We start from the raw sequence: 55,975 nt of genomic DNA, 5'->3' as shown, positions 1-55,975 counted from the left end.
CCGAGGGGTCCTGGCTTTCCCTCGATCTCGTCTGCTACGTGCGTAGCTAGAAGCGGAGCGCCATGGTACCCGTCGCGGAATGTCCCTGTCATAAGATAGAGACCAGGAATCGGTAGCCAACCTACGAGTGGAAACCCGTCAAACGTGATCGGCCGATTCCCGCGAAGCCAGTGTTCGACTTGGTGGTGTGCGATATTTTCATCAAGTTGCTGCATAGAATATTTCGATAAGTATCGCAGGTCTTCAAGCCAAGAGACATTCATGACTTGGTGAACGACACGGTTTGTAGACCCGAGGTACTCTCGATTATTTCCCTGCGGTACGACATGGAGTCCGCAACCGAAGCCGCGGTTGGGTGTTCGCACGACGCTATCAAAAGCGCTACCTCTGGAGCGTCTGGCGAGCATGCCGAGACCGAGGCCGGGGAACGTCGGCATCAGATTTATGTCCGTCGAAGCCGTGCTGAGAAGGGCTTCGCTCTGAGCGCCTGCAGCCAGGACGACGGTGCTCGCCTCGATTGTCCAGCCGTCTTGAAGCTCCACCCCGGTAGCAGTGCCCTGCTGCGTGATGATCTTTCGCACGCTGTGATCGACAAGATGGATGCCCTCATATTTGAGCTTCTTTTCGAGTGCGGAGAGAACAGCCCGAGCATCGATAGCTCCCTCATCGTGAAGCCGAATGCAGCCGAAAGCGCGGCAGTCTGGCCGAGGATTGAAGCCCACGATGGTGTCAGGATCAGCCTCCGACCACGGCTGTTGGTATTCGTTCAACGCCGCGATTATCGCTTTGAAATTGTGCGAGTCGAGAACGTGGCCGATTGAGTTCAGCACGACGTACGTGTCGCTCGACACCTTCAGAGAGCTGCCGCTCGGCGCGAACTCCTGCAGGCGAGCGATCGTCTTGTCCCAGAGCTTGTGCGCTTCCACTCCGATTCCGAACCGCTGGCGGCCTGCATCGGTGCGTAGGGTGTCAGTAGTGACTTCGCCGAAGCACCCGAGCATTGCTCCGGCTGCCTGGCTTGCTCCTGCTTCGCGATCTGCCGGGCCTACGACGGCGATCTTGCGTGTTGGGGCACGCGATGCGAGCGCCTCCGCTGCGAACAGCCCAAGCGCTCCGTTTCCGATGATCAAGATATCCGCCTCGGTAATCCGACGGTCTGCATCAGCCTGCATGGCGGCTCTCCATTCCGAGGTTTCGGCGCTCACCGACGCGCGCCCTTCGTCGGTATCAAGTATGCGCGTCGGAGGCGAAGAAGCAATCAAAAAGTGCTACATTACTCAGGTAAGTTCTTTTCGTTGCGCAAGTTAGAGCCTTGCCGACATCCTTCGCATCTCTGTTCCTAGTTGCTTGAACAGCTGGTGCGAGAGTCGTTGCTCATGTCAGGCGAGACATCGACGACCACGGTTCATGGATGCCCCCGATGGACAATGCTCTCATTGGGCGCTCTCCCCATCCCAAAGTCGCGAGCCCGCGATGTTGCAGGGATGTGACGGAGCCTCTAAACCCTCGGGTGACGTGCGGAATGCGCGCGCCAAGTGCGTGTCCGCTCGCTCGACGGGGGCGTCGGGCTCCGCGGCGGGTGCCTTCGGGCGCGCGCCGCGGCCGAAGAAGCAATGGAGGCTCGTCCGGTGGAGAATCTCGGCGTCTACAACAGCGCTCAGGGCGCGGACACGATCGGCTTTTCCGATCTCGCGCGCGTGTACTGGAACTTCGAGGCGCCGGCGCTCTACGAGCGGTCCATCGCGCGCGGCGAGGCGCGGCTCGCGGCCGGCGGGTCCCTCGTCGCCGAGACGGGCGTGCATACCGGGCGCTCGCCCAAGGACAAGTTCCTGGTGCGCGACGCCACCACCGAGGACACCGTGTGGTGGGACGCCAACGGCGCCATCACGCCGGCCCAGTTCGACACGCTGCTCAAGGACATGCGGGCGCACGCCAAGGGCATGGAGCTCTACGCGCAGGACCTCTTCGGCGGCGCCGACCCGAACCACCGCGTGCGCACGCGGGTCTACACGGAATTCGCCTGGCACTCGCTCTTCATCCGCAACCTGCTGCGCCGCCCCGAGATCGACACGGTGCGCGCCTTCGTGCCCGAGCTGACCATCATCGACCTGCCGAGCTTCGAGGCGGACCCCGCCCGGCACGGCTGCCGCTCGAAGACGGTCATCGCCATGGACCTGACGCGCAAGATCGTGCTCATCGGCGGCACGTCCTACGCGGGCGAGATGAAGAAGTCGGTCTTCACCTACCTGAACTTCGTCCTGCCCGAGAAGGGCGTCATGCCGATGCACTGCTCGGCCAACATGTCCGACCCCAAGGACGTGGCGCTCTTCTTCGGCCTCTCCGGCACGGGCAAGACGACGCTCTCCAACGACCCGGCGCGTCCGCTCATCGGCGACGACGAGCACGGCTGGGCGCCCCAGGGCGTGTTCAACTTCGAGGGCGGCTGCTACGCCAAGACGATCCGCCTCTCGGCGGACGCCGAGCCCGAGATCTACGCCACCACGCGGCGCTTCGGCACCGTGCTGGAGAACGTGGTGCTGGACCCTCACACCCGCGAGCCGGATTTCGACGACGCCTCGAAGACCGAGAACACGCGCTGCGCCTACCCGCTCGACTTCATCCCCGGCGCGGTGGAGAGCGGGCGCGCGGGCCAGCCCAAGAACATCGTCATGCTCACCTGCGACGCATTCGGCGTGCTGCCGCCGATCGCCAAGCTGACGAGCGCGGAGGCGATGTACCACTTCCTCTCCGGCTACACGGCCAAGGTGGCGGGCACCGAGAAGGGCGTGACGGAGCCGCAGGCGACGTTCTCGACCTGCTTCGGCGCGCCCTTCATGCCGCGCCCGCCGTCGGTCTACGGCAACATGCTGCGCGAATTGATCGCGCGCCACCACGTCGATTGCTGGCTCGTGAACACCGGCTGGACCGGGGGCATGCACGGGGTGGGGCGGCGCATGCCGATCCGCGTGACGCGCCGCCTCCTCTCGGCGGCGCTCGACGGCTCGCTGGCCAAGGCCGACTTCCGGCAGGACCCCTATTTCGGCTTCGCCGTCCCGACCTCGGTGCCCGGCATCGAGCCGCACATCCTCTACCCGGTGAAGACCTGGCAGAACAAGGCGCAGTTCGCGCAGACGGCGAAGAAGCTCATCGGCATGTTCGAGGAGAACTTCAAGCGCTTCGAGGGCGACGTCGACGACGACGTGCGCGCGGCGGCGCCCTCCATGTCGATCGCGGCCTGACGCCGCTCTTCACGCGATGCGGGTGAGCCGTGTAAGGGTCGGCGCACGAACGCCGACCCGAACGAGCCGATGAGCCGAGATCAGCACGACACCACCCGCATCGACACCGAGAGCCGAGAGGACCACGACGGGCCTGCCAGCGCCTTCTTCGGGCGGCGCAAAGGCAAGCGCCTGCGCGCCGGCCAGGAGGCGCGGCTCGCCACGCTCCTGCCCGAGCGCCTGCTGCCGGACCCGCGGGCCGAGCGCGCCGCCTATGCCGACCCGCGCGCCTTCTTCCCGCATCGGTCGGAGCGGCTCGTCCTCGAGATCGGCTTCGGCGGCGGCGAGCACCTCGCGCACATGGCGCGCTCCGAGCCGGGCACGGGGTTCGTCGGCGTCGAGCCCTTCGTCAACGGCATGGCGAAGATGCTGGCCGCCATCGACGAGGAGGACCTCGCCAACGTGCGCCTGTTCGACCAGGACGCGGCGCTTCTCCTGCCCGCGCTGCCCGACGCGTCGCTGGACGCCGTCTACCTGCTCTATCCCGATCCGTGGCCCAAGCGCCGCACGCGAAAGCGCCGCTTCGTCTCCCCCGAAACGCTTCGCGAGATCGCCCGCGTGCTGAAGCCCGGCGGCGTCTTCCGCTTCGCGAGCGACATCGACGACTACGTCGGCTGGACGCTGGTTCGCGCGGCGGCCGAGCCGCGCCTCGCCTGGCTCGCGCAGCGGGCGGAGGATTGGCGAACCCCCTATCCCGGCTGGCCCGGCACGCGCTACGAGGCCAAGGCCGTCCGCGAGGGGAGGGTGCCGAGCTACCTCACCTTCGAGCGGGTCTCGGGCTGACGCGCGGGTCTCTGGTTGACCGGCGACGAGCCGTTTCAGGGGTGCCGGAACGCCGCATCCGGCGTTGACACGCGCGTCGTTTGCGACTAACTCCCTCGCTTCCCGCAGCGCGTCCGCGCGCGGGGAAGCCGGAAGCTGCAAAGAAGCCGGTCCCGTCGGTCCTCCTCGCGAGGGGGCGACCGCGCGGTGAGCCGGGCCGAACACGAGGATGAAAACGATGTTCGCAGTGATCAAGACCGGCGGCAAGCAGTATCGCGTTGCCGCTTCGGACGTGATTACGATCGAGAGGCTCGGCGCCGAGCCTGGTCAGACCGTCGAGCTCGACGTGCTGATGGTCGGCGAGGGCGACGACGTCCAGGTCGGTGCGCCGACCGTGGCGGGTGCGTCGGTGAAGGCCGAGGTGGTCGCGCTCACGCGCGGGCCGAAGGTCATCGCCTTCAAGAAGCGCCGCCGCCAGAACTCGAAGCGCAAGCGCGGCCACCGTCAGGACCTGATGTCGGTGCGCATCGTCGAGATCTCGGCCAACGGCAAGTCCGCCAAGGCGGATGCCGCGCCGAAGAAGAAGGCGACGAAGCCGAAGGTCGAGAAGACCGAGGGCGAGCAGGCCGAGGCCTGATTCGGGTTTTCGGGCGCGAGAGCGCTCGGGCGAGAAACGGAATTCCTCGCGGCTCGTGCGGCGCAAAAGGCGCCCCGGGTCGTGCGATCGAGAGATGAGACGGGAGTAGACCCATGGCTCACAAGAAGGCTGGCGGTTCGTCGCGCAACGGCCGCGATTCCGAGGGCAGGCGCCTCGGCGTGAAGAAGTTCGGCAACGAGGCCGTCGTCGCCGGCAACATCATCGTGCGCCAGCGCGGCACGCGCGTGAATGCCGGCGTCAACGTCGGCATGGGCAAGGACCATACGCTCTTCGCCCTCACGGACGGTCGCGTCCTGTTCGGCAAGCGAGCCGGCAAATCCTTCGTATCCGTTGTGCCCGCCCAAGAGGCGGCCGAGTAAGCGGCGAGAGCGAGCGTTGATCCAGAAGCTCCCGCCGGTCCCACCAGACCCCAGCGAGAGCTTCGAGAGAAACGCCACACCCGCCACAGGCGGGATCGGCTCTCGGAGAGACCGACGAGGGGAGGTGGGGCGCCACCTCCCCTTCGTCGTTTCTCTCACGGCGCATCGGCGCTCCCGGACGGGGGCCGGCGCCAGGACCCGGAGCCGAGACATGTTCCCCGAGCTGACCCGCGACGACGTCTTCCGGTTGGAGACCAGACGGCTGTGGCTGCGCTGGCCGCGCCATTCCGATGCCGCCTCCATCGCGCGCCTCGCCGGCGAGCGCGAGGTTGCGGAGATGACCGCTCGCATCCCGCATCCCTACCCGCCCGACCTGGCTGCGCCCTACGTTCTCGAGACCCGGCGCGCCGCCATGGAGGGCGCGAGCCTGCGCCTCGCCATGGCACCGAAGGCGCAGCCGACCAGGCTCCTGGGCATGATCGGCATCGAGCCGGGCGCCGCCGGCGAGGCCGAGATCGGCTATTGGCTCGGGCGCCCGTTCTGGGGCCAGGGCCTCGCCACGGAGGCGGCGCGCGCCATGATCGACGCGTTCTTCGCCTTCACCGACGGCGAGGCGCTCGCGGCGTCCGTGCGCGTCGGCAACCCGGCTTCGCGGCGGGTTCTGGAGAAGTCGGGCTTCGTCTTCGAGGGGCCCGGCTTCCGGAACTCGACCCTGCGCGGCAGCTTCCCCGTGGACACGTTCCGCCTGACGCGCCGGGACTGGGCGAGCCTGAAGGCCTGGAGCCGCGACGGCTGGGCGCCGGCGCGGCCGCAGGCGCCGGAGCTCGTCCTCGTCGCCGGCGAGGCCGACGACGGGGAGGACGCGGACGCGCCACGGCACCGCGCCTCCGGCTCCGCGGCGGCGACCGCGACGGGCCGCCCCCTCTTCCTCGCGGCGGAATGATCCGCCGCGGGGCATGAAAGACCAGGACCGACCCCGATGAAGTTCCTCGACCAGGCCAAGATCTACGTGAAGGCGGGAGACGGCGGCGCCGGCGCCGTCTCCTTCCGGCGCGAGAAGTTCATCGAGTTCGGCGGCCCCGACGGCGGCGACGGCGGACGCGGCGGCGATGTCGTGATCGAATGCGTCGAGGGGCTCAACACCCTCATCGACTATCGCTACCAGCAGCACTTCAAGGCGCAGAAGGGCGTGCACGGCATGGGCCGCAACCGCACCGGCGCGTCGGGCGAGGACGTCGTGCTCAAGGTGCCCGTCGGCACGCAGATCCTCGACGAGGACGGCGAGACGCTGCTCGCGGACCTCACCGAGATCGGGCAGCGCGTCGTGCTGTGCCGCGGCGGCAACGGCGGCTTCGGCAACGCCCATTTCACGACGTCCACGAACCGCGCGCCGCGCCGGGCCAATCCGGGCCTCGAAGGCGAGGAGCGCTGGATCTGGCTGCGCCTCAAGCTCATCGCCGACGCCGGCCTCGTGGGCCTGCCCAACGCCGGCAAGTCGACCTTCCTCGCCGCGACCACGGCGGCGAAGCCGAAGATCGCGGACTATCCCTTCACGACGCTGCATCCGGGGCTGGGCGTCGTGCGCAGCGACGCGCGCGAGTTCGTTCTCGCCGACATCCCGGGGCTGATCGAGGGCGCGCACGAAGGCGCGGGCATCGGCGACCGCTTCCTCGGTCACATCGAGCGCTGCCGGGTGCTGCTCCACCTCGTCGAGGGCACGAGCGAGCATGCCGGCCAGGCCTACAAGACGGTGCGCGGCGAGCTCGAGGCCTATGGTCACGGGCTCGAGGACAAGCCCGAGATCGTGGCGCTCTCCAAGGTCGACGCGCTGGACGCCGAGACGCTGAAGAAGCAGAAGGAGCGCCTGCGCCGCGCCTGCGGGAAGACGCCGCTCCTGCTCTCCGCCGTCGCCGGCACCGGGGTCGAGGCCGCGCTGCGAGCCCTTCGCGCGGAGATCGACGGCATCGCGGAGGACGAGCGCCTGGAAGCCGCGCCGGAGGCGGAATGGCGGCCGTGAACCACCGTGAGTCGACCTATGCCGGGTAGCGCACGTTCATCTTGACCTTTCGGTTGCGTCTGCGTAGCTTTCGCACGATGGAGGGCGCGATGGGCAAGGAGCTGAAGGTCCACAGCGACGCCGCCTACGAGGCGGCGCACAGGCTCGCCGAAGAGACGGGCGAGAGCGTGGACGTGGTCGTCGAGAAGGCTCTGGGCGCCATGGCCTCGCGACGTCGCGCGCCGGCTGGGGAGCCTCCGCCGATCCGCCGATCGAGCGATTGCGGCGATCTGTCGGCCGCCGAGATCATCGAGGCCGGGATGAGAGACATCGCGGCTCGCCGCCGCGCGATGACCGTCGACGGCGAGGACATCTTCTCCGAGGCGGCGATCGCTCGCCGGCGGGAGCGGCGGCGCGCGATCGTCGACTGGATCAATCAGGACGATTGCGGGGCAACGATGGCCCAGGAACTTAATGTCAGTGATCGGACCTACGCGCTCGCGCAGGACGTCGCCCGCACGACCAATCGAACGGTGGACGAGGTGGTCGCCGAAGGGCTGCGGCGTCTGTGCGATGCGGAGCACGGCACGCGAGCGAACCCCCGGCCGCCCGTGCGTACCCCTTCGCCCGAGGAAATCGCGGAGCGTCGTGCAGCGATCCGTGCGATGCAGGAGGAGATCGCGCGCATGAAGCCCCCCGGCGTGACGTCGGATCATTCCGACATGTACGACGAGAACGGGTTGCCGAAGTGACCGACGACTCGCGGCGCGTATACGTCGATACGTCCGCTCTAATCGCATTGGCCTTCTCCGAGGAGGAGAGCGCCGCATTCGAAGCTCTGATCGTCGCGAACGGCTGTCGCGTCGGAGCGCCGACGCTCGTCGAGGTGCACAACGTCCTCGTGGGCAAGCTCGGCGAGGCGAGCGGCCTGGCAGCGATGGACAGGCTGACCACGACCCTCGACATCGAGGTCGTCCCCTTCGACGAGAGCCACTTCCTGCTCGCCGCGTCCGCCTTTCGGCGTTTCGGCAAGGGCCGCGATCACCCGGCGCGGCTGAATTTCGGCGATTGCCTCGCCTATGCGGTGGCCAAGGGCGCGGGCGCGCCGCTCCTGTACAAGGGAGACGATTTCGGGCACACCGACCTGGCCTAAGCGCCAGGATCCCACTCGTGACCGCCGCCGCAGACACCGCCTCCCGCACCCGGGCCCCGGCCCTCTCCTCCTTCCGCCGCGTCGTCGTGAAGGTCGGCTCGGCGCTGCTCGTCGATCGCGCGCGCGGCCGGCTGAAGGCGGCCTGGCTCGCCGCGCTCGCCGAGGACATCGCCGAGCTGCATGCCGGCGGCGCCGACGTGCTCGTCGTCTCCTCGGGTGCCATCGCCATGGGCCGCTCCGTCCTGGGCCTGCCGAACGGTCAGCTGCGGCTCGAGGAGAGCCAGGCGGCGGCCGCCGTGGGGCAGATCGCGCTGGCTCGGGTCTGGGCGGAAGTGCTCGCGCATCACGGCGTCACGGCCGGGCAGATCCTGGTGACGCTCGGCGACACCGAGGAGCGGCGGCGCTACCTCAACGCCCGCGCCACCTTGAAGAAGCTCCTCGAGATGCGCGCCGTGCCCGTCGTCAACGAGAACNCGAGATGCGCGCCGTGCCCGTCGTCAACGAGAACGACACGGTGGCGACCACCGAGATCCGCTACGGCGACAACGACCGGCTCGCTGCCCGCGTCGCCGCCATGATCGGCGCGGGCCTGCTCGTCCTGTTCTCCGACATCGACGGCCTCTACACCGCCCCGCCGACGAGCGACCCGTCGGCGCGGCACATCCCCTTCGTCGAGCGGATCACGCCCGAGATCGAGGCCATGGCGGGCGGCGCCGCCTCCGAGCTCTCGCGCGGGGGCATGCGCACCAAGATCGAGGCCGCGAAGATCGCCACCGGCGCGGGCGCGACCATGCTCATCGCGCACGGGGGCGCGAAGAACCCGCTCTCGGCCATCGCGGCGGGTGCGCGCTGCACCTGGTTTTCGCCGCAATCCTCGCCCGAGCGGGCCCGCAAGACCTGGATCGCCGGCGCGCTCGAGCCCCGCGGGACGCTCGTCGTCGATGCCGGCGCGGCCAAGGCGCTGCGCGCGGGGGCGAGCCTGCTGCCCGCCGGCGTCACGCGCATCGAGGGCGCCTTCGCCCGCGGCGACGCCGTGTGCGTGCGCGACGAGGGTGGACGCGAGGTCGCCCGCGGCCTCGTCGCCTACGACCGCGAGGACGCGAGCCGCATCGCCGGGCGCAAGACGAGCGAGATCGAGGCGATCCTCGGCTTTCGCGGGCGCGACGCCATGGTGCACCGGGACGACCTCGCCTTGTCGGCCGAGCGCATCCAGGGCGATTGAGACGAGGCCCCGAGCGCGGCCCCCTCCCATTTACCGATCCCGCCCCGCTTGACCCCGGCGCCCGGTGCGCGCGAGATCGGGCACGCGCGCGCAGCGCCGCACACGTGTGCCGGAGGTCGGATCATGAAGACGAACCAGGGTCGCTTCTTCGAGGATTTCACGCTCGGCGAGACGATCCGCCACGCGACCCCGCGCACGCTGACCACCGGCGACCAGGCGCTCTACACGGGCCTCTACGGCTCGCGCTTCGCCGTGAATTCCTCGGCGCCCTTCGCCGAGGCGATCGGCTACGACGGCGCGCCGCTCGACGATCTCCTCGTCTTCCACACGGTCTTCGGCAAGACGGTGCCCGACGTCTCGCTCAATGCGGTCGCCAATCTCGGCTATGCGGAGGGGCGCTTCCTGGCCCCGGTCTATGCGGGCGACACGCTCTGGTCCGTCTCCGAGGTGATCGGGCTCAAGCAGAGCTCGAATGGCGAGACGGGTGTCGTCTACGTGCGCACCACCGGCTTCAACCAGAAGGGCGAGCGCGTGCTCTCCTATTGCCGCTGGGTGCTGGTGAGGAAGCGCGATCCCGCCTCGCCGGCGCCGGAGGCGCAGGTGCCCCAGCTCGCGAGCGTGGTTCCCGCCGACGAGATCGCACGCCACGCCCCGCGGCTGACGATCGACAGCTACGACTTCGATCTCGCCGGCTCGGCCGATCGCTTCGACGACTACGAGGAAGGCGAGCGGATCGACCACGTCGACGCCATGACGGTGGAGGAGGCGGAGCACCAGATCGCCACGCGCCTCTACCAGAACACGGCGCGCGTCCATTTCGACCAGATGGCGGCCTCGGCGGGCCGCTTCGGCAAGCGGCTGATCTATGGCGGGCACGTGATCTCGCTCGCGCGCGCGCTGTCCTTCAACGGGCTCGCCAACGCGTTCACGGTGGCCGCGATCAACGCGGGGCGTCACGTGGCGCCGCTCTTCGCGGGCGACACGGTGAGCGCCTGGAGCGAGGTGATCGCGACCTGCCCGCTGAAAGGGCGCGACGACATCGGTGCGCTCCGGCTGCGCACTGTGGCGGTGAAGAACCGCGGCTGCGCCGACTTCCCGCTGCGCGAGGGGGAAGGCTATGCCGAGGGTGTGATCCTCGATCTCGACTACTGGGCGCTGATTCCCCGCTGATTTTCCATCGAATACAACGGAATCTCACAATCGAGCGCAACCGAACGGAAAGCTTTGCGCGCTAAGCCTCGGTCAAAGGCGCGGTGCGCCCATACGGCACCGCGAGCTCTGGTCATCGAGGTGCAGCCATGCCGCTCGAGCACGGTCCGTCCCGCCGCCGGTTTCGGCTGGGTTTCGTCAAGCGATTCCGTCGAGACGAGGACGGCGCCACCGCGATCGAGTTCGCCTTCGTGGCGATCCCGTTCTTCGCCCTGCTGTTCGCAATCGTCGAGAGCGCCATCGTCTTCTGGACGCAGCAGGTCCTCGAGACCGCGTTGCACGATTCCGCCCGGCGGATCTACACGGGGCAGTTCCAGAACGACAATCCCGGCGTCAACGATCCGGCGCAGCTGGAGGAGGCCTTCCGCGCCGAGGTCTGCTCGCGCGTCGTCGCCCTGTTCGACTGCGAGGGCACGCTGCGGCTCGACGTGCGGAATTTCAGCGACTTCAGCGGGATCTCGTTCGGCTCGGTGGTGACCGACGAGGGCGAGTTCGACGACGACGCCTTCACGTTCGAGCGCAGCCAGGCCGGGCAGGTCGTCATCGTACGCGCGGCGATCGCGTACCCGGTCTTCACGGGCGTGCTCGATTCCTCCGGATCGCGCCTCGCGGACGGACGGCGCCTGCTGATGGCATCCGCCGCCTTCCGCACCGAGCCCTTCGCGGAATGAGGAGGGACGTCATGACGAGAATTCCCGCCCGCCTCGTCGACCTCGTGCGCCGCTTCGCCCGCGCGCGCTCCGGCGTCGCCGCCATCGAGTTCGCCTTCGTGCTGCCGGTGATGCTCCTGCTCTTCATCGGGCTCTCGCAGACGACCGTCGCGCTGAGCATGGATCGCAAGGTGACGCTGCTCTCGCGCACGACGGCGGACCTCGTGGGCCGCATGGGCTCGACCACGATCGCCGAGATCAACGGCATCATGGAGGCCGCGTCGGTCGTGCTGGAGCCCTACGACGATGCGGAGGTCTCGATCGTGCTCTCGAGCGTCGTCGTGCGCGATTCGAACCCGGACCCGGATTCGACCAGCCTCGAGGCCCGGGTCTGCTGGAGCCGCGCCAACGCCAACGGCACCGCGCGCAGCCCGAACCAGACCGTGCCCATCCCGGCCGGGTTCGATCAGGACGGCGCGTCCTTCGTCTTCGCCGAGGTGCGGATGCCCTATCGTCCGCTGTTCAGCCTCGACAACCTGTTCACGACGATCAACCTGTGGGACGACACCGCCTGGCCGGTGCGCAGCGGCGGCCAGGTGCAGCTCTCCGGCGTCGCGCCCTGCTGAGCGCAGGCGCGCGCTCAGCGGGTGCCGAACATGCGGTCGCCGGCGTCGCCGAGGCCCGGCACGATGTAGCCGTGATCGTTGAGGCGCTCGTCGATCGCCGCCGTCCAGATGCGCACGTCCGGATGCGCCTCCTGCATCTTGGCGACGCCCTCCGGCGCGGCGAGCAGGCAGACGAAGCGCAGATCCTTCGCGCCGCGCTGCTTGAGGCGATCGATCGCCGCGATTGCGGAATTCGCCGTCGCCAGCATCGGATCGAGGACCATGACGAGCCGGTCCGCGAGGTCGGACGGCGCCTTGAAGTAATATTCCACCGCCTGCAGCGTCTCGGGATCGCGGTAGAGGCCGATATGGGCGACGCGCGCCGAGGGCACGAGATCGAGCATGCCGTCGAGGAAGCCCACGCCGGCGCGCAGGATCGGCGCGAAGACGAGCTTCTTGCCGGCGATCTGCGGCGCGCGCATCTCCGCGAGCGGCGTCTCGATGGTGATGTGCTCCATCGGCAGGTCGCGGGTGACCTCGTAGCAGAGCAGCATGCCGATCTCGTTGAGGAGCTGGCGAAAGCCCTTGGTGGAGCGCTCCTTGGCGCGCATCAGGGTCAGCTTGTGCTGGACCAGCGGATGATCGACGATCGTGACGCCCTGCATGCTGCGCGCTCCTCATCTCGACGGCTCGGGTGCCCCTTCTCCTAGCCGATGCCGGCTTGTATGGGAACGCGTCTCGGCGCCCGTCCACCGGGAGCCGCGCGGCAACGTTCGCCGCGCCCGGGCGTTCGCGGGGTGGGGTGTCTCGTCGCAAGGAGCGGGCTCATGGTGATCGAAGCGGTATTGCGGGGCCTCGCGCGGGCAAGGCCCGTCCTGGCGGGAGCGCTCGCGCTCGCGGCGCTCGGCGCGGTCTCCGGCGCGCAGGCGGAGCCGGCCCGAACCACCGCCGACCTGAACCTGCGCCAGGGGCCCGGCACGCAATACGCCATCGTCGCCTCCATGCCGCGGGGCAGCCTCGTCGACGTGCGCGACTGCGTGCGGTCCTGGTGCGAGGTGGGCTATCGCGGCAGGATCGGCTGGGCGAGCCGGCGCTTCCTCGCGCTCGGCGCGGTGCCGGGACCGATCGCGCCGAGACCGATCGCGCCGGGGCCGGTGATCCCCGGGCCCGTCGTTCCCGGGCCGGTGCGTCCGGTGCCGGAGGCGGCGCCGCCCTTCCCGTTTCCCTTCATCGGCGACGGACCGCGCCGGCCGGCGCGGGCGGAGTGCCGCGAACGGCCGGTTTTCTGGCTCGTCGGCGAGCGCGCGACGGAGCGGCGTCTGCAGGAGGCGCTGAACGCGTCGGGTGCGCGCACGCTGCGGGTGGAGGAGCCGGGGCGGTTCTACACGCAGGAATACCGGCCGGACCGGCTCTCCGTGCGCGTCGACGTCCGCAACGTCGTCGTCGACGTCGCCTGCCGCTGAGGCCGAGCAGAGAGAGCGCCGGCGCGGATCATTCCGCGGCGGCGCGCCCGTCCCCGCCGCCGTTGCCGCCGCCGTCGCGGGCGCGCTCCACGAGGGGCACGGCGAGGCGGAAGGTCAGGCCCTCGGGATCGAAGCGCATCTCGACGTCCGAGCTGAGCTGCCCGCCGAGCATGTGGCGCAGGAGCCGCGTGCCGAAGCCCTGGCGCGAGGGCGGCGTCACCGTCGGGCCGCCGCGCTCGACCCAGGAGAGCCGCAGCGCCCGGCGCCCGTTGCCCGTCTCCACGGACCAGTCCACCGCGAGCGTGCCGCTCGGCACCGACAGCGCGCCGTACTTCACGGCGTTGGTCGCGAGCTCGTGCGCGGCCATGCCGATGGAGAGCGCGACGTCGGAGGGCAGCGCGACGTCCGGCCCCTCCATGCGCACCCGCGGCGTCGCCTCGGGACCGGTCGGGCCGGTCTCGTAGGGCGCGAGCTCGGCGACGAGGAGGTCGCGCAGCGGGATCACGCCCCAGGCGTTCTCGGTGAGCAGCGTGTGGGTGCGCGCGAGCGAGACGATGCGCGCGTTGAAGGCCTCGCGGAAGGCGGAGATGTCGGTGGCCGTGCGCGCGGTGGCGTTGGCGATGGCCTGGACGGTGGCGAGCGAGTTCTTCACGCGGTGGTGCAGCTCGCGCACCATGAGCGATTGGCGCTCCTCCGCGCGCTTGCGCTCGGTGATGTCGCTGGCCACGCAGACGAGGCCGGAGACGCGCCCGCGCTCGTCGCGCATGGGCGTCTTCGAGACGAGATAGGTGAGCCGATGCGCCTGGGGCGGCGTCGCCGCCTCCTCGACGGCGCGGCCCTCGCCGGTTCCGATCACCTCCATGTCGGCCTCGAAGCCGGCGATGCCGGGGAGATCGCGGGAGGCGTCCGGATGGCCGGCGGTGTCCGGCTCGCCGGGCGGCGGGGGCAGCGCGGGCGCCGTCTGGCCGACGAGCTCGGCCGGGTCCGCGCCGAGGAGGCGGGCCAGCGCCGGGTTGACGAAGGCGAAGCGGCCCTTGGCGTCGCGCACCCAGATCGGGTCGGGCGCCGTCTCGCCGATGACGCGCAGGAGATCGACGGCGCGCTGAAGCTCCTCCTCCGCGCGCCGCTCCTCGGTGACGTCGAGATGCACGCCGATGACGTGCTCGGCGCGCCCGTGCGCGTCGCGCTTGATCACCGCGCTCGAGGCGACGAAGCGGATCTCGCCGGAGGGACGCACGACGCGAAACGTGGTGCGGTAGGGCGCGTCCCCCGCGATCGCCGCGGCGAGCGCCTCCTGGATCGGCACGCGGTCCTCCGGCAGCACGAATTGCAGCCAGTCCGCCTGCAGGGCGAGCGCCTTCGGCTCGACGCCGAAGATCTCCGCCGTGCGCTCCGAGACGAGGCAGCGGCCGGTGTCGAGGGCGACGTCCCAGGAGCCGAGGCGCCCGGCCTCGACAGCGAGCCGCAGCCGCTCCTCGCTCTCGCGCAGCGACGCGCTGGCGCGCTCGCGCTCGGTGACGTCGAGCGCCGAGACGACGAGGCGCGAGACGGTGCCGTCCGCATCGTGGAGCGGCGCCACCTGGAGATCGAGCACGATGCGCGAGCCGTCGCCGCGGGGCGCGTCGATGTCGATGCGCGACGCCTCTCCGCGGGCGGCCTGGGCGACGAGGCGTCGGAGCGCTTCGCGCACGGGCGCCTCCGCCCGCCAGGGCAAAGCGTCCCAGAGCTTCGTGCCGATCACCTCGCGGCGCGCGCGCCCCACGGCGCGCAGGGGGGCGCGGTTGATCTCGACCACGGTGCCGTCGGGCTCGAGCACGGCGACGAGGGTGATCAGGTTGTCGAGCATCTCCCGCAGGCGCCCTTCCGAGCGGGCGAGCGCGGCGGTGCGGTCGCGCAGGTCGCGCGCCGCCTGGGCGAGCGCCTCGCCGACCTCGTTCGCCTCGCGCACGGAGGTCGCCACGGGATCGGGCGTCTCGCCCTCGCCGACGAGGCGCGCCATGCGGCGCACGCGCCGGATCGAGGCGGCGGCGCGGCGCCCGAACAGGGTCGCGAGCACCCCCGAGAGCGCCGCGAGCCCGAGGCCGAGCACGGCCAGCGTCGCGATCAGCGTCTGCAGGCTCGCCCGCGCGACGCTCTCCGGCACCATGGCGAGGACGATCCATTGGCCGAGCCGCGTGCGGGCATAGCCGAACAGCGTCGGCTCGCCGTCGCGGGTAAGTCCGCGGAAGGTGCCCGCGCCGTCGGCGGTGCGATCGAGCAGCGTTCGCGGTGCGCGATCACCGACGAAGGCCTCCTCGTCGCGTGTGCGTGCGAGGACGGTGCCGCGGCGATCGAAGAGCGCGGCGACGAGCGGCGGCGAGATGCCGCGATCCGACAGGAGCGCCGTCGTCGGCAGCGCGATGGAGACGAGGACGGGCGTGCGCCGCTCGATGAGGGCACGCGCGTTCACGGCGAAGACCGCGACCGGCGCCGGCCCGTCGGCGCCGAGCGCCGGCGGCCCGGCCTCGGGATGGATCAGGTCCGAGACGATGGCGCCCCCGGGTGAGAGGTGGTCCCAGGCGTATTCCGGATCGGGGGGCGCGGGCAGGGCGCCGCGCGGCAGGCGGGTGTCGAGGAGGCGCGTTCCGTCGCGCGTGGTGACGATGACGTCCGCCTCGGCGGCGCCGACGGCGGCCATGGCGCGGCTCGCGAAGACGTCGAGCCGCCCGGCGTCGAGGGCGGGATCGGTGGCGAGCGCGCGGGCCGCCGCGGCGAGCCCCGCGAGCTCGCGGTCGACGGCGGCCGCGATCTCCAAGGCGCGGTCGGCGGCCTCGTTCTCGTATCGGGCCTGCTCCGACGCCGCCACCCACCACATCAGGATGGCGACGAACACGAAGACGGGCACGGTCAGCGCCGCGCCGAAGGCCGCGAGGTGCCAGACGAGCGGTCGCCCGTGTCGCGTGGCGCTCCCCGTCACGCTCAATCGATCCCCCGTTCCGATCCCTTGGCCCCCGGCCTGCGATTCACCATGCGGGGCGGCGCCTCGTTTGGCAACACGGGGCGAGCGCGGCGCGCCCCCTCATCAGAAAGTCTAGACTTGCACGGGCGCGTCTCGCGGGTACTAATTGGCGAAGAAACGGAGAGAACGCGGCGAACCGCGCCTTCGGAGAGGGAACAATGCACGCGAACGAGGCCGAACGGCCCGGCGCGCGCCTGGACAGGGAGAGGCCCGTGACGACGTCCGTCGCCGCGCGCGAGGACACGTTTCCGAAGCTGATCGTGCGCAACGCCCGCGTCCGTCCGCGGCGCACCGCCTTCCGGCACAAGGACCTCGGCATCTGGCAGTCCTGGGACTGGGGGCGCGTGCACGAGAGCGTGCGCGGCTTTGCGGCCGGCCTGCACGGGCTCGGCGTGCGCAAGGGCGACAAGGTCGCCATCGTCGGCGCGAACCGCCCGCGGCTCTACTGGGCCATGGCGGCGGCGCAGTGGATCGGCGCCGTGCCGATCCCGGTCTATGCCGACTCGGTCGCCGAGGAGATGGCCTACGTCCTCTCCCATGCCGAGGTCGTGACCGCCGTGGTGCAGGACCAGGAGCAGGTCGACAAGCTCCTCCAGGTCGCCGACCAGGTGCCGACGCTCGGCCACGTGCTCTACGACGAGCCCCGCGGGCTGCGCGACTACGACCATGCGCGTCTCCACCCGCTGACCGAGTTCATCGCCGAGGGCGAGGCGCGGCTCGCCCGCGAGCCCGAGCTCGCATCCGTGATCGACGGGGCGCTGGAGGCGGGACGCGGCGAGGATCTCGCCATCATCCTCTACACGTCGGGCACGACGGGCCGGCCCAAGGGCGTGATGCTCACCCACGACAACGTGCTCGCCGCGGCGCGGATGGGCTGCGACTTCGACCGGCTCGACGAGACCGACGAGATCATCGCCTACCTGCCCCTCGCCTGGGTGGGCGACCACATCTTCTCCTACGCGCAGGCGATCCTCGCAGGCTTGTGCGTCAATTGCCCCGAGAGCCCCGAGACTATCGTCGAGGACCGGCGCGAGATCGGCACGACCTACGCCTTCGCGCCGCCGCGCGTCTTCGAGAACATGCTGACGCTCACCATGGTGCGCATGGAGGATGCCGGGCGCATCAAGCGGGCGATGTTCAAGTACTTCATCGACCACGCCGGCAAGGTCGGCGAGAAGATCCTGAACGGCGAGCGGGTCGGCACGGGCGACCGGTTGCTCTACGCCATCGGGGATTTCCTGGTCTACGGGCCCTTGCGCAACCGCTTCGGGCTCACCGGCATCAAGGTAGGCTACACGGCGGGCGAGGCGATCGGGCCGGAGATCTTCCGCTTCTACCGCTCCATCGGCGTCAACCTCAAGCAGCTCTACGGGCAGACGGAGGCCTCGGTCTACGTCACCATGCAGCCCGACGGCGAGATCTACGCCGATACCGTTGGCCGGCCCGTGCCGGGCGTCGAGATCAAGATCGACGAGAACGGCGAGGTGCTGTTCCGCTCGCCGGGCGTGTTCCTGGCCTACTACAAGGACGACGCCAAGACCGCCGAGACGAAGACGCAAGACGGCTTCGTGCGCTCGGGCGATGCCGGCTTCTTCGCCGAGAACGGGCACTTGAAGATCATCGACCGCGCCAAGGACGTGGGCAAGATGAACGACGGCTCGCTGTTCCCGCCGAAATACGTGGAGAACAAGCTGAAGTTCTACCCCAACATCAAGGAGGCGGTGGCCTACGGCAACGGGCGGGATTTCGTCGGCGTGTTCGTCAACATCGACCTCACGGCGGTGGGGAACTGGGCCGAGCGAAACAACGTCATCTACGCGTCCTATCAGGAGCTGGCGCAGAACCCCCAGGTCTACGAGATGATCGCGGGTCACGTCGACGAGGTGAACCGCTCGCTCGCGGCCGAGCCGATGATGGGCGGCGCGCAGATCAAGCGCTTCCTCATCCTGCACAAGGAGCTCGACGCCGACGACGGCGAGCTCACGCGCACGCAGAAGGTGCGCCGCGGCTTCATCGCCGAGCGCTACCAGCCGCTGATCGACGCGCTCTACGACGGCTCGAGCGAGGCCGACATCCGTACCGAGGTGACCTTCGAGGACGGCCGCAAGGGCGTCATCGCCGCGCGCGTGAAGATCCGCGACATGCAGGTCTATCCGGTCGAGACCCACGCCCCGGTGCGGGAGGCGGCGGAATGACGAACGCTGCGACGAGCCGCGCGACCTGCTCCCCTCTCGCTGGTGACACGTCGATTCACACATCGTCCCGCGCCGCGGCGAGCCTTTTCCTTCCCTGCAGGGGAAGGTGGCTCGGCGAAGCCGAGACGGATGGGGCGCGCAGAAGGCGCGTTCGGCGCAGCCGAAACGATGCAGGGCTGGACGGGGCGCGGATGCCCGATTTCCGCTCCGCGGAACACGCCTCCGGCGTGCCCCATCCGTCCCGCCGCTTCGCGGCGGGCCACCTTCCCCTACAGGGAAGGAGAGAGGAGACCGCTCGATGAGCGCCGACCACGCCCACAGCTTCGCGGCCGCCGACGCGCTCGAGGAGACCGCCGCGCCTGCCGGTGGCGGCGCGCCCGCCGCCCGCGCCCGCTCCGACGAGGTGCTCCTCTCCGTCGAGAACGTCTCGCTGGGCTTCGGCGGCGTGAAGGCGCTCACCGACGTCTCCTTCGACATCCGGAAGGGCGAGATCCGCGCCATCATCGGGCCCAACGGCGCCGGCAAGACGTCGATGCTCAATTGCATAAACGGCTTCTACCACCCGACCGAGGGGCGCATCACCTTCAAGGGCCAGACGCGCCCGAAGATGCGCCCGCACGAGGCGGCGGCCGGCGGCATCGCGCGTACGTTCCAGAACGTGGCGCTCTTCAAGGGCATGTCGACGCTCGACAACATCATGACCGGGCGCTCGCTGAAGATGCGCACCAACGTCTTCTGGCAGCTCGTGCGCTTCGGCCCGGCGACCCGCGAGGAGGTCGAGCACCGTCGCAAGGTCGAGGACATCATCGACTTCCTGCAGATCCAGCACATCCGAAAGACGCCGGTGGGCAAGCTGCCCTACGGCCTGCAGAAGCGCGTCGAGCTCGGCCGCGCGCTCGCCATGGAACCGGAGCTGCTCCTCCTCGACGAGCCCATGGCCGGCATGAACCTCGAGGAGAAGGAGGACATGAGCCGCTTCATCCTCGACGTGAACCAGGAATTCGGCACCACGATCGCGCTGATCGAGCACGACATGGGCGTCGTCATGGACCTGTCGGACCGCGTCGTCGTGCTCGAATACGGCCGCAAGATCGCCGACGGCACGCCCGACGAGGTGAAGGCGAACCAGGCCGTCATCGACGCCTATCTCGGCGTCCCGCACTGAGGAGCGACGCGTATCCATGGACCTCCTCTCGCAGATCTTCGTCGAGCCCTTCGCGCTCATGGTCGAGATGCCCGATCTCCTGGTGCAGACGCTCTGGGAAGGCTTCGTCTCGGGCGTGCTCTACGCGCTGATCGCGCTGGGCTTCGTGCTCATCTTCAAGGCGTCGGGCGTGTTCAACTTCGCCCAGGGCATCATGGTGGTGTTCTCGGCGCTCACGCTGGTGGGCTTCTACGCCATGGGCGTGCCGGCGATCCTCGCGCTCGTCCTCGCCATCGGCGTGATGTTCGTCCTCGCCTGGACGGTGGAGCGCGTGGTGCTGCGCCCGCTGGTGAACCAGCCCGACATCATCCTGTTCATGGCGACGTTCGGGCTCACCTACTTCCTCATCGGCTTCGGCGAGCTCGTCTTCGGCGGCGAGCCCAAGCAGATGATCACCGACGAGCTGTTCCTGCCCACGGGCGCGACCGAGTTCGACCTCGGCGGCGGCTACGTGCGCATCCAGCATCTCGACGTCGCCGCGGCGGTGATCGCCTCGATCATGATCGCGGTGCTCGGCGTCTTCTTCTCGAAAACGCGCATCGGGCGCGCGCTGCGGGCGGTGGCGGACAGCCACAAGGCGGCGCTCTCGGTGGGCATCTCCTTGAACCAGATCTGGGTCATCGTCTGGTTCGCCGCCGGCGTCGTCGCGCTGGTGACGGGGATCATGTGGGGCGCGCGCTCGGACGTGTCATTCGCGCTCCAGATCATCGCGCTGAAGGCGCTGCCGGTGCTGATCCTCGGCGGCTTCACCTCGATCCCCGGCGCCATCGTCGGCGGCCTGATCATCGGGCTCGGCGAGAAGATCGGCGAGTTCTACTGGGGGCCGGTGGTCGGCGGCGGGATCGAGACCTGGTTCGCCTACGTCATCGCGCTGATCTTCCTGCTGTTCAGGCCGCAGGGCCTGTTCGGCGAGAAGATCATCGAGCGGGTCTGACGCGCCCCTTCGGCGCACGCCGTCCGCCACCGGCTTTCGCCGGCGCCACCAACCCCTCGAGGGAAGGAAGTAACAGGTGAGGAAACGATCGTGATCTATCGCGAGGCAGGGCAGTACAAGACGAGCTACGAGGCGGATCGCGCGGTCTTCCCGCTGAGGCAGGACCGGATCGGCATCGCGCTCATCATCGTCGCCGCCTATGCGGCGGGCGTGTTCGGCTCGGACTTCCTGCTGCAGGCGGTGCTGATCCCGTTCCTGATCTTCTCGCTCGCCGCCATCGGGCTCAACATCCTCGTCGGCTATGCGGGCCTGCTCTCGCTGGGCACCGGCGCCTTCATGGGGGTCGGCGCCTATGCCTGCTACAAGCTGATGACCGCGTTTCCCGAGGTGAACGTCGTCGTCTGGATCCTGATGTCGGGCTTCTTCTCGGCGGCGGTGGGGGTGTTCTTCGGGCTGCCGAGCTTGCGGATCAAAGGCTTCTATCTCGCGGTGGCGACGCTCGCGGCGCAGTTCTTCCTGCAATGGAGCTTCAACCGCATCCCGTGGCTCTACAATTACAACATCTCCGGCGCCATCGAGGCGCCGCTGAGCACGCTCTTCGGCGTGCCGATCACGGGGGCGACGGCGACGTCGGAGGCGCGCTACTTCGTCGTGCTCACCCTCGTCATCGGGCTGACCTGGCTCGCCTCGAACCTGGTGCACGGGCGCATCGGCCGGCAATGGATGGCGATCCGCGACATGGACATCGCCGCCGAGCTCATCGGCATCCGGCCGCTCACCGCCAAGCTCATGGCCTTCGCCTGCTCGTCCTATTTCGTGGGCGTGGCCGGGGCGATGATGGTGTTCCTCTGGTACGGTGGGGCGGAATACAACGTCTTCAACATCGACCAGTCGTTCTTCATCCTGTTCATGATCATCATCGGCGGGCTGGGCTCGCTGATCGGCTCCTTCATGGGCGCCGCCCTGATCTTCATGCTGCCGATCGGGCTCGGCATCGTGCTGCCGGCGATCACGGAGCCGTTCGGGCTGACGGTGGGCGCCGCCACGATCGAGCACCTGCGCTTCATGATCGTGGGCGCGCTGATCATCTTCTTCCTCATCGTCGAGCCGCACGGACTAGCGCGGCTCTGGCAGATCGGGAAGCAGAAGCTCCGGGTCTGGCCGTTCCCCTATTGAGGGCGGCGAGACAAAGACAAGAGGACCCGGACGCGAGAGAGGGAACGGGCCGGTGAACCGGCTCCTCGAGAGGATTACGGGAGGACAGTGACGCCATGTCGATACGCCACCTGACCATCGCCGCGATCGCGGGCGCGATCGTGTCCACGACCGCGCTCGTCGCACCGGCGAGCGCGCAGACCGAGGAGGGCATCTACGTGCCGCTCCTCACCTACCGCACCGGCGCCTTCGCCGGATCGGGCATCCCCATCGCCGACGGGATGCACGACTACCTCACCATGCTCAACGAGCGCGACGGCGGCATCGGCGGCGTGCGCATCATCGTCGAGGAGTGCGAGACCGGCTACGACACCAAGAGAGGCGTCGAGTGCTACGAGTCGGTGCGCGCCAACGACCCCGTGATGGTCAATCCGTACTCGACGGGCATCACCCTCCAGCTGATCCCGCGCGCCGCGGTGGACAAGGTGCCGGTGCTCTCCATGGCCTACGGCCTCTCGGCCTCCGCCGACGGCGAGACCTTCCCGTGGGTGTTCAACCCGCCGGTGACCTATTGGGACGGCGCGTCCGTCTTCGTGAAGCACATCGCCGAGCGCGAGGGCGGCTTCGAGAACCTCGCCGGCAAGACCGTGGGCCTCCTCCATCTCGACGCGCCCTACGGCCGCGAGCCGATCCCGGTGCTCGAGGCGCTGGCCGAGGAGCACGGCTTCGAGCTGAAGCTCTACCCGGTCGCCGCGCAGGACATGCAGAACCAGGGCTCGGTGTGGCTCAACATCCGCCGCGACCGGCCGGACTACATCTACCTGCAGGGCTGGGGCGCCATGAACCCCACCGCGGTGCGCGAGGCGATCCGCACGGGCTTCCCGATCGAGAACATGATCGGCGTCTGGTGGGCCGGCGGCGACGAGGACGCGCGCGCGGGCGGCGCCGACGCGGCGGGCTACAAGGCCCTGTCGTTCAACGGCGCGGGCGCGGACTTCCCCGTGATGCAGGACATCATCACCCACGTGCACGACAAGGGGCTGTCGCAGTTCCCGCGCGAGCGCGTCGGCGACATGCTCTACAATCGCGGCATCTACAACTCGATGCTGATCGCCGAGGCGATCCGCACCGCGCAGGAGATCACCGGCAAGGACGTCGTCACCGGTGAGGACGTGCGCCGCGGCCTCGAGAACCTGAACGTCTCCGAGGAGCGTCTCGCCGAGATGGGCATGACGGGCTTCGCGGCGCCGCTCAACGTCACCTGCGAGAACCATTCGGGCAACCACCAGGTCTTCGTGGCCGAATGGGACGGCGAGAAGTGGACGGTGGGCCAGGACTGGACCGAGCCGATGACGGATCGCGTGCGCCCGCTCATCCTCGCGGCCGCGCAGGAATACGCCTCCGCCAATGCCGGCTGGCCGATGCGCACGGAGACCTGCGACAATTGATGTGACCTGCGACAATTGATGTCGCTCCCTGCTCCCTCCCTGCAGGGGAGGGGAATGCTCGCGAAGCGAGCTCGGGGTGGGGTCCGTCGCCTGATCATCGGGCGCCGGCTTCGGCTTCGCCGAACACGCCTCCGGCGTGCCCCATCCGTCTCGGCGCTGCGCGCCGATCCACCTTCCCCTACAGGGAAGGACATAGGAGCGGCCCGCACGCGGGGCGCTCCGCCTCTTCTCCAGCGACGAGCGTCTTCCTCCACCGACGAGAGTCTTGCCGATGACCGCACTCGCGACCCCCGCCTCGACCGAGACGCCCGCTCCCGAAGCGGCGGCGCCGATCCTGTCGGTGAACAACATCGAGGTCATCTACGACCACGTCATCCTCGTCCTGAAGGGCGTCTCGCTGACCGTTCCCAAGCGCGGCATCGTCGCGATCCTGGGCGCCAACGGCGCGGGCAAGACGACGACGCTCAAGGCCGTCTCGAACCTGCTGCGCGCCGAGCGCGGGGAGGTGACGAAGGGCTCGATCGAGTTCGACGGCAACCGCATCGAGAAGCTCTCGCCCAACGAGCTCGTGCGCCGCGGCTGCATCCAGGTGCTGGAAGGCCGCCATTGCTTCGGCCATCTCACGATCGAGGAGAACCTCCTCACCGGCGCCTTCACGCGCCGCGACGGCAACGCCGCGATCAAGGAGGACATGGAGAAGGTCTACGCCTACTTCCCGCGCCTGCGCGAGCGCAAGAATTCGATGGCCGGCTACACGTCCGGCGGCGAGCAGCAGATGTGCGCCATCGGCCGCGCGCTGATGAGCCGCCCGAAGATGATCCTGCTCGACGAACCCTCCATGGGCCTCGCGCCGCAGATCGTCGAGGAGATCTTCGAGATCGTGAAGGATCTCAACGCCAAGGAGGGCGTGTCCTTCCTGCTCGCGGAGCAGAACACCAACATGGCGCTGCGCTACGCCACCTACGGCTACATCCTCGAGACGGGTCGCGTCGTCATGGACGGCGACGCCAAGATGCTGCGCGAGAACGAGGACGTGAAAGAATTCTACCTCGGCGTCTCGGGCGCCGATCGCAAGAGCTTCCGCGAGGTGAAGAGCTACAAGCGCCGCAAGCGCTGGCTCGCCTGATCGTCCGCGCCGTCCGTCGGCGTCTCCACCGTGGCCAGCGTCGAGCGCCCGGCATCGGGCGCGGGCGCGCTCGAGAGGACGGAGAACGAGCCGTCGGTCTCCAGGATCACGGCGCCGACGTCCGTCAGGTCCGTGGCGCCCGACGAGCGCACCACGGCGAGCACCTCTTCCCGGCTCACCCGCTCCTTGCGCAAGGCGTCCTCCAGGATCGCGCCGCGATGCACGAGCAGCGTCGGCGTCGCCTTCACGAGCGTCTGGAAGGGCTGCGAGCGCACCGAGGCGTAGGTGACGACCCATTGCAGGAGGATCAGCAGCGCGAAGGCGGTCAGCCCCTCGACCAGCGCAACGTCGCGGCTGAGCAGGATCGTCGCCAGCGTCGAGCCGAGCGCAACCGTGACGACGAGGTCGAAGGCGTTGAGCTTGGTGAGCGTGCGCTTGCCCGTCACCCGCAGGAAGACGACGAGCCCGACATAGGCCAGCGCGCCCACGACGAGGATGCGGGCGATGTCGCTCCAGGGCGCGAGGAAGGCGTCGGCGGACATGGTCTGATCCCGTGGCGGCTCCCGCATGACGTCGGGCGGGAACGAAAGCCCCGCGGGACGCGCACGGTTCCGCCGCCGCGGGCGATCACAGGCGCACGCGCCCCCAGCCGGCGGGGATGTCGAGGGCGGCCTCGGCGCCGATGCGCGCGATCATGAGCTCGGCCTCGCGCTCGGCTTCCAGGACGATGGCGACCGGATCGACCCTGGTGGGGCGCCCGCCCTGGAGCAGGATCTCGCCGTCCACCATCACCGTGTCGACGTCGTTGCCGTTGGCGAAGGCGACGAGGCGATGGACGGGCATGTTGGCCGGCGCGAGATGGGCCCGGCGCATGTCGACGAGGATCGCGTCCGCGCGCTTGCCGGGTTCGAGCGAGCCGATCTCGGCCTCCATCCCCAGCGCAGTGGCGGCGTCGATCGTGGCCATCTCCAGCGTCTTGCCCACGGGCAGGACGGAGGCGTCGCGATAATGCCGGCGGTGGTAGTGCATCGCCTGCTGCATGTGGCGGAACATGTCGCTCGATCGGTCCGGCGCCGTCGCGTCGGAGCCCAGAGCCACCACGGCGCCGGCCTCCATCAGCTCGATCGCCGGGCAGCGGCCCTTGATCGAGGCGACGGCGGAGGGGTTGTGGGCGATGCGCGTGCCGGTCTCGGCGCACATCGCGATCTCGTCCGCGTCGAGGTCGATGGCGTGCGACAGGAGCGCGTCGGGTCCGAGAAGCCCCAGCGCGTGCGCGCGGCGCACGGAGCCGCGCCAATGGCCGTCCTGCGTGAAGAGCAGCTTCGCCTCGCGCGAGAGCGCGCGCACGAGCCCGACCTGGCGGATCGCCTCCTCGTAATCGGCGGGCGCCATCGTGCGCTCGTGCTCGTCGCGCAGGACGGGGTAGACGAGCGCCATGCGGATGCGCCCGTCGGCACCGCCGTGCCAGGTGTCGATCAGCGCGCGGCAGGTGCGCATCTGCCGGTCGAAATCCACGGGATAGACCTCGCGCCCGCCGTCTTCGGTAATCGTGGCGTAGGTCCAGGGATGCGGCGCCCGCGTGGGGCCGACGGCCACGACGGAGCGCGTGCCGATCTCGGCCACGCCGCGGCAATGGGCGTCGCCGTAGGCGGGGTCGTCCGTGCGCATCACGGTGTCGCCGCCGCCGAGCAGCGAGACGCCGCAGGTCACCCCGAAGCGCAGACGCTCCAGGGAAGCGAGCCGCGCCTCCGCGTACCAGAAGCCCGGCGTCGAGCCGGTGGTGTAGACCTCCCCGCAGATCCGCTCCCAGGCGTCGCCGTCGGTCATGCCCATGGACTTGATCAGCCCGTGCCCGGCATGGGCGTGGACGTCGATCAACCCCGGCATCAGCACCTTGCCGCGCCCGTCGACGATGCGGGCGACGGGGTGGGAGGCCTCCACCTCCTCGCGCGGCCCCACCGCCACGATCCGCCCGCCCGACACCGCCATGGCGCCGTCGGGAATGACGCGCCTGTCGGCGTCGAGGGTGAGGATCGTCGCGCCGGTGACGAGAATGTCTTCCATCGTGTCGCTCCCGTGGACCCGCGAGGCTCGGCTCAGCGGAGCGGCGGCAGGCGCGCGACGTCGAGCACGGTGTCGACGGGAAGCGCGAAATCGGGATGATTTCCCGAAATGCCGGTCGCTTTCAGTGGATTGTAGAGGCACAGCCAGGCGGGGTCGTCCTGCAGCAGCGCATAGGCCTGCGCATAGAGCGCAGACCTCGCGGCGCGATCGACCGTGGTGCGCCCCCGGTCGATCAGCGCCTCGACCGCGGCGTTGGAATAGCCCTGCCACCAGGAGCCGCGCACGCGCGCGTCGAGCTTCTCGACGAGAACGCGATAGGTCGACATCGGGCTCGAATCGAAGACGCACAGGTCCCGGATCTCCTTGCGCCGGACCATGTGGGCATAGGCCTCGCGGTCGGCGTGGAGGTGGACGTCGAGCGTGACGCCGATCGCCGCGAGCTGGCGCCCCAGCGCCTGCGTGAGGCGCTCGGCCTCGTCGGGCAGACGCGCCGGGCAATCGAGGCCGAGCGTCAGGCCGTCGGCAAAGCCCGCCTCGGCGAGGAGCGCGCGGGCGCTCTCGGGGTCGCGCTCGCGGGCGGGGGCGTCGCCGGCGCCGTAATGGAGCGGGCTGACGAAGCCGTGGAGCGGACGCGCCGCGCCGGGCACGACCTCCTCGATGAGCGCCTCGCGATCCAGCGCGAGCGCCAACGCACGCCGCACGCGGGCGTCGGCAAGGGGACCGCTCGCGGCGTTGAGGAGGTAGATGATGGCCACCGGCGCCAGCGAGACGACCTGCGTCGCGCCGTCCTTCGCCAGGTCCGCGCTCGCGACGACGTCGAGATTGGTCGCGACCTGCGCCGAGCCCGCGCGCACCATGGCGAGCCGACGCGCACGATCGGGCTCGCGCACGAAGCGGATGCGATCGTTCGCGGGCTCGCCGGCGAAGTGCCCCGGCACCCGCGCCATCAGCGCGTGATCGTCGGACGCCTCGATCAGGCGATAGGCCCCGGTGCCGCAGGGCCGGTGCGTGTCGCCGGCATCGTAGGCCGGGAGCGCGGAGGGGGCGACGACGTAACCCTGGACGAGGACGTCGAGGAGGTCCGCCATGGGCGCGCCCAGCCGGATCGTCAGCGTCGCGGCGTCGGGCGTCTCGATGATCGCGTCGCCTAGATATTGCCGCCACACGCCCGGCGCGCCGAGCGTATAGCCCTTGTCCTCGCGCGCCATGCGCTCGAGCGAGCGCCGCACGGCCTCGGCATCGCATAGGCTGCCGTCCTGGAAGGCGACGCCTTCGCGCAGGCGGAAGGTCCAGGTGCTGGCGTCCTCCGACATCGCCCACGAGACCGCGAGGCGCGGGACGTAGTCGCGTCCCTCGCGCCGCACGAGCGTGTCGTAGAGCGCCTCGTAGAGGGACAGCTCGTCGGCGGCGTCCGTGCAATCGTGCGGGTCGGCCAGCGGCAGGCGCGCCTGCGCGATGATCACGTCTTCAGTCACGGGCGGTCCCTTTCCGGTTCGTCGACGAGGTGGCAGGCGACGCTCTGGCCGTCGCCGACGTCCTGCAGGCGCGGGCGCTCCGCGGTGCAGCGGTCGAAGGCGAAGGGGCAGCGCGTGCGAAAGCAGCAGCCCGACGGCAGCGCGAGCGCGCTCGGCACCTCGCCTTCGAGCTCCATCTCCACGGCCTTGTCGGCGGGGTCGATGGTCGGCGCGGCCGAGAGCAGCGCGCGGGTGTAGGGATGGCGCGGGGCCGAGAACAGCCGGTCGCGCGGGGCGGTCTCGACGAGAAAGCCGAGATACATCACGCCGATCCGGTCGGCGATGTGGTTCACCACCGACAGATCGTGGCTGATGAACAGGTAGGCGAGGCCGAACTCGTCGCGCAGGTCCATCATCAGGTTGAGGATCTGCGCCTGGATCGAGACGTCGAGCGCGGACACCGGCTCGTCGGCGATGATCAGCCCCGGATTGACGGAGAGCGCCCGCGCGATGCCGATGCGCTGGCGCTGGCCGCCGGAGAACTGGTGCGGGTAGCGCGTCGCGTGCTCCGCGTTGAGGCCGACGCGTTCCAGCAGCGCCAACGCCGCCTCGCGCGCCCTCGCCTTCGCGTTGCCCTCGCCGCGGGCCTCGAGCTGCTCGCGCAGCGGCTCGGCGACGATGTCTCGGACCTTCTGGCGCGGGTTGAGCGACGCGAAGGGGTCCTGGAAGATCATCTGCATCTTCGCGCGCACCGGCAGCATCTGCCGATGGCCGTAGCCGCCGACCTCCTCGCCGTCGATGCGGATGCGCCCGCCGCTCGGCGTGTAGATGCGCGCGATCGACTTCGCGACGGTGGACTTGCCGCAGCCCGATTCGCCCACGAGCGCCAGCACCTCGCCCTTGGCGATGGAGAAGCTGACGCCGTTGACCGCATGCACGACGCTGTCGACGAGCCGCGGGCGCCCGCCCTTGAAGGTCAGACGGTCGATGATGCCCGAGCGCAGCGGGAAGCGCTGCTCGAGGTTCTCGACCTCGAGCATGGGGGTGGCGAGCGTCGTGTCGGCGCGGGTCGTCGTCATGCCCGCTCTCCGCCGGTCGTCGCCATCGCGGCGGCGACCTCTTCGAGGATGGGGAAGTGGCAGGCGGCCGAAAGCGTCCCGCGGGTGGGGGCGAGCGCCGGCGAGACCTCGGCGCAGCGCGCCTGCGCGCGGGGGCAGCGCGGACGGAAGCTGCAGCCGGAGGGGAGGTTGCGGATGTCGGGAACCGCGCCGGGGATCTGCGCGAGGCGCGGCTTGCGGTGCTTCGGGTTGGGGATCGAATCGACGAGACCGCGCGTGTAGGGATGCGAGGGGTTGGCGATCACCTCGCGCGCCGGGCCGGTCTCGACCACGCGCCCGCAATAGAGCACGACGATCTTGTCGACCATTTCCGAGACCACGGCGAGATCGTGGGTGACGAGGATCATCGCGGCCCCGGTCTCCGCGATGCGCTTTCGCATGAGCTTGAGGATCTGCGACTGGATCGTCACGTCGAGCGCGGTGGTCGGCTCGTCCGCCACGATGAGGCGCGGGGAGGCGAGGAGCGCGATGGCGATGACGACGCGCTGGCGCATGCCCCCCGAGAATTGATGCGGGTAGGCGCGCAGCCGCTCGGCGGCGCGCGAGATGCCGACGCTCTCCAGCATGGCGACGCAGCGCGCCTTGCGCGCTCCCTCGTCGAGATCGGTGTGGAGGCGCAGCATCTCGTCCATCTGCGCGCCCACCGTCTTCACCGGGTTGAGCGAGGTCATCGGGTCCTGGAAGATCATGGCGATCTCCCGGCCCCGGATCCGGCGCAGCCGCTCCTCGGAGGCGCGGGCGATGTCCTCCCCGTCGAGCAGGATCTCCCCGCCCTCGATCCGCCCGGGCGGATCGATCAGCCCGAGGAGCGAGAAGCCGACGACGGACTTGCCGCCGCCCGATTCGCCCACGAGCCCCATCACCTCGCCGGGGGCCAGCGTGAAGCTCACCCCGTCGACGGCCTTCACCGTGCCCGAGAAGGTGTGGAACCACGTGCGCAGGTCGCGGACGTCGAGGAGCGGCGCCGTCGCGCTCTGATGATCCATCGCGCGCCTCATTTCAGCCGCGGGTTCAGCTCGTCCCGGAGGAAGTCGCCGAACAGGTTGATGCCGAAGACCATCGCCATGATCATCAGGCCCGGGAACACGGAGGTCCACCACAGGCCCGAGAACAGGACGTCGAAGCCGTTCTTGATGAGCAGCCCGAGCGAGGGCTGCGTGATCGGCACGCCGACGCCGAGGAAGGAGAGCGAGGCCTCGATGAGGATGAAGGTGCCCACCTGCACCGTCGCGATGACGATGAGCGGCGTGAGCACGTTGGGCAGGACGTGCCGGCGGATGATCTTGGCGTCGCGCAAGCCCGCGACGCGAGCCGCCTGCACGTATTCCTTCTGGATCTCGCCCAGCGTCGAGCCGCGCACTGTGCGGGCGTAGACGACCCAGCCCACCAGGGTGAGCGCGATCAGCACTTTGTCGATGCCCGTGCCGAAGGCGCTCATCAGGAACAGCGCGATCAGCATGGAGGGGAACGACAGCTGGATGTCGGCGACGCGCATGATGAAGGCGTCGAGCCGCCCGCCGTAGAAGCCGGCGAGGAGGCCGAGCGTCGTGCCGATCGTGCAGGCCATGAGCATCGCCGCGATGCCGATCAGGGCCGAGACGCGGGTGCCGTAGAGGATCGAGGAGAGCACGTCGCGGCCCTGTCCGTCGGTGCCGAGCAGGTAGCGGGGGTCCCCGCCCTCGATCCAGGCCGGCGGCTTGTAGCTGTCGAGCAGGTTGAGCTGGGTGAGGTCGTAGGGGTTCTGCGGCGAGACGAGGGGACCGAACAGCACGATCAGCACGCACACGAGGATGATCGCGCTGCCGGCGATGGCCGAGAGGTTGCGCCGCCAATTGTAGAAGAATTGCGAGGCGAGGAGCTGACCCATCATGTCTCTCTCCTCACTTCACGGTGATGCGCGGGTCGATCGCCGTGTAGACGAGATCGACGACGAGGTTGATGACGACGAAGATCAAGGCCACCAGCATCAGGTAGACGACGATCACCGGCCGGTCGGCGCGGTAGATCGAATCGACGAGCAGCTTGCCCATGCCGGGCCAGGCGAAGATCGTCTCGGTGATGGTGGCGAAGGCGATGAGGTCGCCGATCTGCAGGCCGAAGATGGTGACGACCGGGATGAGCGCGTTGCGCAAGCCGTGGCCGTAGAGCACGTCCTTGCGCGAGGCGCCCTTGGCGCGGGCGAACTTGATGTAGTCCTGGCGCATCACCTCCATCATGCCCGCACGCGTGATGCGCAGGATGATGGCGAGCGTGCCCAGCGAGAGCGTCACGGAGGGCAGGATCACGTGCGTCCAGCCGTCCCAGGTCAGGAGCGAGGTCTCGATGCCGAGCACCTCCACCGTGTCCCCGCGCCCCGAGGAGGGCAGGAGGCGCCATTCCACGGCGAACAGGAAGATCAGCATCATGCCGACCCAGAAGCCCGGCAGCGAGATGCCGACGAGCGAGCCCGACATGATGAGCCGGCTCAGCGGCTTGCCCGGATTGGCGCCGGCGTAGACGCCGAGCGGGATCGCGACGAAGGCCGCGATGAGCATGGCGACGATGACGATCTCCAGCGTCGCCGGCAGGCGCTCCAGGATGAGGTCCATCGCCGGCTGGCGGAAGACGTAGGAGCGGCCGAAATCGCCCTGCACAAGGTTCTGCAGGAAGAGCCAGTACTGCTCCGGCATGGAGCGGTCGAGGCCGAGGATGCGCCGCGCCTGCTCGATCTCGGCGTCGGTCGAATCGATGGGGATCACCATGAAGACGGGATCGCCCGTGAAGCTCATCATCAGGAAGACGATGACGGACACCGCCCAGAGGACGATCGCCATCTGGACGAGCCGCTTGATCGCATAGGCCAGCATCGCGGTTCCTCGGCGCCTGGAACGACGCGCGGCGCCGGGCTCCCCCGGCGCCGCGCCATGACGGACGGGACGATCAGTCCTCGATGTCCATCTCGTAGGCCCACAGGAACTTGTCCGTGCGCGGCTCGAAGACGACGCCGTCGCGCGCCGCGTAGATGTCCTGCTCGTAATGGACGGGGATCATCGGGATGTCCTCGAGCAGGATCTTCGTCGCCTCCTGGAGGTGGGCGTCGCGCTCCTCGATGCGCGGGGTCGAATCGGCGGCCTCGACGAGGCGATCGACCTCCGGGTTCGAGTAGGAGCCGCGGTTGACCTGCCCGTAGCCCTCCTTGACGCCGCGGGTGTAGAACATCACCGCGTACATCGAGCCGGCATCGCCCGAGGGCACGTCCCAGCCGGACATGATGAAGCTCGACTGCTCGGACGGGACGCGGATGTAGCCGAAGAAGTTCGCCCGCGGCATCAGGTTGAGCTCGAGATCGATGCCGATCTGAGACAGCATGGAGGCGAGCGCCTGGGCGATCTGCGCGTCGTTGACGTAGCGGTTGTTGGTGGCGTCCAGCGTCATCTCGAAGCCGTCCGGATAGCCCGCCTCGGCCATCAGCTCGCGCGCCCGCTCGACGTCGAACGGGTACATCTCGCGGAAGCTCGCGCCCTCGACGTAGCCGATATGGGTTTCGGGCACGTATTGCTCGGAGGGCGTCGAGAGGCCGTTCATGACGACCTTGGAGAGCGTGTCGACGTCGATCGCCCGGGCGATCGCCTCGCGCACGCGCCGGTCCTGCATCGGGTTCGTGTCGAGGGGGATCGTCGGCGACTTCTCGCGCATGTCGAGGGCGAGGACGAGGTTGAGCAGGCTCGGGCGGGTGATGACCTCGAAGCCGTCCTCGCGGCGCACGCGCTCCACGTCGCGCACGGAGAGGTCTTGCACGATGTCGAGCTCGCCCGTCAGCAGCGCGGCGGTGCGGGTCGCCGGGTTGGTGATGGGGCGGAAGACGACGCGGTCGATCTCCGGCGCGCCGGCCCAGTATTCCTCGTTGGCCTCGAGGACGAGACGGTCCTCCTTGACCCATTCCTCGAGCTCGTAGGGGCCGGTGCCCACGGGCTGGAGATCGACCTGCTCCTCGCCGACGCTGGTGACGTGCTCGCGGTTGAGGATGAGGATGGCGGCGAGGTCGTTGGGCAGCGCCGCATAGGGCTGGAAGGTCTTGATCTCGACGGTGTGGTCGTCGATCGCCGAGAAGCTCTCGATGTTCTTGGCGAGGTTCGCCATCAGCGAGGCCTTGAGGCGCTCCAGCGTGAACACGACGTCGTCGGCGGTGAAGGGCTCGCCGTTGTGGAAGACGACGTCGTCGCGAAGCGAGAAGCGCCAGGTCGTGTCGTCGACGAGCTCCCACGATTCCGCGAGACCGGGGCCGAACTCGAGGTTCGCGTCGCGCCGGATCAGCGGATCGTAGATGTGGTAGAACATGATGTTCGAGGAGAGCTCCTCGCCCGCCTGCGGGTCGAGGTGGACGGCGTCCGCGGTGAGGCCGACGGTGAGCGTCTTCGTCTCGTCCTGCGCCAGCGCCGGCGTGGCGAGCACGGTGAGGAGGGCGGCGCCGGCGAGGAGGTGCCGCAGGGGCGTACGGGCATGCATGGTCATGGGTCCTCTCTGGTTCGTCTCGCGAGGCGTTTCCCGCCTTCTTCATGTGAAATCAGGTCCCGCTCCCGCCGCGAAAGGCGGGGAGGGGCGGGCGGCTCAGGCCGAGGCCAGGGCGGTCTGCACCTCGATCTGGTAGCCTTCGGGATCGTCGAAGACGAAGGCGCGGATCCCGAGCGCGGTGGAATCCTTCGGAGCCGTGAGGCCGGCGACGCCGTTCGCCGCGGCCCAGGCGTGCCAGGCGTCGACGTCCGGCACGCGGATGCACAGCTGCACGGGCTTCGTATCGGCGGCGCGGTGCATGCCGCGGGTCTCGTCGACGAGGCCGACATGCGCGCTGCCCGCGATGCGGTAGATCTTCGACCAGCCCTGATCGATGGCCAACGTGAAGCCCATCACCTCCTCGTAGAAGGCGATCGCCCGGGGCAGGTCGCGATAATAGAGGAAGGTGATCGCCAGCTCGACGGGCGCCTGCGGGCGCGCTGCTGTCGGCGCTTCGTCTGTCATGCGTCGTGATCTCCGATCGGCTGACGTATGGTAATGGTATACACGGTGTGTGCGCTGTCAACGACACGGTCGCGGCAGCGTGGCGCTTTTTCGGGCAGGCCTCAGAACAGGCGCGACAGATGGGTGAGGATGCCCGCGCGCACGTTCTCCAGATGCGTGCGCATGGCCGCCTCTGCCCGCTCCGGGTCGCGGGCGATGATGCCGTCGAGGATGGCGATGTGCTCGTGGCAGCCGGGCTCGAAGCGCTCCGGGATCGAGCCCTTGTCGTACATCCGCGTCTTCAGCTTGAGGCCGAGGATCATGTCGTGCAGCAGCGTCGAGCCCGACGCGCGGGCGATGAGCCCGTGCAGATCCTCGTCGACGCGCATGTGGGTCTGCGGGTCCGGGCGTGTGGGACCGAGGAACTTCTCCACCCGCGAACGCAAGGCCAGGAAGGGCTCGGGCGAAATGACCACGGTGGCCGCCTGGCGGGCCGCCTCGCATTCGAGCAGGCGGCGCACGTGCAGGATCTCCATGATCTCGGTGACCGAGACGGTGCTGACGGTCGGCGCCCCGCCCACGGCGCGCGACACGAGGCCCTCGCTCGAGAGCCGCGCGATGGCCTCGCGCACGGGGGTTCGCGAGACGCCGAGACGCTCTGCCAGAGGCTTCTCCTGCAGGCGGGTGCCGGCCGGCAGCTCGCCCGAGAGGATCATCGCGCGAAGCCGCTCGTGCGTCGCCTCCCCGAGCTTGGGGCTCGCCTCGCCGGTGGCGAGGAGCGTCGTCTGCTCTCGGCTCGCTTCCTGCCGCAGATCCTGGCGCATGACGCCGGCCCTCCCTGCGCGTTCCGCTCTCGACCGTCGTGGATCGCGGCCGCTTGTCACGAGTGTATACACGCCGTATCCTGATGCAAGCGAAACGAAGCCGGTGAAAAAGAAGGGGAGCGCGGGATGCACGACGTCGTGATCACAGGGGGCCTGCTCGCCACCGGCGCCGGCAGCGTGCATGCCGATCTCGCGATCCGGGACGGCACGGTCGCGGCCATCGGCGCCGATCTCGGCCCCGCGCGCCGCGAGATCGACGCCACGGGCCGCCTCGTCCTCCCCGGCGGCGTCGATTCGCACTGCCACATCGAGCAGCTCTCCGGCGCCGGGCTCATGAACGCCGACACGTTCGAGACGGCGACGTGCTCGGCGCTCATGGGCGGCACGACGTCGACGATCTCGTTCGCCGCCCAGCATCCCGGCATGCGCCTCTCCACCGTCGTCGCGGACTACGAGGCGCTGGCCGAGCGCGGCGCCATGACCGACCACGCCTTCCACATGATCGTCTCGGACGTCTCGGGCGAGACCCTCACCCACGACCTCCCGGCGCTGATGGCGGCGGGGCATCGCTCGATCAAGCTCTTCACCGTCTACGACAAGGTGCGCGTGGGCGATGCCGAGATCCTCGACGTGCTGTGGACGGCGCGGGAGCACGGCGGGCTCGTCTGCGTGCATGCGGAGAACGACGGGCTCATCCGCTGGATGGTGCGCCGTCTCGTCGAGAGCGGACGCGTCGCGCCGCATCACCACCCGATCTCGCATCCGCGCGCGGCGGAGATCGAGGCGCTCTCGCGCACGTGTCGCTTCGCGGAGTTCACGGGCCAGCCGGTGATGCTCTTCCACGTCTCCTGCGCGGAGGGCGTCGGCGTCGTGCGCGAGGCGCGCGGGCGCGGCGCGCCGGTCGTGGCGGAGACCTGCCCGCACTATCTCTTCATGACGGCCGCCGACTTCGCCGATCCGCCGGTGGAGCCGGCGGGGCTGATGTGCTCGCCGCCCCAGCGCGAGAGCGCCGACCAGGAGGCGCTCTGGGCAGGCCTCGCCCGCGGCGATCTCGACCTCGTCTCCTCAGATCACGCGCCCTATCGCCTCGACGAGAGCGGCAAGTACGCCAACGGGCGCGACGCGCCCTTCACGCGCATGGCGAACGGCATGCCGGGGCTCGAGACCCGCCTGCCGCTCCTCTTCGACGCCATGGTCTCGAAGGGGAGGCTCGGGCTCGACCGCTTCGTGGCGCTCACGTCGACGAGGCCCGCCGAGATCTTCGGCCTCACGGGCAAGGGCCGGCTCCTGCCGGGCTACGACGCCGACGTCGCGATCTGGGACCCGGCGGCGACGCGCACCTTCGGCGCGAACGATCTCCACGACAACACGGGCTACAACCCCTTCGCCGGGCGCAGCGTCCAGGGCTGGCCGGTGACGGTGCTGCGCCGGGGCGAAGTCGTCGTCGAGGACGGCGTGCTCGCCGCGCGCGCGGGGAGCGGGCGGCGCATCCCGATGGCGGTCTCCCCCGCCATGACCCCGCAGGCGAACCCGCCCGCGGCGCGCCTCGATCCGTGATGCCGTCTCGGGGCATGCCTTTGCGGCATACCCCGTTGCGCGGCCCCGTCGTCGACCCCGTGGGCCCGATCTGCTAGGCCGGACCCGCTCGCAGAAGAACGGGACCCGACGATGCGCTCTCCTCCGACCCTCGCGGCAGCCCTCCTCGCGACCGCCCTCGTGACGGCCGTCGCCGTCGGCCCGGTGCCGGCCTCGGCGCAGGCGCCCTCGCCGCCCCCGATCGACCCGCAGGCGGCGGCGATCCGTGTGGCCGAGCGCGTCCTCCTTCCCGGCTACGACGATCTGGCGGGCGCCACCGCGGCGCAGGAGGACGCCTGGCGGACGTTCTGCGCCGGGGCGACGCCGCGGGACGCGGCCACCCTGGACGATGCCTTCGACATCGCCGCGGACGCCTATGCGCGCATCGAGCCCGTGCGCTACGGCCCTGTGGCGGAGGATTTCCGATACGAGCGCCTGGCCTTCTGGCCGGAGCGCCGCGACGCGGCGGGCCGCGCGCTGGCGCAGCTGGAGGGCCTCCCCGACGAGAGCCTGCTCGCGCCGGAGCGCTTCCCCGACACCTCCGTCGCCGGCCAGGGCTTCACGGCCATGGAGCGGCTGCTCTACGAGGAGGACACCCGCGCGGCCCTCGTCGAGGGCGGTGCGCGCGAGGCGCGGCTGTGCACGATCGGCATCGCCATCGCCCACGCCCTCGCCGAGACCTCGGGCGAGATCGCCGACGCCTGGCGCGACGAGGCGCTCCCCGCGCTCGTGGCGGATGCGCAGGAGGGAAGGCGCGCCGCGACACGTCTCGCCACCGACCTCCTGTCGGGGCTCGAGGCGATCGAGACCCTGAAGCTCGGCCTTCCGCTCGGCGAGAGCCTCGATGACGCGCGCGCCAGCCGCGCCGAGATGTGGCGCTCGGGGCGCTCGGCCCGCCAGATCGCGCTCAATCTCGCGGGACTCGAGGCCACGGCCCGCGCCCTCGTCGACGAAGACGCGGCGCTCGCCCCCGATACGCTGCGCTACCTCGCCCAGGCCGAGCGCCTGGCGGCGCAGGGCCCCGCCGACATCGGCGAGGCGGCGGCGGACCCGGAGCGGCGTGGGCGCGTCCTCCTCCTGTCGGCCGCGATCGCGACGGCCCGCACGGCGGCGGCGGGGGAGATCCCGCCGGCGCTCGGCATCGTCACGGGGTTCAACGCGCTCGATGGCGATTGACCGCAGATCCTTCCTCGCCGGCATCGGCGCCGCCGCCGCCCTCGCTCTGTCCGGCGGGAGCGCGCGCGCCGGCTCGCCGGCGGTCTACGTCGCCTGCGCGCGAGCCGGCGACGGCTCGCAGCGCGTGTGCGGCTTCACCGGCGAGGGCCGGCTCCTGTTCTCGACGGCGCTGCCCGAGCGCGGGCACGACGTCGCCGCGCGGCCTGGGAGCGACGAGCTCGTCGTCTTCGCGCGCCGTCCCGGAGACTGGATGGCGGTGGTCGAGCGCGGGAGCGGGCGCGTGACGCGCGTCGTCCTCGCCGCGGAGGGACGGCATTTCTACGGCCACGGCGCCTTCTCCGCGGACGGGCGCGTGCTGTGGGCGACGGAGAGCCGCATCGAGACCGGCGCGGGCGTGCTCGGCGCCTACGATTGCGCGGCGGGCTACGCGCGCATCGGCGAGGTCGAGACGGGCGGCATCGGCCCCCACGACCTCGCCTTCCTACCGGGCACGGACCGGCTCGTCGTGGCGAACGGCGGCATCCGCACGCATCCCGAAACCGGGCGCGAGATCCTCAATCCCGGCGCCCTCGCGCCCTCCCTCGCCGTGCTGCGGCCCGAGAGCGGGGAGGTCGAGGAGGTCGTCGAACTCGGGCCCGACCTCGCCGATCTCTCCATCCGCCATCTCGCGGTGGCGGGCGACGGCGCGACCGTGTTCGGCTGCCAATATGCCGGCGATCCGCTCGCGGTGGTGCCGCTGGTCGGCGTGCGCGAGACGTCGGGGCGCGTGCGCCTCCTCGAGATGCCCGAGGACGACCTGATCTCCATGGAGAACTACGTCGGCTCCGTCGCGCTCGATCCGTCGGGCGCGATCCTGTGCGCCACGAGCCCGCACGGGTCGGTCGCCGCCTTCTTCGAGCGCGCGTCGGGCCGCTATCTCGGCCGCCGGCGCATGTCGGACGTGTGCGGCGCGGCGCCGGGGGACGTGGCGGGGACGTTCCTCGTCACGTCGGGCAACGACGGCGTCGCCATCGCGCGGGTGCCGCCGGGCGATCTCGCCGATCTCGGCGCTGAGCTCGCCGGGATGGTGTGGGACAACCACGCGCTCCGGCTCTGATTCGTGCCCGGACGCCCACGGGACGCGTGCGGGATCGAAGCGGCGCCGTTGCGCGTTTCTCGAGGGTTCCTATCTCAGCTCCATGACGACGGAGCCCGGCGCGACCATGCGCGCGAGACGATGCGAGACGGAGGAGACCGGGATGCGCCTCGACGAGCCCTTCACCGCCGAGGAGATCGAGGCGATGCGCCGAGCCGGCCGCGGAGACACGGAGCGCACGTTGTCCGACGCCTTCGACAAGGCGCGCGCCATCGGCAAGCGACTGCCTTTCGCGCAGGACGTGCTCGCGGCGTATTTCTGCGTGCGCGATCCCGGCACGCCGCGGCGGGTCAAGTGGATCCTGCTCGGCGCGCTCGCCTATTTCGTGCTGCCCACCGACATGGTCGCGGATTTCCTGCCGGTCGTCGGCTTCACCGACGACGTGGCGGTGCTCACCGCGGCGTTCGGGGCCGTGGCGGCCTCGATCAGGCCGGAGCATCGGGAGGACGCGCGGCGCGCCATCGAGGAGGCGTGAGGCGCGTTCGCTTTCAGCCTGCGGCGCCGCGCGGATCCGCCGCCGCCACCGCGTCCAACGCGAGCGCCAGGCGCGCGACGAACCGCGCCGTCGCCACGGGCAGGACGCGGCCCTTCAATTGCCCGAGCAGAAGATGCCCCGGCGGCACGTCCTGGTCGGCGATCGGGCGCACGACGAGCCCGCGCCCGGCCCGCGGATCGAGGCCGATCGGGATCTGGAAGCCGACCACGCCCTCGTGCAGCACGTAGTGGCGAATCAGCTCGAAGCTCTCCGTCTCGACGATCGGCTGCACCCGCCGCCCGCTGCGGTGCGCCGCGCGATCGAGGAGGTAGCGCACGCCGAACTGCTCGGACGGCGAAACATGGGGGATGTCGAGGCATTCGCGTAGGCGCAGCGTCGGACGGGCGGCGAGGGGGTGATCCGCGGCGAGCACCGCGCAGACCGGCTGCGCGATCTGATGCAGGACCTCGAAATCCACCATGAAGGCGGGCTCGAACACGAGCGCGAGATCGCTGCGGAAGGCGGCGAGCTCCTCCTCCGCGCGCGCCCGGTCGCGGACGTTGACGGCGAAGGTCACGCCGGGGTGCTCGCGGCGATAGCGCGCGATCTCGGCGGGGAGGAAATACGGCAGGAGCGCCTGGCTGCAGGCGACGGTGACGTGGCCGCGGCGCACGCCGCTCAGGTCCGCCACCTGGCTGCGCACCCGCGCCAGATCCGAGCGCTGGCCGCGATAATGCTGCAGGACGAGCTCTCCGGCGGGGTTGAGGCGCACGCCCCGCGCCAGCCGCTCGAAGATGCGCGCGCCGAACTCGTCCTCGAAGCGGGCGATGCGCCGGTTGAGCGCGGAGGCGGTGAGCCCGGCGTCCTCCGCCGCCTTGCGGATGGAGCCCGCCCGCGCCACGGCCTCGATCAGGCGGAAGGTCTCGAGATGCCGCATGCGACGCGCCCTCCGAGTGGTGCGCTGAATTCACCGATCCGGTGAAAACATAGCATTTCACGAACACCTCGCGAGCCCGCATTCTCGGCATCCGGCGTCGCAGCGACGCCGCACGAGCAACCCGCCAGCCGACCCGGAGCCGCCCATGCCCTCCCTCGATCGCCGCGCCTTCCTCGCCTCGGCCGCCGCCGGCGCGGGCGTCCTGCCGTTCCTGCGTTTCCTGCCGGCGCAGGCGCAGGGCCGCGACACGCTCGTCACGGTCTTCGGCCAGACCATCAACAGCCTCGACCTGCACCGCGTCGGCACGAACCGCGCGAGCTATCAGGTCGCGATCAATTGCTACGATCGGCTCGTCGGCTTCGGCGCCAAGCAGCTTCCCTCGGGCGAGATGTCCTACGATTACGACACGATCGTCCCCGAGCTCGCCGAGAGCTGGACGATCTCCGAGGACGGCCTCGCGATCACCTTCAAGCTGAAGCCGAACGCCACCTTCTGGGACGGGCGCAAGGTGACGGCCGAGGACGTGAAGTGGTCCTTCGACCGCGCCGTCCTCGCGGGCGGCTTCCCGACGACGCAGATGCGCGCGGGCGGCTTCTCGCGGCCCGATCAGTTCGAGGCGCTCGACGAGGAGACCTTCCTCGTGAAGCTCGACTACCCCTCGAAGCTCTCGCTGCCGAACCTCGCCGTTCCCGTGCCCTTCATCATCAACTCGGCCATCGCCCGCGAGAACGCGACGGAGGCCGATCCGTGGGCGATGGAATACCTGCACACCACGCCCGCGGGCTCCGGCGCCTACCGCGTCACGCGGTGGGACCAGGGCCAGCAGCTCGTCTACGAGCGCAACGATTCCTGGGTCGGCGGTGATCTCCCCGCGATCCGCCGGGTGATCGTGCGCGAGGTGCCGAGCGCGGCGACGCGCCGTGCGCTCGTCGAACGTGGTGACGTGCAGGTCTCCTTCGACATTCCGGACCGCGACGCGTCCGAGCTCGCCGATCGGCTGACCGTGCACTCGACGCCCATCGAGAACTGCATCCACGCGCTGTGCCTCAACACCCGCTTCGCGCCCTTTCAGGACCCGGACGTGCGCAAGGCCATCGCCTTCGCCGTGCCCTACGAATCGATCTTCCAGGCGGCCGCCTACGGCCGCGGCGCGCCGCTCTGGGGCGGCGACGAGGAGATCGCGGACATCGCCTGGCCGCGGCCCTTTCCCTACGCCACGGACCCGGAGCGTGCCCGCGAGCACCTCGCTCGTTCGGGCTTCGCCGAGGGTTTCGACGTGACGCTCTCGATCAGCCTCGACCTCGTGTCCTGGATGGAGCCGACGGCGCTCCTGATCCAGGAGGCGCTGGCACCGCTCGGCATCACCGTGACGATCGACAAGATCCCCGGCGCGAACTGGCGCACCGTGGCGCTCGTCGACAAGACGCTCGACATGCACCTCGAGAATTTCGGCGGCTGGCTCAACACGCCCTGCTACTACTTCTTCTGGGCCTACCAGAAGGACCGGCTGTTCAACTCGTCGAACTACGCCAGCGACGTGGTGCACGACCTCACCGACCGGGCGCTGCACATGCCCGTCGACGATCCGGGATACGCGCCGCTCATCAAGGAGATGTTCGCCCACGCGATCGAGGATCTGCCGCGCATCCCGCTCTATCAGCCGGCGCTGAACGTCGCCATGAACGGGGCGTCCGGCTACGAGTTCTGGTTTCACCGTCAGCTCGACGTCCGCCCGCTGACGGGGGCCTGAGCCATGGCCGGCGCCGGGCACCCCGTCCTGTGGCGTATCGTCCAGACGATCCCGGTCCTGATCGGGGTCGTCGTCGTCAGCTTCGTCCTGACCCGCGCCTTGCCCGGCGATCCGGCGGTGTACTTCGCCGGCGCCATGGCCACGCCCGAATCGATCGCGGAAGTGCGCGCCGCGCTCGGGCTCGACCAGCCGCTCGTGCACCAGTTCTTCCGCTATTGCGCCGCGCTCCTGCAAGGCGATCTCGGCCGCTCGGTCTCGACCGGGCAGCCGGTCGTCGAAGACCTCGCGACGCGTCTGCCCGCCTCGCTCGAGCTCACCTTGTGCGCGCTCGTCCTCTCCTGCGCCGTCGCGATCCCGCTCGGCATCCTCGCCGCGGTGCGCCAGGGAGGCCCGATCGACCACCTCTGCCGGATTCTCGTGACGGCCGGCGTGTCGCTGCCGACCTTCTTCACCGGCATCGTTCTCATCTACGTGTTCTACTATCTCCTCGGCTGGGCGCCCTCGCCGCTGGGGCGGCTCGATTTCGTCTACCTGGAGCCGCCGCGGGTGACGGGCTTCCTCCTCGTCGACACGCTGCTCGTCGGCGACATCGAGACCTTCTTCGGCGCGGCGCGGCAGCTGATCCTTCCCTCCGTGACGCTCGCGCTCTTCACGCTGGCCCCGATCGCGCGGATGACCCGCGCGGCGATGCTCTCGGCACTGTCGGCCGACTACGTGCGCACCGCCCGCGCGGCCGGGCTCGCGCCGCGCACCGTGCTCCTGACCTACGCGCTCAGGAACGCGCTCCTGCCGGTCGTGACGACGCTCGGCATGGTGTTCTCCTTCGTGCTCGGCGCCAACGTGCTGGTCGAGAAGGTCTTCGCCTGGCCGGGCATCGGCTCCTACGCGGTCGAGGCGCTGGTCGCGTCCGACTACGCGGCGGTGCAGGGCTTCGTGCTCGCCATGGCGGTTCTGTTCGTCCTCCTCAACCTCGTGATCGATCTCGCCTACGCGCTGATCGATCCGCGCATCGGGTTCTCGGCGAAATGAGCGGCATCGTCTCCCCCGCGCCCACTCCCGCGCCCGAGCGCGGCGCGCTCGCGCATGTCGGGCACGTCCTGCGGGAGAACCCGGTCACGGCCGTCTCCTTCGCGATGTTCGCCGTCATCGTCCTGATGGCCGTCCTCGGCCCGGCGCTCGTGCCCTACGATCCGCTCGCGACCAACGCCGCGCGGGCGCTGGAGCCGCCGTCCGCCGCACATTGGTTCGGGACGGATCATCTCGGCCGCGACGTGTTCTCCCGCGTGGTCGTGGCGACCCGGCTCGACCTGACGATCTCGGTCGCGGCGGTGGCGCTCTCCTTCGTGATCGGCGCGACGCTCGGCGCCATCGCCGGCTATCGCGGCGGCTGGGTCGACGCGGTGCTGGCGCGGGTGCTCGACACGATCATGGCCTTCCCGCTCTTCGTGCTCGCCATGGGCATCGTGGCTGCGATGGGCAACACGATCGAGAACATCGTCTACGCCACAGCCATCATCAACATCCCCTTCTACGCGCGCGTGGTGCGCGCCGAGGTGAACATCCGCCGCGAGGCCGGCTTCGCGCTGGCGGCGCGGCTCGCGGGCAATTCCCATGCCCGGGTGCTCGCCTCCCACATCGTGCCCAATGCGCTGCCGCCGATGATGGTGCAGGTGTCGCTCAACATGGGCTGGGCGATCCTGAATGCCGCCGGTCTCTCCTTCATCGGGCTCGGCGTGCGCCCGCCCACCCCGGAATGGGGGATCATGGTGGCGGAGGGGGCGAACTACATCGTATCCGGGCATTGGTGGGTCGCCTTGTTCCCGGGGCTGTGGCTGATGCTCGCCGTCTTCACCTTCAACCTCATGGGCGACGGGCTGCGCGACATCGTCGATCCGCGCCGGAGGACCTGACATGCTCTCGGTCCGCGATCTCGCCGTCACCTTCCGCACCCGCCGCGGCGACGTTCCCGCCGTGTGCGGCGTCGGCTTCGACCTCGCGCCGGGCGAGACGCTGGGGATCGTGGGCGAATCCGGCTCCGGCAAGTCGGTGACGTCCTACGCGCTCATGCGCATCCTCGATGCCGGCGGCGAGATTCGCTCCGGCGCCATGACCTGGAACGGCACCGACCTGCGCAACGCCCGAGAGGCGGCGATGCGCAAGATCCGCGGGGGCGAGATCTCGATGATCTTCCAGAACCCGCGCGCCGCCCTCAACCCGATCCGCAAGGTCGGACGCCAGATCGAGGACGTGCTGCGCCAGCACGGCCGCGCGACGGATCGCGACGCGATGGGCAAGGCCATCGCCGCGCTCGAGGCCGTGCGCATCCGCAACGGGGCGGAGCGCTACCACGCCTATCCGTTCGAGCTCTCGGGCGGGATGTGTCAGCGCATCGTCATCGCCATCGCGCTCGCCTGCGAGCCGAAGCTCGTCATCGCCGACGAGCCGACGACGGGTCTCGACATCACAACGCAGAAGGCCGTCATGGACCTGATGCGCGATCTCATCCGCGCGCGCGGCATGTCGTCGATCGTGATCACCCACGATCTCGGGCTCGCGGCCGAATATTGCGACCGGCTCTGCGTGATGAAGGACGGCGAGATCGTCGAGACCGGCCCCTCGGCGGCGCTCTTCGCGCGCCCGTCGCACGCCTATACCCGCAAGCTCGTCGACGCGACGCCGCGCCCCGGCGTCGGCGTGCGCGACCTGCTGCCGGCGGAGGCCCGCACGCCGCTTCCGGTGCACGAGCCGAAGGCGAAGAAGCTCCTCGAGGTCGTCGATCTCGTGAAGACCTATGCCGGCAAGTCCGGCCCAGTCCACGCGGTCGAGGGCGTGAGCTTCTCGATCCGCGAGGGCGAATCGGTCGGGCTCGTGGGCGAATCGGGCTGCGGCAAGTCCACCACCTCCGCCATGCTGGTGCGCCTCCTCGATCCGACGTCGGGCGCCATCGTCTTCGAGAACGAGGACATGGCCGCGATCCCGGCGGACCGCTTCGCGCGCGATCCGCGGCGCGGGCGCATCCAGATGGTCTTCCAGGACGCGACCGACAGCCTCAACCCGCGCCATACGGCCGCCGACGCCATCGCCGAGCCGCTGCGCCGCATCGCGGGCCTGCGCGGCAAGGCGCTCGACGCCCGCATCGACGAACTCGCCGATCTCACCGGGCTACCCGGGCACCTGCTGCGGCGCTTCCCGCACCAGCTTTCCGGCGGCCAGAAGGCCCGTGTCGGCATCGCCCGCGCCATCGCGCTGGAACCGCGCTTCCTCGTCCTCGACGAGCCCACGGCCGCCCTCGACGTCTCGATCCAGGCGACCGTGCTCAACCTGCTCGCCGACCTGCGCGCGAGGCTCGGCATGACCTACCTCTTCGTCAGCCACGACCTCGCCGTCGTCCGCCTTCTGTGCGACCGGGTGATCGTGATGCAGTCCGGGCGGATCGTGGAGGAGGGCGCGGCCGATGCGGTGCTCGAGGCGCCGACGCATCCGTACACGCGCGCGCTCGTCGAAGCGGCGCCGAAGCCGCCGCGCTCGGAGGTGGTGCTGCGGGCGGTGGGGTGAGGAGACTGCGATCGGCGCGTCTCGTCAGGTCCGACGCCACGCCTCTATGGACCGCGGAGAATTCCCGAACGCGCGGATCAGCATGACGGATCAGCGGCGGCGCATCCATGCGCGCGGGTCGCGTCTTCGACCGTGGCGATAAACTCAGAAAAGTGGTGGAGTTCGGAGATTTGGTGGAGCCAGGCGGAATCGAACCGCCGACCTCTTGAATGCCATTCAAGCGCTCTCCCAACTGAGCTATGGCCCCACTCTCGTCCTGCGGCTTGGGCCCCATGTCCGGGTCCGCAGGGTGGTTCGTGGCGGGGAGGTCGGTGCCGATCTCCCCGCGACGGAGCGCCTGTTTAGACGGTCCGGAGGGGATGTCAACCCTCTTCTTCGTCCTCGATATCGCTGTCGATGAGGCCGGAGACGTCGTCGTCGTCGCCCTCCTCTTCCTCGGCCAGGAAGGTGTCGTCGGCCTCGTCGTCGCCGAGGTCGATGTCCTCGTCGCCGTCGGCCTTCTTCTCCTCGCCCTCGGCCTCCTCGAGGGAGACGAGCTCGACGTCGGCCTTCTCGACGACCTCCTCCTCGTCCTCCTCGACCTCGGCCACGGGCGCGACGCGCCCGCCCTTGGTCCCCACCGCCTCGAAGGCCGAACGGGGATAGGCGATGCCGGTATAGGGGGAGACGACGGGGTCGCGATCGAGGTCGTAGAACTTGCGCCCGGTCTCGGGGCAGGTCCGCTTGGTGCCGAGTTCCGGTCTGGCCACGGGTGGTCCCTTCGTGTGTGGGGGAATTCTTGAACAGGCGCGGCTAGCGCCTCGCAGGGCGCTTGTCAACGGGTGCGTCGGAGGATCGTTCGTGCGGCGGCATCCCGCGGGCGGATCGTGACGGCGCGTGCGCGCGCGTGCTAACCCTCGGGCGCCGCAGAAGACCCCGCGAGACCCGTGCCCCACGCTCCCGCTTCCGAAGACGCCTCGACGCTTCTCACCGTGCGCCCCTCCGGCGGGCTGCGCGGGCGCCTGCGCGTGCCCGCGAGCGCGGCCCTCGCGCATCGTGCGCTCGTCGTCGGGCTTCTTTCGATCGGCGAGACGGTGATCGAGGGCGTCGGCGAGACGCGAGCGGAGATCGCGGCGCTCGCGCGCACGGCGCGGGCCTGCGCCGCTCTCGGTGCGCGGGTGGAGATGTGCGGGGAGGGCCGCGTCGCCGTCGCGGGGGTGGGGATCGGCGGGCTCGTCGCGCCGCGCGAGGCGCTCGTCGTCGATCGCATCGCGCTCGCCCCGCTGCTCGGCGCCTGCGCGGGCCACCCGATCGCGTCGCGCTTCGCCGCCGCCGCGCCGCTGCCGGAGGGCCTCGCCGAGGCGCTGACGCGCCAAGGCGCACGGCTCGTGCGCGGGGGCGCGGATCTCCTGGTCGAGGGCTCCCGCGAGGTGATCCCGATCGTGGTCGACGGCTCCGCCGACGCCGCGACCCTTGCGGCCGTGCTCCTCGCCGGCCTGAACGGGCCGGGACGCACGACGATCGTCGAGCCCGCCGCGACCGGGGACGCGATGGCGTCCCTCCTCGCGCGCGCCGGCGCGACGATTCGGGTGACGCCGCAGGGGGAAGCCGGCCGTAGCATCGCCCTCGACGGCTGGCCGGAGCTCGTCGGCCGCCCGCTTGCGCTCCCCGCCGATCCGGCCCGCGCCGCCGCCCTGGCGCTCGGCGCGATCGTCGTGCCCGGCTCCGACATCGTCCTCGACGGGCTCGATCGCGACGGGCCCGCGGGCGCCCTCGTCGCATCGCTGCGCGCGATGGGCGCCGCCATCGCGGACGAGCCCAGCGCGATCGCCGACCTCGCGTCGCTGCGCGTGCGCGCCGGCGCGCTCTCCGGAGCCGTCGTCGCGGCGGAAATCGTGCGCGCTCTCGGTCCCGCGCTCCCGGCCCTCGTCCTCGCCGCCGCCTGTGCCGCGGGCGAGAGCCGCCTCGCGGGGATCGCGCGCCGCGCCGATGCGTCGCGCGTCGCGGCGCTCGGAGCGGCTCTCGCCGGGCTCGGCGTCGCGCACCATGTCGCGGGGGAGGATCTCGTGATAGAGGGCGCCGGCGGCGACGTCGCGCGCCCGCCGCGCGGTGGCGCCCGCATCGATGCCGGGGGCGACCCGGCGCTCGCGGCGGGCCTCGCCGCGCTCGGCGCCGCCGCCGAGCCGGACGGGCTCGCGATCGATAACGTGGGCGACGACGATGATCTGCCGGGGTTCGTCGCGCAGCTGCGCGCCCTCGGCGCGGACGTGGAGGAGTGCGCCCGATGGGCTTCGTGATCGCCGTCGACGGACCCGCGGCATCGGGCAAGGGGACGCTGTCGAAGCGGATCGCGGCGCATTACGGCTTCGCCCATCTCGACACGGGCCTGCTCTACCGCGCCGTCGCGCGCCTCCTCCTCGACAAGAATCGCCCCCTCGACGACGAGAAGGCGGCACAGGCCGCGGCCTTCGCCCTCGAGCTCGCCTACATGGACGAGAGCCGGCTTCGTGGAGCGGAGATGGGCGAGGCCGCCTCGCGGGTCTCGATCATCCCCGCCGTGCGCGCGGCGCTCCTCGACCGCCAGCGGGAGTTCGCGGCCCAGGCGCCGGGCGCCGTCCTCGACGGGCGCGACATCGGCACGGTCATCTGCCCGGACGCCGACGTGAAGCTCTTCGTCACCGCGAGCGCGGAGGAGCGCGCCCGCCGCCGCCATCGCGAGCTCGAGAGCCGCGGCGCCGCGCCGGCCTACGAGAGCGTGCTCGCCGACATCCGCGCCCGCGACGCCCGCGACGCGGGGCGCTCGTCCGCGCCGCTGCGGCAGGCGGAGGACGCGGTGCTCCTCGATACCACCACGCTCGGCATCGAGGAGGCCCTCGCCGCGGCGCTCGCGGTCGTGGATAAGGTACGCGGCGCTTCGTCGCTCCCGTAGCCGGCCCACTAGCCCGATACACGCCCAGGCTGGCATGCTCCTCGCTTGATCTGCGCTCGGGGGGCTCTCCGTCACGAGGAGGCCAGGCGATGAGAGCGTTGCGTGTCCGCGGGAGACTGTCGTCCCGCACGGGTGGCTGGACCGCCCTGTTCCTCGCGACCGCGATCGCGAGCTTCTGGCTCGCGCCCTCGGCGCGCGCCGAGACCGAGGTCGACGTCGCCCTCGTTCTCGCGGTGGACATCTCCTTCTCCATGGACACGGACGAGCAGGAGTTGCAGCGGGCCGGCTTCGTCGAGGCGTTGCGCTCGCCGGAAGTGCACGAGGCGATCGGGCGCGGGCTCATCGGCCAGATCGCCGTCACCTATTTCGAATGGGCGGGCGTCGCCGACCGGCACGTCATCGTGCCCTGGACGCTCATCGACGGGCCCGAGAGCGCCATCCGCTTCGCCGAGGACCTCGAGTTCGAGCGGATCAACCGGGCGCGGCGCACCTCCATCGCGAGCGCCATCGATTTCGGCCTCGACCTGATGGAGGAGAGCGGGGTGCGCGCCCTGCGGCGCGTGATCGACGTCTCCGGCGACGGGCCGAACAACGAGGGACCCTTCGTCACCGCCGCCCGCGACCGCGCCATCGCGCGCGGCGTCACGGTCAACGGCCTGCCGATCATGCTCAAGCGGCCGGGCTATCTCGATATCGAGCATCTCGACCAGTACTACATCGACTGCGTCATCGGCGGCCCCGGCGCCTTCGTCGTGCCGGTGCGCTCGCCCGGCGAGTTCATCGACGCCATCCGCACGAAGCTCGTCCTCGAGATCGCCGGCGAGATCCCGCCCCGCCCCCTGATCCGGCTCGCCCAGGCGGAGGCCCCGGCCGACTGCATGATCGGCGAGCGGCAATGGGAGTACAGGAATCGGTTCTGAAGGGGAGGGGGCGCGTCGCGGTGTGCCATCACGAAGCGATCGTCCCCTGCTCGTCGCTCCCCGCTACATGTAGACGCCGTCGCGCGATTCATCGACGAGGCGTCGCACGTCGTCGATACGGCCTTGGCGGATCGCGTCCACCGGCGTTGCTCCGTCGAGGAGCTTTTGCGGCGAGAACAGCCATAGTCGTGCTTCGGCAGGCTCGTAGATGCCTGAGAGTTGCTCGACCACATATTCGAGTTGCAGGATCATCCGCTCGGCCTCAGGCCGCGGGTGTGCACGGCCCTGTCGCCACCGGGAGACGGTCTCGGGGCTAGCATCTATAATTTTGGCTAGATCCGCGCTGGGGATCATCCCCTTGTCACGGATCACATCCAGCCTGCCACAAACTCCGCGCGCCATCTGTCTTTCCTTGCTCGAGCGAGATAGACGCCGTCGGCCGAGCTTGTCACTTTTCCGGTGCCAAGTCACTTTTCCCGTGACAACCAACGCGGCGTTCGCGATGAATTGGGCCGGCGACGACCCCAACCCGTCTGTCGCGAAAGGCACTACAAGTTCGTGCCGATCGGAACGAAGCCCATGTCCCCCCTCGCCAACCGCCGCTTCCTGAAGATGAACGGTCTCGGCAACGAGATCGTCGTGCTCGACCTGCGCGGAACGGACGTGCGGGTGCGGCCGGAGGAGGCGCGGGCGATCGCCGGGAACGCGCTCTCGCGCTTCGACCAGCTGATGGTGCTGCACGATCCGAGCCTCGCCGGCGTCGATGCCGACATGCGCATCTACAACACCGACGGCTCGGAATCGGGTGCCTGCGGAAACGGCACGCGCTGCGTCGCCTGGGCGCTCGTCGCCGATCCGGAGATGGGCATGCCGGGGAGCGAGACGCTGACGCTGCGCACCCGCGCGGGGCTGCTGCCGGTCGTCGTCGAGGGCGAGCGCGTCTTCACCGTCGACATGGGCGCGCCCAAGCTCGCCTGGCAGGACATCCCGCTGCGCGATCCCTTTCCGGACACGCGCTACATCGAGCTGCAGATCGGGCCCATCGACGCGCCGATCCTGCACTCGCCCGCTGCCGTCAACATGGGCAATCCGCACGCGATCTTCTTCGTGGACGACGTCGACGCCTACGACCTGCCGCGCATCGGCCCGCTGCTCGAGAACCACCCGATCTTCCCCGAGCGCGCCAACATCTCGCTGGCGCAGGTGCTCTCGCGGACGCGCATCCGCCTGCGGGTGTGGGAGCGGGGCGTCGGCATCACGCAGGCCTGCGGCTCGGCCGCCTGCGCCGCCCTCGTCGCCGCCGCGCGCAAGGCTCTCACCGGCCGCGAGGCGACCGTCGCGCTGCCCGGCGGCGAGCTGACGATCCGTTGGCGCGAGCGCGACGATCACGTGCTCATGACCGGGCCCGTCGCGCTCGAGCACGAGGGGCGCTTCGACCCGGCCCTGTTCACGGGTCTCGCGGAGCCCGCCTGATGGCGTTGCCCGATCAGGACGCCGCTTCCGCGCTCGCGCGCATCCGCACCTTCGGCTGCCGTCTCAACCTCTCCGAGACCGAGGCGATGGCGCGCCGCATGGACGAGGCGGGGCTCGACGACGTCGCGCTCGTCAACACCTGCGCCGTCACCGCGGAGGCGACGCGCGAGGCGCGCCGCGCCGTGCGCCGCCTCGCCCGCGAGCGGCCCGGCGCACGCATCGTCGTCACCGGCTGCGCCGCGCAGGTCGAGCCCGAGACCTTCGCCGCCATGCCCGAGGTCGCCCACGTCCTCGGCAACGAGGAGAAGCTCGCGCCCGAGACCTGGGCGCGCCTGGCGGCGCGGGACGCGCCGCGCGTCCTCGTCTCGGACGTCATGGCGGCGCGCATCATGAGGGCGCCCGACGCCGCGCCGCCGCGCGGGCGCACCCGCGCCTTCCTCCAGGTGCAGACCGGCTGCGATCATCGCTGCACCTTCTGCGTCATTCCCTTCGGCCGCGGCAATGCGCGCTCCGTCCCCGCTTGCGACGTGATCGCGGCGGCCCGCGCCCAGGTGGAAGCGGGGGCGCGCGAGATCGTGCTCACCGGCGTGGACCTCACGAGCTGGGGCGCGGATCTCGACGGCGCGCCGCGGCTCGGCACCCTGGTGAAGGCGGTGCTCGCCGCCGTGCCCGACCTCGTGCGCCTTCGCCTCTCCTCCATCGATTCGGTCGAGATCGATCCGGACCTGATGGAGGCGATCGGCACCGAAGAGCGGCTGATGCCGCACCTTCATCTCTCCCTGCAGGCGGGCGACGATCTCGTCCTCAAGCGCATGAAGCGTCGCCACACCCGCGCCGACGCGATCCGCGCCTGCGCGGCTCTGCGCGCGGCGAGGCCCGAGATCGCGCTCGGCGCCGACCTGATCGCGGGCTTCCCCACCGAGACGGAGGCGATGTTCGCCCGTTCCCTCGATCTCGTCGCGGAATGCGGGCTGACGCACCTCCACGTCTTCCCCTATTCGCCCCGTCCCGGCACCCCCGCCGCGCGGATGCCGCAGGTGCCCGGCGAGATCGCCCGCGAGCGGGCGCGCCGCCTGCGCGATGCCGGCGCCGCGGCGCTCGACGCGCATCTCGCCCGCCATGTCGGAACGCGTCGGCTCGTGCTCACCGAGCGGGGCGGCACGGCGCGCACGGAGGATTTCTCCCTCGTGCGCTTTTCGGGTGCGGCGCCGGAGCCGGGCCGGCTGGTCGACGTGACGATCACGGGAAGCGACGGGCGGGAGCTGACGACGGGTTGAACCGTACGGCGCCACGGCCGGGAGCGAATCAGCTCTCCCCCGTGCCCGCCCGCCCTGTCACCCGCCGGTAATGCGCCCAGAGCAGCTTCGCCGCGACGCCGCGCCAGGGACGCCAGGCCTCGGCCATGGCATTGAGCGCCTTCGCGTCGGGGCGCGTCTCGAGCCCGTAGACGAGGCGCGCCGCCTCCTGCAGCGCGAGATCCCCCGCGGCGAAGGCGTCCGCATGGCCGAGGCAGAAGAGCAGATAGACGTCCGCCGTCCACGGCCCGATTCCGTGCACCGAGACGAGCCGTGCGTGCGCTTGGTCCGCGGGCATGGCGCCGAGATCGGCGAGCGGCAGCGCGCCCGAGGCCACCGCCTCGGCGATCGCGCGCAGCGTGCGGACCTTCGGCCTCGAGAGGCCGACCGCACGCATTTCCTCGTCGCTCGCCGCGAGCAGCGCCTGCGCGCTCATCTCGGGAAAGGCCGCCTCGAGCCGCGCGTTGATGGCGGCGGCGCTCGCCACCGAGACCTGCTGGCCGACGACGATCCAGGCCAGCCCCGCGAGCCCTTCCGGGCGCTTGCGTAGCCGCGGCACCGAGCCCTCCGCCAGCGCCCGGGCGAGCGCGGGATCGCGCGCGACGAGCTCGGCGAGGCCGAGGCGCAACCGCTCCTCGCTGTCGAGACGCGCGTCCATCGCCTATCTCCTGGTATGAGGACGCCAACCCTTCGCCGAGGCAGGCCCGTGACGCAACCCGTCTTCCGCTTCGCGCCGAGCCCCAACGGCCGGCTGCATCTCGGCCACGCCTTCTCGGCGCTGGAGAACGCGCGGCTCGCCGCACGCTTCGGCGGTCGCCTGCTGCTGCGCATCGAGGACATCGACACGACCCGCTGCCGGGAGGATCTGGTCGCGGCCATGATCGACGATCTCGCCTGGCTCGGCCTGCCCTTCGAGCCCGAACCCCTGCGCCAGTCCCTCCGCTTCCCGCTCTACGAGGCGGCGGCGGATCGGCTGCGGGGCATGGGTCTCCTCTACCCGTGCATCTGCTCGCGCAAGGAGATCGCGGCCGCCGTCGCCGCCCGCGAGGCCGAGAGCGGCAGGCCCTCGCCCCGCGATCCCGACGGCGCGCCGCTCTATCCAGGCACCTGCCGCGCCCGCGACCCCGCCGCCGTCCTGTCCGAGGCGGCGCGGGAGGGTCTCCCGATCGCCTGGCGCCTCGACATGGCCCGCGCGCTCGCCGCGGTGCCGGGACCCTTCGTCTACGAGCGATTCGCGCAGGGAGGGGAGGCCGAGCCGGTACATGCCGATCCCGCCCGCTGGGGCGACGCGGTGATCGTGCGCAAGGAGATCCCGACGAGCTACCACCTCGCGGTCGTCGTCGACGATGCGGCGCAGGGCGTGACGCACGTCGTGCGCGGCCAGGATCTCGAGGCGGCGACCGATCTCCACGTCCTCCTCCAGCGATGTCTCGATCTCCCGACGCCGCTTTATCTCCATCACGGCCTCGTGCGCGACGAGGCGGGCGAGAAGCTCGCGAAGAGCCTCGGCTCGAAACCCCTGGCCGAGCTGCGCGCAGCGGGCTGGACGCCGGCGGACGTCCGAGCGGCGCTCTACGCTCGCTGAGGAGAGTCCCGTCAGGGCGCGACGAGCGCGAGCCAGCCCGCCATGGTCAGCACCGCGAGCGCGGTGGAGAGCGCGACCGTGCTGGACGCGAGCGCCACGCCCGATCGGTAGGTCTGCGCCAGGAGGAAGACGTTGATGCCCGCCGGGCAGGCGGCGAACATCACGGCGACGGGTATCCAGGCCGGCGGCACCGGGAAGACGAAGCTCGCCAGCAGCCAGACGAGCAGCGGGTGGACGACGAGCTTCGCCGTCGTGATGGCGATGGGCAGGGGCCAGCCCGCCTCGAAGCCGTAGCGCGCCAGCGCGACCCCCATGGCGACGAGCGCCGCCGGCGCGGCTGCGTCCGCCAGCATGCCGGTCATGCGCCAGGCCGGCTCGGGCACGACATCCGCCACGGGCCGGATCGCCGCGCCGATGGCGATGCCGATGATGATCGGATGCGTCACGAGCTTGCGCACGATGGCGAGGATCGAGGCGCCGCGGCCCTCCACCAGCAGCGTCGCGACGCTCATCGTGATCGGCAGATGCACGGCGACGAGGAGGAAGACCGGCACCGCGGCCGCGTCGCCGAAGGCCTTGAGGATCAAGGGCACGCCGATCAGCACCGTGTTCGACTGCGCCGAGGAGAAGCCCGCGACCACGGTCTCGACCCCGATCCGCCCGAAGGCGTGGCGGGCGAGGAGGCCCGTGGCGAGCCAGACGAGGCCCAGCGCGACGAAGTAGGAGGCCCAATAGCCCCACGGCTCGGCGATCGGCAGGTCGCCCCGCGCCAGCGTGTCGAGGATGAGGCAGGGGAGCGCGATGGCGAAGACGAATTGCGAGAGGCCGGCGCCGGCCGCCTCGTCGATGATCCCGCCCTTGCGCGCCGCGAAGCCCACGAGCACGAGGCCGAAGATCGGCAGGACGACGAGGAGGGCGGCGAGCATGCGCGAGGGGGATCCGAAGGGCGTCGGGCGCGGCTCAGCCGCCGGTCGTCTGGGCGAAGCGCACAGGCCCGCCGGCCCGCTGGAGCAGGCTCTCGATCTGCTCGCGCTGGCGGGTGAAGTCCGCGAGCGCGCGCCCGTCGAGCTCGCGCGAGCGCGGCACGCGGATCTTCAGCGGATCGACGAAGCGGCCGTTGACCATCACCTCGTAATGCAGGTGCGGGCCGGTGGAGAGGCCGGAATTGCCGAGGTAGCCGATCACCTGGCCTTGCGTCACACGGGTGCCCGGCGAGATGCCGTCGCCGATGCGCGACATGTGCGAATAGGTGGTGACGTAGCCGTTGGCGTGCTGGATCTCGACGCGCCGGCCGTAGCCGCCTTCCCAGCCGGCGACGGTGACGGTGCCCGCGCCCGCGGCGAAGATCGGCGTGCCGACCCGGTTCGCCCAGTCGACGCCGGTATGCTGGCGCGCGTAGCGCAGGACCGGATGGCGGCGCATGCCGAAGCCCGAGGTGAGCCGCCCCTCGGCGATGGGCTTGCGCATCAGGAACATCTTGAGCGAGCGCCCCTCGGGATCGAAATACTCGATCGCCCCGCTCTCCGGGTCGTGGAAACGGAAGACGCGCGTCGTCTCGCCGCCGATCGTGAGCGCCGCCGACAGGATCTCGGGCGCGGTGTCCGCCTCCGGCTGCGTGAAGAACACGTCGATGGCGTCGCCGGGCTGCACGCGGCGCTGGAAATCGACGTCGTAGGCGAAGACCTGGACGAGCTCCTCCACCGTGTCGCGCGAGAGGCCGTGCTTGAGGCCCGTCTCGAACAGGCTCTCGTAGAGCCGCGCACCGCCCTGCCCCTCGTCCGCGGCGGCGACGCGGACGTCTTCCTCCTCCTGCGGCTCGGCGCGGACGGGAACGGCGACGAACGCGTGCGCGTCGGTGACGGCGGCGATGGCCTCGACCCCGTTCTCGCCGTAGAGCACGACGCGAAGCAGCCGGCGGGGATCGCCCGGGCGCATGCCCTCGCGCACCAGCGCCCGCAGCGGCTGGCCGGCGGGGAGCGCGCCCACGGCCTCGGCCCCGCCGAGCGCGGAGACCGCGCCGGCGATGTCCTCCGCCGCGATGCCCTGCGCCGCGAGGAGCTGGGGCAGGCTCTCCTCGCGGCCGAGCGCGAGGACGATGTCCTCGACGTCGTCGTCCTCCTCGCGCGGGTCGCTCTTGGGGAGCGTCGAGACGTTCTCGGGGATGACGCGCACCTCGATCGAATCGAAGGGTGCGGTCTCGTCCACCGCGGCGTAGGCGGAGAGGCCGGAGAGGGCCGCGGGGCGGCTGACGGTGCGCCCCAGCATCGCCTGCGCGGGGAGCGGCAGCGCCCGGCGCTGGCCGGCGGCGAGCGCGATACGCCGCTCCTCCGCCACCTGGGCGG

51 protein-coding genes, 1 tRNA gene and 1 pseudogene (2 of these 53 cut by a window edge) are annotated in these 55,975 nt (G+C 70.5%); 33 read left to right on the top strand and 20 right to left on the bottom strand.

Annotated features, from left to right (window positions below; genetic code table 11):
• Window positions 1-1,172, bottom strand: partial view of an NAD(P)/FAD-dependent oxidoreductase gene (locus IEX89_RS09185; protein ID WP_188912001.1) — the 5' portion only. 277 nt of this gene lie to the left of the window's left edge; the window shows 1,172 of its 1,449 coding nt (coding positions 1-1,172); the start codon lies at window positions 1,170-1,172; its stop codon lies off the left edge, out of view.
• 456 nt (window positions 1,173-1,628) lie between these two features.
• Between IEX89_RS09185 and IEX89_RS09180 the strand changes: the two genes are divergently transcribed.
• The 12 genes and pseudogenes from IEX89_RS09180 (at window position 1,629) to IEX89_RS09125 (ending at window position 11,913) form a co-directional block, all read left to right on the top strand.
• Window positions 1,629-3,239, top strand: coding sequence for a phosphoenolpyruvate carboxykinase (locus IEX89_RS09180; protein WP_188911999.1), 1,611 nt, complete (start codon window positions 1,629-1,631; stop codon window positions 3,237-3,239).
• A gap of 69 nt (window positions 3,240-3,308) precedes the next feature.
• A complete protein-coding gene (gene trmB, locus IEX89_RS09175; RefSeq protein ID WP_188911997.1) occupies window positions 3,309-4,061 on the top strand; it encodes a tRNA (guanosine(46)-N7)-methyltransferase TrmB in 753 nt (250 codons plus the stop codon).
• 217 nt (window positions 4,062-4,278) lie between these two features.
• Entirely contained in the window at window positions 4,279-4,677 is a 399-nt protein-coding gene (rplU, locus tag IEX89_RS09170; protein ID WP_188911995.1) for a 50S ribosomal protein L21, read from the top strand.
• 113 nt (window positions 4,678-4,790) lie between these two features.
• Window positions 4,791-5,057 carry a 50S ribosomal protein L27 gene (gene rpmA, locus IEX89_RS09165; protein ID WP_188911993.1) on the top strand — a complete coding sequence of 89 codons (267 nt, stop codon included), beginning with the start codon at window positions 4,791-4,793 and terminating at the stop codon, window positions 5,055-5,057.
• Window positions 5,058-5,268: 211 nt separating this feature from the next.
• On the top strand, window positions 5,269-6,000 hold the full coding sequence (locus tag IEX89_RS09160; RefSeq protein ID WP_188911991.1) for a GNAT family N-acetyltransferase: 732 nt from the start codon (window positions 5,269-5,271) through the stop codon (window positions 5,998-6,000).
• A 36-nt stretch (window positions 6,001-6,036) separates the two neighbouring features.
• Window positions 6,037-7,074, top strand: coding sequence for a GTPase ObgE (obgE, locus tag IEX89_RS09155; RefSeq protein ID WP_188911989.1), 1,038 nt, complete (start codon window positions 6,037-6,039; stop codon window positions 7,072-7,074).
• 89 nt (window positions 7,075-7,163) lie between these two features.
• Entirely contained in the window at window positions 7,164-7,805 is a 642-nt protein-coding gene (locus IEX89_RS09150; RefSeq protein ID WP_188911987.1) for a hypothetical protein, read from the top strand.
• Window positions 7,802-8,206: a type II toxin-antitoxin system VapC family toxin gene (locus IEX89_RS09145; protein WP_188911985.1), complete on the top strand. Its 405-nt coding sequence runs from the start codon at window positions 7,802-7,804 to the stop codon at window positions 8,204-8,206. Before IEX89_RS09150 ends, IEX89_RS09145 begins: the two co-directional genes overlap by 4 nt.
• Window positions 8,207-8,223: 17 nt before the next feature.
• Window positions 8,224-9,428, top strand: a pseudogene (proB, locus tag IEX89_RS09140) (glutamate 5-kinase).
• Window positions 9,429-9,551: 123 nt separating this feature from the next.
• The gene (locus IEX89_RS09135; protein ID WP_188911983.1) at window positions 9,552-10,598 is read left to right on the top strand and encodes a MaoC family dehydratase; all 1,047 of its coding nucleotides are present in this window, start codon (window positions 9,552-9,554) and stop codon (window positions 10,596-10,598) included.
• Window positions 10,599-10,726: 128 nt separating this feature from the next.
• Window positions 10,727-11,308 carry a TadE/TadG family type IV pilus assembly protein gene (locus tag IEX89_RS09130; protein ID WP_188911981.1) on the top strand — a complete coding sequence of 194 codons (582 nt, stop codon included), beginning with the start codon at window positions 10,727-10,729 and terminating at the stop codon, window positions 11,306-11,308.
• An 11-nt stretch (window positions 11,309-11,319) separates the two neighbouring features.
• On the top strand, window positions 11,320-11,913 hold the full coding sequence (locus IEX89_RS09125) for a TadE/TadG family type IV pilus assembly protein (protein ID WP_188911980.1): 594 nt from the start codon (window positions 11,320-11,322) through the stop codon (window positions 11,911-11,913).
• 14 nt (window positions 11,914-11,927) lie between these two features.
• Here IEX89_RS09125 and upp read toward each other — a convergent pair whose 3' ends face one another.
• Entirely contained in the window at window positions 11,928-12,557 is a 630-nt protein-coding gene (gene upp, locus IEX89_RS09120; protein ID WP_188911977.1) for a uracil phosphoribosyltransferase, read from the bottom strand.
• Between the two features lie 162 nt (window positions 12,558-12,719).
• Here upp and IEX89_RS09115 point away from each other — a divergent pair, with 162 nt between their 5' ends.
• Window positions 12,720-13,355: an SH3 domain-containing protein gene (locus IEX89_RS09115; protein ID WP_188911975.1), complete on the top strand. Its 636-nt coding sequence runs from the start codon at window positions 12,720-12,722 to the stop codon at window positions 13,353-13,355.
• A 28-nt stretch (window positions 13,356-13,383) separates the two neighbouring features.
• Here IEX89_RS09115 and IEX89_RS09110 read toward each other — a convergent pair whose 3' ends face one another.
• A complete protein-coding gene (locus IEX89_RS09110; protein ID WP_188911973.1) occupies window positions 13,384-16,311 on the bottom strand; it encodes a PAS domain S-box protein in 2,928 nt (975 codons plus the stop codon).
• 254 nt (window positions 16,312-16,565) lie between these two features.
• Here IEX89_RS09110 and IEX89_RS09105 point away from each other — a divergent pair, with 254 nt between their 5' ends.
• The 6 genes from IEX89_RS09105 (at window position 16,566) to IEX89_RS09080 (ending at window position 24,415) form a co-directional block, all read left to right on the top strand.
• Window positions 16,566-18,548, top strand: coding sequence for an AMP-dependent synthetase/ligase (locus IEX89_RS09105; RefSeq protein WP_210317607.1), 1,983 nt, complete (start codon window positions 16,566-16,568; stop codon window positions 18,546-18,548).
• A 298-nt stretch (window positions 18,549-18,846) separates the two neighbouring features.
• Window positions 18,847-19,713, top strand: coding sequence for an ABC transporter ATP-binding protein (locus tag IEX89_RS09100; protein WP_188911969.1), 867 nt, complete (start codon window positions 18,847-18,849; stop codon window positions 19,711-19,713).
• A 16-nt stretch (window positions 19,714-19,729) separates the two neighbouring features.
• The gene (locus tag IEX89_RS09095; protein WP_188911967.1) at window positions 19,730-20,686 is read left to right on the top strand and encodes a branched-chain amino acid ABC transporter permease; all 957 of its coding nucleotides are present in this window, start codon (window positions 19,730-19,732) and stop codon (window positions 20,684-20,686) included.
• A gap of 90 nt (window positions 20,687-20,776) precedes the next feature.
• Complete coding sequence (locus tag IEX89_RS09090; RefSeq protein WP_188911965.1) at window positions 20,777-21,862, top strand: branched-chain amino acid ABC transporter permease; 1,086 nt, start codon at window positions 20,777-20,779, stop codon at window positions 21,860-21,862.
• A gap of 95 nt (window positions 21,863-21,957) precedes the next feature.
• Window positions 21,958-23,289: an ABC transporter substrate-binding protein gene (locus tag IEX89_RS09085; RefSeq protein ID WP_188911964.1), complete on the top strand. Its 1,332-nt coding sequence runs from the start codon at window positions 21,958-21,960 to the stop codon at window positions 23,287-23,289.
• 271 nt (window positions 23,290-23,560) lie between these two features.
• Window positions 23,561-24,415, top strand: coding sequence for an ABC transporter ATP-binding protein (locus IEX89_RS09080; protein ID WP_188911962.1), 855 nt, complete (start codon window positions 23,561-23,563; stop codon window positions 24,413-24,415).
• Here IEX89_RS09080 and IEX89_RS09075 read toward each other — a convergent pair.
• The 10 genes from IEX89_RS09075 to IEX89_RS09030 all read right to left on the bottom strand — a co-directional run bounded on the left by IEX89_RS09075 (window position 24,385) and on the right by IEX89_RS09030 (window position 34,849).
• Window positions 24,385-24,957, bottom strand: coding sequence for a DUF421 domain-containing protein (locus IEX89_RS09075; RefSeq protein ID WP_188911960.1), 573 nt, complete (start codon window positions 24,955-24,957; stop codon window positions 24,385-24,387). The genes IEX89_RS09080 and IEX89_RS09075 overlap by 31 nt on opposite strands.
• Before the next feature lie 85 nt (window positions 24,958-25,042).
• On the bottom strand, window positions 25,043-26,479 hold the full coding sequence (locus tag IEX89_RS09070) for an amidohydrolase family protein (protein ID WP_188911958.1): 1,437 nt from the start codon (window positions 26,477-26,479) through the stop codon (window positions 25,043-25,045).
• Window positions 26,480-26,511: 32 nt separating this feature from the next.
• Window positions 26,512-27,954, bottom strand: coding sequence for an ABC transporter substrate-binding protein (locus tag IEX89_RS09065; RefSeq protein ID WP_188911949.1), 1,443 nt, complete (start codon window positions 27,952-27,954; stop codon window positions 26,512-26,514).
• The gene (locus IEX89_RS09060; protein WP_188911947.1) at window positions 27,951-29,012 is read right to left on the bottom strand and encodes an ABC transporter ATP-binding protein; all 1,062 of its coding nucleotides are present in this window, start codon (window positions 29,010-29,012) and stop codon (window positions 27,951-27,953) included. The genes IEX89_RS09065 and IEX89_RS09060 overlap by 4 nt, the downstream gene beginning before the upstream one ends.
• Window positions 29,009-30,037 carry an ABC transporter ATP-binding protein gene (locus tag IEX89_RS09055; RefSeq protein ID WP_188911945.1) on the bottom strand — a complete coding sequence of 343 codons (1,029 nt, stop codon included), beginning with the start codon at window positions 30,035-30,037 and terminating at the stop codon, window positions 29,009-29,011. The genes IEX89_RS09060 and IEX89_RS09055 overlap by 4 nt, the downstream gene beginning before the upstream one ends.
• An 8-nt stretch (window positions 30,038-30,045) precedes the next feature.
• On the bottom strand, window positions 30,046-30,921 hold the full coding sequence (locus IEX89_RS09050) for an ABC transporter permease (protein ID WP_244645241.1): 876 nt from the start codon (window positions 30,919-30,921) through the stop codon (window positions 30,046-30,048).
• A gap of 10 nt (window positions 30,922-30,931) precedes the next feature.
• Window positions 30,932-31,897 carry an ABC transporter permease gene (locus IEX89_RS09045; RefSeq protein WP_188911942.1) on the bottom strand — a complete coding sequence of 322 codons (966 nt, stop codon included), beginning with the start codon at window positions 31,895-31,897 and terminating at the stop codon, window positions 30,932-30,934.
• A gap of 73 nt (window positions 31,898-31,970) precedes the next feature.
• Entirely contained in the window at window positions 31,971-33,542 is a 1,572-nt protein-coding gene (locus IEX89_RS09040) for an ABC transporter substrate-binding protein (RefSeq protein ID WP_244645240.1), read from the bottom strand.
• A 96-nt stretch (window positions 33,543-33,638) separates the two neighbouring features.
• Entirely contained in the window at window positions 33,639-34,046 is a 408-nt protein-coding gene (locus IEX89_RS09035) for a VOC family protein (RefSeq protein WP_188911940.1), read from the bottom strand.
• Between the two features lie 101 nt (window positions 34,047-34,147).
• A complete protein-coding gene (locus IEX89_RS09030; protein WP_188911938.1) occupies window positions 34,148-34,849 on the bottom strand; it encodes a GntR family transcriptional regulator in 702 nt (233 codons plus the stop codon).
• 126 nt (window positions 34,850-34,975) lie between these two features.
• Between IEX89_RS09030 and hydA the strand changes: the two genes are divergently transcribed.
• The 4 genes from hydA (at window position 34,976) to IEX89_RS09010 (ending at window position 39,210) form a co-directional block, all read left to right on the top strand.
• Window positions 34,976-36,406 (top strand): dihydropyrimidinase, encoded by a 1,431-nt coding sequence (gene hydA, locus IEX89_RS09025; RefSeq protein ID WP_188911936.1) that lies wholly within the window; start codon window positions 34,976-34,978, stop codon window positions 36,404-36,406.
• Window positions 36,407-36,517: 111 nt separating this feature from the next.
• On the top strand, window positions 36,518-37,600 hold the full coding sequence (locus IEX89_RS09020; protein WP_188911934.1) for an imelysin family protein: 1,083 nt from the start codon (window positions 36,518-36,520) through the stop codon (window positions 37,598-37,600).
• Window positions 37,590-38,696 carry a DUF1513 domain-containing protein gene (locus tag IEX89_RS09015; protein ID WP_188911932.1) on the top strand — a complete coding sequence of 369 codons (1,107 nt, stop codon included), beginning with the start codon at window positions 37,590-37,592 and terminating at the stop codon, window positions 38,694-38,696. Before IEX89_RS09020 ends, IEX89_RS09015 begins: the two co-directional genes overlap by 11 nt.
• Before the next feature lie 142 nt (window positions 38,697-38,838).
• A complete protein-coding gene (locus IEX89_RS09010) occupies window positions 38,839-39,210 on the top strand; it encodes a YkvA family protein (protein WP_244645239.1) in 372 nt (123 codons plus the stop codon).
• Between the two features lie 13 nt (window positions 39,211-39,223).
• Here IEX89_RS09010 and IEX89_RS09005 read toward each other — a convergent pair whose 3' ends face one another.
• Window positions 39,224-40,147: a LysR family transcriptional regulator gene (locus IEX89_RS09005; RefSeq protein ID WP_188911930.1), complete on the bottom strand. Its 924-nt coding sequence runs from the start codon at window positions 40,145-40,147 to the stop codon at window positions 39,224-39,226.
• Window positions 40,148-40,292: 145 nt separating this feature from the next.
• Here IEX89_RS09005 and IEX89_RS09000 point away from each other — a divergent pair, with 145 nt between their 5' ends.
• The 4 genes from IEX89_RS09000 to IEX89_RS08985 are packed head-to-tail and all read left to right on the top strand — an operon-like array spanning window position 40,293 to window position 45,452.
• A complete protein-coding gene (locus IEX89_RS09000; RefSeq protein ID WP_188911928.1) occupies window positions 40,293-41,897 on the top strand; it encodes an ABC transporter substrate-binding protein in 1,605 nt (534 codons plus the stop codon).
• A 3-nt stretch (window positions 41,898-41,900) separates the two neighbouring features.
• The gene (locus tag IEX89_RS08995; RefSeq protein WP_188911926.1) at window positions 41,901-42,926 is read left to right on the top strand and encodes an ABC transporter permease; all 1,026 of its coding nucleotides are present in this window, start codon (window positions 41,901-41,903) and stop codon (window positions 42,924-42,926) included.
• Window positions 42,923-43,807, top strand: a complete 885-nt coding sequence (locus IEX89_RS08990; RefSeq protein ID WP_188911924.1) for an ABC transporter permease — start codon at window positions 42,923-42,925, stop codon at window positions 43,805-43,807. The genes IEX89_RS08995 and IEX89_RS08990 overlap by 4 nt, the downstream gene beginning before the upstream one ends.
• 1 nt (window position 43,808) lies before the next feature.
• Window positions 43,809-45,452, top strand: a complete 1,644-nt coding sequence (locus tag IEX89_RS08985; RefSeq protein WP_188911922.1) for a dipeptide ABC transporter ATP-binding protein — start codon at window positions 43,809-43,811, stop codon at window positions 45,450-45,452.
• A gap of 171 nt (window positions 45,453-45,623) precedes the next feature.
• Here the strand turns inward: IEX89_RS08985 and IEX89_RS08980 are convergent.
• Together IEX89_RS08980 and IEX89_RS08975 are read right to left on the bottom strand one after the other, a co-directional pair.
• Window positions 45,624-45,699: transfer RNA gene (locus IEX89_RS08980), tRNA-Ala, on the bottom strand.
• Window positions 45,700-45,814: 115 nt separating this feature from the next.
• Window positions 45,815-46,201, bottom strand: a complete 387-nt coding sequence (locus IEX89_RS08975) for a TIGR02300 family protein (RefSeq protein ID WP_188911920.1) — start codon at window positions 46,199-46,201, stop codon at window positions 45,815-45,817.
• 177 nt (window positions 46,202-46,378) lie between these two features.
• Between IEX89_RS08975 and IEX89_RS08970 the strand changes: the two genes are divergently transcribed.
• From IEX89_RS08970 to IEX89_RS08960, 3 genes are all read left to right on the top strand, one after another.
• Complete coding sequence (locus IEX89_RS08970) at window positions 46,379-47,728, top strand: carboxyvinyltransferase (protein WP_188911918.1); 1,350 nt, start codon at window positions 46,379-46,381, stop codon at window positions 47,726-47,728.
• On the top strand, window positions 47,716-48,360 hold the full coding sequence (cmk, locus tag IEX89_RS08965) for a (d)CMP kinase (RefSeq protein WP_188911916.1): 645 nt from the start codon (window positions 47,716-47,718) through the stop codon (window positions 48,358-48,360). The genes IEX89_RS08970 and cmk overlap by 13 nt, the downstream gene beginning before the upstream one ends.
• A gap of 89 nt (window positions 48,361-48,449) precedes the next feature.
• Window positions 48,450-49,280, top strand: coding sequence for a DUF1194 domain-containing protein (locus tag IEX89_RS08960; RefSeq protein ID WP_188911914.1), 831 nt, complete (start codon window positions 48,450-48,452; stop codon window positions 49,278-49,280).
• A 63-nt stretch (window positions 49,281-49,343) separates the two neighbouring features.
• Here IEX89_RS08960 and IEX89_RS08955 read toward each other — a convergent pair whose 3' ends face one another.
• A complete protein-coding gene (locus IEX89_RS08955) occupies window positions 49,344-49,532 on the bottom strand; it encodes an Rv2175c family DNA-binding protein (RefSeq protein WP_188911913.1) in 189 nt (62 codons plus the stop codon).
• A gap of 327 nt (window positions 49,533-49,859) precedes the next feature.
• Between IEX89_RS08955 and dapF the strand changes: the two genes are divergently transcribed.
• Together dapF and mtaB are read left to right on the top strand one after the other, a co-directional pair.
• Window positions 49,860-50,753: a diaminopimelate epimerase gene (gene dapF / locus IEX89_RS08950; protein ID WP_188911910.1), complete on the top strand. Its 894-nt coding sequence runs from the start codon at window positions 49,860-49,862 to the stop codon at window positions 50,751-50,753.
• Window positions 50,753-52,030 carry a tRNA (N(6)-L-threonylcarbamoyladenosine(37)-C(2))-methylthiotransferase MtaB gene (gene mtaB / locus IEX89_RS08945; protein ID WP_188911908.1) on the top strand — a complete coding sequence of 426 codons (1,278 nt, stop codon included), beginning with the start codon at window positions 50,753-50,755 and terminating at the stop codon, window positions 52,028-52,030. The genes dapF and mtaB overlap by 1 nt, the downstream gene beginning before the upstream one ends.
• 28 nt (window positions 52,031-52,058) lie before the next feature.
• Here mtaB and IEX89_RS08940 read toward each other — a convergent pair whose 3' ends face one another.
• A complete protein-coding gene (locus IEX89_RS08940) occupies window positions 52,059-52,706 on the bottom strand; it encodes a DNA-3-methyladenine glycosylase family protein (RefSeq protein WP_188911905.1) in 648 nt (215 codons plus the stop codon).
• A 48-nt stretch (window positions 52,707-52,754) separates the two neighbouring features.
• Here IEX89_RS08940 and gluQRS point away from each other — a divergent pair, with 48 nt between their 5' ends.
• On the top strand, window positions 52,755-53,633 hold the full coding sequence (gene gluQRS, locus IEX89_RS08935) for a tRNA glutamyl-Q(34) synthetase GluQRS (RefSeq protein WP_244645238.1): 879 nt from the start codon (window positions 52,755-52,757) through the stop codon (window positions 53,631-53,633).
• A gap of 11 nt (window positions 53,634-53,644) precedes the next feature.
• Here the strand turns inward: gluQRS and IEX89_RS08930 are convergent, their stop codons facing one another.
• Window positions 53,645-54,559 (bottom strand): AEC family transporter, encoded by a 915-nt coding sequence (locus IEX89_RS08930; RefSeq protein WP_188911901.1) that lies wholly within the window; start codon window positions 54,557-54,559, stop codon window positions 53,645-53,647.
• Between the two features lie 34 nt (window positions 54,560-54,593).
• Window positions 54,594-55,975 carry the 3' portion of a M23 family metallopeptidase gene (locus tag IEX89_RS08925; RefSeq protein WP_188911899.1) on the bottom strand. The gene runs 772 nt beyond the window's last position, so the window shows 1,382 of its 2,154 coding nt (coding positions 773-2,154); the start codon falls outside the window, past its right edge — the gene reads right to left on this strand; it ends in the stop codon at window positions 54,594-54,596.

Source organism: Salinarimonas ramus (assembly GCF_014645695.1).
In the GTDB taxonomy this organism is placed as follows: domain Bacteria; phylum Pseudomonadota; class Alphaproteobacteria; order Rhizobiales; family Beijerinckiaceae; genus Salinarimonas; species Salinarimonas ramus.
This window is presented reverse-complemented; position numbering and strand designations above follow the sequence as displayed.

Excerpts from the sequence above, each read along its gene's own strand:
- IEX89_RS09135 (WP_188911983.1), top strand. The coding sequence starts at position 9,552 with ATGAAGACGAACCAGGGTCGCTTCTTCGAGGATTTCACGCTCGGCGAG.
- upp (WP_188911977.1), bottom strand. The coding sequence starts at position 12,557 with ATGCAGGGCGTCACGATCGTCGATCATCCGCTGGTCCAGCACAAGCTG.
- IEX89_RS09010 (WP_244645239.1), top strand. The coding sequence starts at position 38,839 with ATGCGCCTCGACGAGCCCTTCACCGCCGAGGAGATCGAGGCGATGCGC.
- IEX89_RS09040 (WP_244645240.1), bottom strand. The coding sequence starts at position 33,542 with ATGACCATGCATGCCCGTACGCCCCTGCGGCACCTCCTCGCCGGCGCC.
- dapF (WP_188911910.1), top strand. The coding sequence starts at position 49,860 with ATGTCCCCCCTCGCCAACCGCCGCTTCCTGAAGATGAACGGTCTCGGC.
- IEX89_RS08960 (WP_188911914.1), top strand. The coding sequence starts at position 48,450 with ATGAGAGCGTTGCGTGTCCGCGGGAGACTGTCGTCCCGCACGGGTGGC.
- IEX89_RS08995 (WP_188911926.1), top strand. The coding sequence starts at position 41,901 with ATGGCCGGCGCCGGGCACCCCGTCCTGTGGCGTATCGTCCAGACGATC.
- IEX89_RS09150 (WP_188911987.1), top strand. The coding sequence starts at position 7,164 with ATGGGCAAGGAGCTGAAGGTCCACAGCGACGCCGCCTACGAGGCGGCG.
- rpmA (WP_188911993.1), top strand. The coding sequence starts at position 4,791 with ATGGCTCACAAGAAGGCTGGCGGTTCGTCGCGCAACGGCCGCGATTCC.
- IEX89_RS09060 (WP_188911947.1), bottom strand. The coding sequence starts at position 29,012 with ATGACGACGACCCGCGCCGACACGACGCTCGCCACCCCCATGCTCGAG.
- IEX89_RS08990 (WP_188911924.1), top strand. The coding sequence starts at position 42,923 with ATGAGCGGCATCGTCTCCCCCGCGCCCACTCCCGCGCCCGAGCGCGGC.
- IEX89_RS09005 (WP_188911930.1), bottom strand. The coding sequence starts at position 40,147 with ATGCGGCATCTCGAGACCTTCCGCCTGATCGAGGCCGTGGCGCGGGCG.
- IEX89_RS09160 (WP_188911991.1), top strand. The coding sequence starts at position 5,269 with ATGTTCCCCGAGCTGACCCGCGACGACGTCTTCCGGTTGGAGACCAGA.
- mtaB (WP_188911908.1), top strand. The coding sequence starts at position 50,753 with ATGGCGTTGCCCGATCAGGACGCCGCTTCCGCGCTCGCGCGCATCCGC.
- IEX89_RS09085 (WP_188911964.1), top strand. The coding sequence starts at position 21,958 with ATGTCGATACGCCACCTGACCATCGCCGCGATCGCGGGCGCGATCGTG.
- obgE (WP_188911989.1), top strand. The coding sequence starts at position 6,037 with ATGAAGTTCCTCGACCAGGCCAAGATCTACGTGAAGGCGGGAGACGGC.
- hydA (WP_188911936.1), top strand. The coding sequence starts at position 34,976 with ATGCACGACGTCGTGATCACAGGGGGCCTGCTCGCCACCGGCGCCGGC.
- IEX89_RS09000 (WP_188911928.1), top strand. The coding sequence starts at position 40,293 with ATGCCCTCCCTCGATCGCCGCGCCTTCCTCGCCTCGGCCGCCGCCGGC.
- IEX89_RS08955 (WP_188911913.1), bottom strand. The coding sequence starts at position 49,532 with ATGATCCTGCAACTCGAATATGTGGTCGAGCAACTCTCAGGCATCTAC.
- IEX89_RS09045 (WP_188911942.1), bottom strand. The coding sequence starts at position 31,897 with ATGCTGGCCTATGCGATCAAGCGGCTCGTCCAGATGGCGATCGTCCTC.
- IEX89_RS09115 (WP_188911975.1), top strand. The coding sequence starts at position 12,720 with ATGGTGATCGAAGCGGTATTGCGGGGCCTCGCGCGGGCAAGGCCCGTC.
- rplU (WP_188911995.1), top strand. The coding sequence starts at position 4,279 with ATGTTCGCAGTGATCAAGACCGGCGGCAAGCAGTATCGCGTTGCCGCT.
- IEX89_RS09070 (WP_188911958.1), bottom strand. The coding sequence starts at position 26,479 with ATGGAAGACATTCTCGTCACCGGCGCGACGATCCTCACCCTCGACGCC.
- IEX89_RS09125 (WP_188911980.1), top strand. The coding sequence starts at position 11,320 with ATGACGAGAATTCCCGCCCGCCTCGTCGACCTCGTGCGCCGCTTCGCC.
- IEX89_RS08940 (WP_188911905.1), bottom strand. The coding sequence starts at position 52,706 with ATGGACGCGCGTCTCGACAGCGAGGAGCGGTTGCGCCTCGGCCTCGCC.
- IEX89_RS09055 (WP_188911945.1), bottom strand. The coding sequence starts at position 30,037 with ATGGATCATCAGAGCGCGACGGCGCCGCTCCTCGACGTCCGCGACCTG.
- IEX89_RS09080 (WP_188911962.1), top strand. The coding sequence starts at position 23,561 with ATGACCGCACTCGCGACCCCCGCCTCGACCGAGACGCCCGCTCCCGAA.
- IEX89_RS09130 (WP_188911981.1), top strand. The coding sequence starts at position 10,727 with ATGCCGCTCGAGCACGGTCCGTCCCGCCGCCGGTTTCGGCTGGGTTTC.
- IEX89_RS09050 (WP_244645241.1), bottom strand. The coding sequence starts at position 30,921 with ATGATGGGTCAGCTCCTCGCCTCGCAATTCTTCTACAATTGGCGGCGC.
- IEX89_RS09030 (WP_188911938.1), bottom strand. The coding sequence starts at position 34,849 with ATGCGCCAGGATCTGCGGCAGGAAGCGAGCCGAGAGCAGACGACGCTC.
- IEX89_RS08985 (WP_188911922.1), top strand. The coding sequence starts at position 43,809 with ATGCTCTCGGTCCGCGATCTCGCCGTCACCTTCCGCACCCGCCGCGGC.
- IEX89_RS08930 (WP_188911901.1), bottom strand. The coding sequence starts at position 54,559 with ATGCTCGCCGCCCTCCTCGTCGTCCTGCCGATCTTCGGCCTCGTGCTC.
- IEX89_RS09095 (WP_188911967.1), top strand. The coding sequence starts at position 19,730 with ATGGACCTCCTCTCGCAGATCTTCGTCGAGCCCTTCGCGCTCATGGTC.
- IEX89_RS09020 (WP_188911934.1), top strand. The coding sequence starts at position 36,518 with ATGCGCTCTCCTCCGACCCTCGCGGCAGCCCTCCTCGCGACCGCCCTC.
- IEX89_RS09075 (WP_188911960.1), bottom strand. The coding sequence starts at position 24,957 with ATGTCCGCCGACGCCTTCCTCGCGCCCTGGAGCGACATCGCCCGCATC.
- IEX89_RS09035 (WP_188911940.1), bottom strand. The coding sequence starts at position 34,046 with ATGACAGACGAAGCGCCGACAGCAGCGCGCCCGCAGGCGCCCGTCGAG.
- IEX89_RS09100 (WP_188911969.1), top strand. The coding sequence starts at position 18,847 with ATGAGCGCCGACCACGCCCACAGCTTCGCGGCCGCCGACGCGCTCGAG.
- trmB (WP_188911997.1), top strand. The coding sequence starts at position 3,309 with ATGAGCCGAGATCAGCACGACACCACCCGCATCGACACCGAGAGCCGA.
- cmk (WP_188911916.1), top strand. The coding sequence starts at position 47,716 with ATGGGCTTCGTGATCGCCGTCGACGGACCCGCGGCATCGGGCAAGGGG.
- IEX89_RS09015 (WP_188911932.1), top strand. The coding sequence starts at position 37,590 with ATGGCGATTGACCGCAGATCCTTCCTCGCCGGCATCGGCGCCGCCGCC.